This is a genomic window from Halomonas koreensis (assembly GCF_031451675.1).
Taxonomy (GTDB): domain Bacteria; phylum Pseudomonadota; class Gammaproteobacteria; order Pseudomonadales; family Halomonadaceae; genus Halomonas; species Halomonas koreensis.
Genome location: NZ_JARWAK010000011.1, coordinates 1 through 56,868 on the forward strand (window position 1 = coordinate 1; position 56,868 = coordinate 56,868).

General features: G+C 69.7%; 48 protein-coding genes and 6 tRNA genes (1 of these 54 only partly in view). 23 read left to right on the forward strand and 31 right to left on the reverse strand.

The features are described from left to right. Together QC818_RS12620 and QC818_RS12625 are read right to left on the reverse strand one after the other, a co-directional pair. A partial coding sequence (locus QC818_RS12620; protein ID WP_309653226.1) for an aldehyde dehydrogenase family protein occupies positions 1 to 502 on the reverse strand: 502 nt, incomplete at its 3' end. Further along, on the reverse strand, positions 499 to 1,902 hold the full coding sequence (locus QC818_RS12625; protein ID WP_309653227.1) for an aspartate aminotransferase family protein: 1,404 nt from the start codon (positions 1,900 to 1,902) through the stop codon (positions 499 to 501). The genes QC818_RS12620 and QC818_RS12625, both read right to left, overlap by 4 nt. A gap of 252 nt (positions 1,903 to 2,154) precedes the next feature. Between QC818_RS12625 and QC818_RS12630 the strand changes: the two genes are divergently transcribed. After that, on the forward strand, positions 2,155 to 4,101 hold the full coding sequence (locus QC818_RS12630) for a Na+/H+ antiporter NhaC family protein (protein WP_309653228.1): 1,947 nt from the start codon (positions 2,155 to 2,157) through the stop codon (positions 4,099 to 4,101). Positions 4,102 to 4,178: 77 nt separating this feature from the next. Here the strand turns inward: QC818_RS12630 and QC818_RS12635 are convergent, their stop codons facing one another. Then, on the reverse strand, positions 4,179 to 4,916 hold the full coding sequence (locus QC818_RS12635; RefSeq protein ID WP_309653229.1) for a gamma-glutamyl-gamma-aminobutyrate hydrolase family protein: 738 nt from the start codon (positions 4,914 to 4,916) through the stop codon (positions 4,179 to 4,181). Positions 4,917 to 5,173: 257 nt separating this feature from the next. On the opposite strand from QC818_RS12635, the gene QC818_RS12640 reads away from it, so the two are divergent. Further along, positions 5,174 to 6,550, forward strand: a complete 1,377-nt coding sequence (locus QC818_RS12640) for a glutamine synthetase family protein (RefSeq protein ID WP_309653230.1) — start codon at positions 5,174 to 5,176, stop codon at positions 6,548 to 6,550. 83 nt (positions 6,551 to 6,633) lie between these two features. Further along, the gene (locus tag QC818_RS12645; protein ID WP_309653231.1) at positions 6,634 to 8,124 is read left to right on the forward strand and encodes a Na+/H+ antiporter NhaC family protein; all 1,491 of its coding nucleotides are present in this window, start codon (positions 6,634 to 6,636) and stop codon (positions 8,122 to 8,124) included. A gap of 44 nt (positions 8,125 to 8,168) precedes the next feature. On the opposite strand, the gene QC818_RS12650 is transcribed toward QC818_RS12645, so the two are convergent. Next, positions 8,169 to 9,230, reverse strand: coding sequence for a substrate-binding domain-containing protein (locus tag QC818_RS12650; RefSeq protein ID WP_309653232.1), 1,062 nt, complete (start codon positions 9,228 to 9,230; stop codon positions 8,169 to 8,171). A 131-nt stretch (positions 9,231 to 9,361) separates the two neighbouring features. Here QC818_RS12650 and QC818_RS12655 point away from each other — a divergent pair, with 131 nt between their 5' ends. From QC818_RS12655 to QC818_RS12675, 5 genes are read left to right on the forward strand one after another with little or no spacing between them, the layout of a single operon-like run. Further along, the gene (locus tag QC818_RS12655) at positions 9,362 to 9,856 is read left to right on the forward strand and encodes a formate dehydrogenase subunit gamma (protein WP_309653233.1); all 495 of its coding nucleotides are present in this window, start codon (positions 9,362 to 9,364) and stop codon (positions 9,854 to 9,856) included. After that, a complete protein-coding gene (locus QC818_RS12660; protein WP_309653234.1) occupies positions 9,853 to 11,409 on the forward strand; it encodes a formate dehydrogenase beta subunit in 1,557 nt (518 codons plus the stop codon). Before QC818_RS12655 ends, QC818_RS12660 begins: the two co-directional genes overlap by 4 nt. Then, positions 11,406 to 14,273, forward strand: coding sequence for a formate dehydrogenase subunit alpha (gene fdhF, locus QC818_RS12665; protein ID WP_309653235.1), 2,868 nt, complete (start codon positions 11,406 to 11,408; stop codon positions 14,271 to 14,273). The genes QC818_RS12660 and fdhF overlap by 4 nt, the downstream gene beginning before the upstream one ends. Continuing rightward, positions 14,270 to 15,115, forward strand: coding sequence for a formate dehydrogenase accessory sulfurtransferase FdhD (fdhD, locus tag QC818_RS12670; protein ID WP_309653236.1), 846 nt, complete (start codon positions 14,270 to 14,272; stop codon positions 15,113 to 15,115). The genes fdhF and fdhD overlap by 4 nt, the downstream gene beginning before the upstream one ends. Before the next feature lie 10 nt (positions 15,116 to 15,125). Next, a complete protein-coding gene (locus QC818_RS12675; protein WP_309653237.1) occupies positions 15,126 to 15,359 on the forward strand; it encodes a formate dehydrogenase subunit delta in 234 nt (77 codons plus the stop codon). A 105-nt stretch (positions 15,360 to 15,464) separates the two neighbouring features. On the opposite strand, the gene QC818_RS12680 is transcribed toward QC818_RS12675, so the two are convergent. Then, positions 15,465 to 16,013, reverse strand: a complete 549-nt coding sequence (locus QC818_RS12680; RefSeq protein WP_309653238.1) for a glycine zipper 2TM domain-containing protein — start codon at positions 16,011 to 16,013, stop codon at positions 15,465 to 15,467. Positions 16,014 to 16,368: 355 nt separating this feature from the next. Between QC818_RS12680 and QC818_RS12685 the strand changes: the two genes are divergently transcribed. Beyond that, positions 16,369 to 18,936 carry a GcvT family protein gene (locus QC818_RS12685; protein ID WP_309653239.1) on the forward strand — a complete coding sequence of 856 codons (2,568 nt, stop codon included), beginning with the start codon at positions 16,369 to 16,371 and terminating at the stop codon, positions 18,934 to 18,936. A 112-nt stretch (positions 18,937 to 19,048) separates the two neighbouring features. Here the strand turns inward: QC818_RS12685 and QC818_RS12690 are convergent, their stop codons facing one another. The 4 genes from QC818_RS12690 to QC818_RS12705 form a co-directional block, all read right to left on the reverse strand. Then, the gene (locus QC818_RS12690) at positions 19,049 to 20,101 is read right to left on the reverse strand and encodes a TRAP transporter substrate-binding protein (protein ID WP_309653240.1); all 1,053 of its coding nucleotides are present in this window, start codon (positions 20,099 to 20,101) and stop codon (positions 19,049 to 19,051) included. A gap of 83 nt (positions 20,102 to 20,184) precedes the next feature. Next, complete coding sequence (locus QC818_RS12695; RefSeq protein ID WP_309653241.1) at positions 20,185 to 21,507, reverse strand: TRAP transporter large permease; 1,323 nt, start codon at positions 21,505 to 21,507, stop codon at positions 20,185 to 20,187. Continuing rightward, a complete protein-coding gene (locus QC818_RS12700) occupies positions 21,507 to 22,061 on the reverse strand; it encodes a TRAP transporter small permease subunit (protein ID WP_309653242.1) in 555 nt (184 codons plus the stop codon). Before QC818_RS12700 ends, QC818_RS12695 begins: the two co-directional genes overlap by 1 nt. 34 nt (positions 22,062 to 22,095) lie before the next feature. Next, the gene (locus tag QC818_RS12705; RefSeq protein ID WP_309653243.1) at positions 22,096 to 22,899 is read right to left on the reverse strand and encodes an N-formylglutamate amidohydrolase; all 804 of its coding nucleotides are present in this window, start codon (positions 22,897 to 22,899) and stop codon (positions 22,096 to 22,098) included. A gap of 132 nt (positions 22,900 to 23,031) precedes the next feature. On the opposite strand from QC818_RS12705, the gene QC818_RS12710 reads away from it, so the two are divergent. After that, the gene (locus QC818_RS12710) at positions 23,032 to 23,901 is read left to right on the forward strand and encodes a MurR/RpiR family transcriptional regulator (RefSeq protein ID WP_309653244.1); all 870 of its coding nucleotides are present in this window, start codon (positions 23,032 to 23,034) and stop codon (positions 23,899 to 23,901) included. Positions 23,902 to 24,002: 101 nt separating this feature from the next. Here the strand turns inward: QC818_RS12710 and QC818_RS12715 are convergent, their stop codons facing one another. From QC818_RS12715 to tdh, 11 genes are all read right to left on the reverse strand, one after another. Continuing rightward, entirely contained in the window at positions 24,003 to 25,295 is a 1,293-nt protein-coding gene (locus QC818_RS12715) for an NAD(P)/FAD-dependent oxidoreductase (RefSeq protein ID WP_309653245.1), read from the reverse strand. Positions 25,296 to 25,445: 150 nt separating this feature from the next. Beyond that, positions 25,446 to 26,519 (reverse strand): ABC transporter substrate-binding protein, encoded by a 1,074-nt coding sequence (locus QC818_RS12720; RefSeq protein ID WP_309653246.1) that lies wholly within the window; start codon positions 26,517 to 26,519, stop codon positions 25,446 to 25,448. 51 nt (positions 26,520 to 26,570) lie between these two features. After that, positions 26,571 to 27,938: a glutamine synthetase family protein gene (locus QC818_RS12725; RefSeq protein ID WP_309653247.1), complete on the reverse strand. Its 1,368-nt coding sequence runs from the start codon at positions 27,936 to 27,938 to the stop codon at positions 26,571 to 26,573. A 50-nt stretch (positions 27,939 to 27,988) separates the two neighbouring features. Then, positions 27,989 to 29,059, reverse strand: a complete 1,071-nt coding sequence (locus tag QC818_RS12730) for an ABC transporter substrate-binding protein (protein WP_309653248.1) — start codon at positions 29,057 to 29,059, stop codon at positions 27,989 to 27,991. Between the two features lie 72 nt (positions 29,060 to 29,131). Next, a complete protein-coding gene (locus tag QC818_RS12735; protein ID WP_309653249.1) occupies positions 29,132 to 30,196 on the reverse strand; it encodes an ABC transporter substrate-binding protein in 1,065 nt (354 codons plus the stop codon). Positions 30,197 to 30,237: 41 nt separating this feature from the next. Next, on the reverse strand, positions 30,238 to 31,035 hold the full coding sequence (locus QC818_RS12740) for an ABC transporter permease (RefSeq protein ID WP_309653250.1): 798 nt from the start codon (positions 31,033 to 31,035) through the stop codon (positions 30,238 to 30,240). Beyond that, a complete protein-coding gene (locus QC818_RS12745; RefSeq protein ID WP_309653251.1) occupies positions 31,032 to 31,955 on the reverse strand; it encodes an ABC transporter permease in 924 nt (307 codons plus the stop codon). Before QC818_RS12745 ends, QC818_RS12740 begins: the two co-directional genes overlap by 4 nt. Before the next feature lie 10 nt (positions 31,956 to 31,965). Beyond that, positions 31,966 to 33,096, reverse strand: a complete 1,131-nt coding sequence (locus QC818_RS12750) for an ABC transporter ATP-binding protein (RefSeq protein WP_309653252.1) — start codon at positions 33,094 to 33,096, stop codon at positions 31,966 to 31,968. 33 nt (positions 33,097 to 33,129) lie between these two features. Then, the gene (locus tag QC818_RS12755; RefSeq protein WP_309653253.1) at positions 33,130 to 34,419 is read right to left on the reverse strand and encodes an NAD(P)/FAD-dependent oxidoreductase; all 1,290 of its coding nucleotides are present in this window, start codon (positions 34,417 to 34,419) and stop codon (positions 33,130 to 33,132) included. 471 nt (positions 34,420 to 34,890) lie between these two features. Beyond that, positions 34,891 to 36,081 carry a glycine C-acetyltransferase gene (gene kbl, locus QC818_RS12760; protein ID WP_309653254.1) on the reverse strand — a complete coding sequence of 397 codons (1,191 nt, stop codon included), beginning with the start codon at positions 36,079 to 36,081 and terminating at the stop codon, positions 34,891 to 34,893. Between the two features lie 229 nt (positions 36,082 to 36,310). After that, positions 36,311 to 37,336, reverse strand: coding sequence for an L-threonine 3-dehydrogenase (gene tdh / locus QC818_RS12765; RefSeq protein WP_309653255.1), 1,026 nt, complete (start codon positions 37,334 to 37,336; stop codon positions 36,311 to 36,313). A gap of 147 nt (positions 37,337 to 37,483) precedes the next feature. Here tdh and QC818_RS12770 point away from each other — a divergent pair, with 147 nt between their 5' ends. Beyond that, positions 37,484 to 38,059 (forward strand): helix-turn-helix domain-containing protein, encoded by a 576-nt coding sequence (locus QC818_RS12770; protein WP_309653256.1) that lies wholly within the window; start codon positions 37,484 to 37,486, stop codon positions 38,057 to 38,059. A gap of 56 nt (positions 38,060 to 38,115) precedes the next feature. On the opposite strand, the gene QC818_RS12775 is transcribed toward QC818_RS12770, so the two are convergent. The 5 genes from QC818_RS12775 to hemA form a co-directional block, all read right to left on the reverse strand. Continuing rightward, on the reverse strand, positions 38,116 to 38,862 hold the full coding sequence (locus QC818_RS12775) for a HesA/MoeB/ThiF family protein (RefSeq protein ID WP_309653374.1): 747 nt from the start codon (positions 38,860 to 38,862) through the stop codon (positions 38,116 to 38,118). Between the two features lie 5 nt (positions 38,863 to 38,867). Continuing rightward, a complete protein-coding gene (locus QC818_RS12780) occupies positions 38,868 to 39,368 on the reverse strand; it encodes an Lrp/AsnC ligand binding domain-containing protein (RefSeq protein ID WP_309653257.1) in 501 nt (166 codons plus the stop codon). Positions 39,369 to 39,543: 175 nt separating this feature from the next. Beyond that, positions 39,544 to 40,374 carry a peptide chain release factor N(5)-glutamine methyltransferase gene (gene prmC, locus QC818_RS12785; protein ID WP_309653258.1) on the reverse strand — a complete coding sequence of 277 codons (831 nt, stop codon included), beginning with the start codon at positions 40,372 to 40,374 and terminating at the stop codon, positions 39,544 to 39,546. Continuing rightward, positions 40,374 to 41,465 (reverse strand): peptide chain release factor 1, encoded by a 1,092-nt coding sequence (gene prfA / locus QC818_RS12790; protein ID WP_309653259.1) that lies wholly within the window; start codon positions 41,463 to 41,465, stop codon positions 40,374 to 40,376. Before prfA ends, prmC begins: the two co-directional genes overlap by 1 nt. Positions 41,466 to 41,475: 10 nt before the next feature. Further along, positions 41,476 to 42,744, reverse strand: coding sequence for a glutamyl-tRNA reductase (hemA, locus tag QC818_RS12795; protein WP_309653260.1), 1,269 nt, complete (start codon positions 42,742 to 42,744; stop codon positions 41,476 to 41,478). Positions 42,745 to 42,949: 205 nt separating this feature from the next. Between hemA and QC818_RS12800 the strand changes: the two genes are divergently transcribed. From QC818_RS12800 to QC818_RS12840, 9 genes are all read left to right on the forward strand, one after another. Next, positions 42,950 to 44,674, forward strand: coding sequence for a tetratricopeptide repeat protein (locus tag QC818_RS12800; RefSeq protein WP_309653261.1), 1,725 nt, complete (start codon positions 42,950 to 42,952; stop codon positions 44,672 to 44,674). 22 nt (positions 44,675 to 44,696) lie between these two features. Beyond that, on the forward strand, positions 44,697 to 45,317 hold the full coding sequence (gene lolB / locus QC818_RS12805) for a lipoprotein insertase outer membrane protein LolB (protein WP_309653262.1): 621 nt from the start codon (positions 44,697 to 44,699) through the stop codon (positions 45,315 to 45,317). After that, positions 45,310 to 46,167: a 4-(cytidine 5'-diphospho)-2-C-methyl-D-erythritol kinase gene (ispE, locus tag QC818_RS12810; protein WP_309653263.1), complete on the forward strand. Its 858-nt coding sequence runs from the start codon at positions 45,310 to 45,312 to the stop codon at positions 46,165 to 46,167. The genes lolB and ispE overlap by 8 nt, the downstream gene beginning before the upstream one ends. 51 nt (positions 46,168 to 46,218) lie before the next feature. Then, positions 46,219 to 46,293: transfer RNA gene (locus QC818_RS12815), tRNA-Gln, on the forward strand. A gap of 62 nt (positions 46,294 to 46,355) precedes the next feature. Next, entirely contained in the window at positions 46,356 to 47,297 is a 942-nt protein-coding gene (locus QC818_RS12820; protein ID WP_309653264.1) for a ribose-phosphate pyrophosphokinase, read from the forward strand. 99 nt (positions 47,298 to 47,396) lie between these two features. Then, the gene (locus QC818_RS12825) at positions 47,397 to 48,056 is read left to right on the forward strand and encodes a 50S ribosomal protein L25/general stress protein Ctc (protein ID WP_309653265.1); all 660 of its coding nucleotides are present in this window, start codon (positions 47,397 to 47,399) and stop codon (positions 48,054 to 48,056) included. Positions 48,057 to 48,190: 134 nt separating this feature from the next. Further along, complete coding sequence (pth, locus tag QC818_RS12830; protein ID WP_309653266.1) at positions 48,191 to 48,775, forward strand: aminoacyl-tRNA hydrolase; 585 nt, start codon at positions 48,191 to 48,193, stop codon at positions 48,773 to 48,775. Between the two features lie 157 nt (positions 48,776 to 48,932). Next, positions 48,933 to 50,024, forward strand: coding sequence for a redox-regulated ATPase YchF (ychF, locus tag QC818_RS12835; RefSeq protein WP_309653267.1), 1,092 nt, complete (start codon positions 48,933 to 48,935; stop codon positions 50,022 to 50,024). Between the two features lie 55 nt (positions 50,025 to 50,079). Continuing rightward, positions 50,080 to 50,156, forward strand: a tRNA-Met gene (locus QC818_RS12840). 179 nt (positions 50,157 to 50,335) lie between these two features. On the opposite strand, the gene QC818_RS12845 is transcribed toward QC818_RS12840, so the two are convergent. Continuing rightward, the gene (locus QC818_RS12845; protein ID WP_309653268.1) at positions 50,336 to 51,637 is read right to left on the reverse strand and encodes a M18 family aminopeptidase; all 1,302 of its coding nucleotides are present in this window, start codon (positions 51,635 to 51,637) and stop codon (positions 50,336 to 50,338) included. 136 nt (positions 51,638 to 51,773) lie between these two features. Between QC818_RS12845 and QC818_RS12850 the strand changes: the two genes are divergently transcribed. Then, positions 51,774 to 53,831 (forward strand): carboxy terminal-processing peptidase, encoded by a 2,058-nt coding sequence (locus QC818_RS12850; protein WP_309653269.1) that lies wholly within the window; start codon positions 51,774 to 51,776, stop codon positions 53,829 to 53,831. Between the two features lie 186 nt (positions 53,832 to 54,017). Here the strand turns inward: QC818_RS12850 and QC818_RS12855 are convergent. The 5 genes from QC818_RS12855 to QC818_RS12875 all read right to left on the reverse strand — a co-directional run bounded on the left by QC818_RS12855 (position 54,018) and on the right by QC818_RS12875 (position 55,566). Next, positions 54,018 to 54,093: transfer RNA gene (locus QC818_RS12855), tRNA-Asn, on the reverse strand. Between the two features lie 40 nt (positions 54,094 to 54,133). After that, positions 54,134 to 54,209 (reverse strand) — tRNA-Asn (locus QC818_RS12860). Between the two features lie 41 nt (positions 54,210 to 54,250). Next, positions 54,251 to 54,326 (reverse strand) — tRNA-Asn (locus QC818_RS12865). Between the two features lie 135 nt (positions 54,327 to 54,461). Then, a tRNA-Met gene (locus QC818_RS12870) sits at positions 54,462 to 54,538 on the reverse strand. Positions 54,539 to 54,627: 89 nt separating this feature from the next. Beyond that, entirely contained in the window at positions 54,628 to 55,566 is a 939-nt protein-coding gene (locus tag QC818_RS12875) for a choline ABC transporter substrate-binding protein (RefSeq protein ID WP_374710090.1), read from the reverse strand. 165 nt (positions 55,567 to 55,731) lie between these two features. Here QC818_RS12875 and betI point away from each other — a divergent pair, with 165 nt between their 5' ends. Together betI and betB are read left to right on the forward strand one after the other, a co-directional pair. After that, a complete protein-coding gene (gene betI, locus QC818_RS12880) occupies positions 55,732 to 56,361 on the forward strand; it encodes a transcriptional regulator BetI (RefSeq protein ID WP_309653270.1) in 630 nt (209 codons plus the stop codon). 13 nt (positions 56,362 to 56,374) lie between these two features. Next, positions 56,375 to 56,868: the 5' portion of a betaine-aldehyde dehydrogenase gene (betB, locus tag QC818_RS12885; protein WP_309653271.1), read on the forward strand. Its footprint extends 973 nt past the window's final position; the window shows 494 of its 1,467 coding nt (coding positions 1-494); the start codon lies at positions 56,375 to 56,377; its stop codon lies off the right edge, out of view.

Genomic DNA, 56,868 nt, shown 5'->3' on the forward strand with positions numbered 1-56,868 from the left:
CGATGGAGGCCACCACCCCCAGCGGCTCGCGCATCACCAGGCCCAGGGCGTCGTCGCCGGTGGGCGCCACCTCGCCGTAGAGCTTGTCGATGGACTCGGCGTGATGGCGCAGACAGCCGATGGCGCCGGCCATATCGCCCAAGGAACTCCCCACCGGCTTGCCCATGTCCAGGGTGTCGAGCAGCGCCAGCTCGTGCTTGTGCGCCTCCATCAACTCGGCCAGGCGCAGCAGCACGGCCTTGCGCCTGCCCGGGGCCAGGCGCGACCAGGCGCCGCCGTCGAAGGCGCGCCGGGCGGCGGCCACCGCGACCTCGGCATCGGCGGCGTCGCAGCTCGCCACCTCGGCGAGGACCTCGCCGGTGGCCGGGTTGAGCGTGGTCAGGGTGGCGCCGTCCTCGGCCTCGACGAAGGCGTCGTCGATGTAGGCGCGGGTCTCGAGGGTCAGCGAGTCGGCGAGCGCCTGCCAGTCGGCGCGGCTGCTCGGCGCTTGCGGGGAGCTCATGCGCGGACCTCCTCTTGCGTCGGGTGAGCGGTCATGTGGTCGGCCAGGCGGGCGGCCGTCGCGTCCAGGGCATGGCGCGCCAGGCGCACCAGTTCGTCGATCTCCTCGCGGGTGATCACCAGCGGGGGGGCGATGATCATGGTATCGCCCACCGAGCGCATCACCAGGCCGGCATCGAAACAGATATCCCGGCACAGGTTGCCGGCGGCGAGCGACTTGTCGAAGCGGCTGCCGGTGGCCTTGTCAGCGACCAGCTCCAGCGCCCCCATCAGGCCCAGGGAGCGAGCCTCGCCGACGAGGGGATGGTCGGCCAGCTCGGCCCAGCGGCGGGCCAGGTAGGGCCCGATGTCGTCGCGGACGCGCTCCACCACGCCCTCGGCCTCGAGCAGCTCCAGGTTCTTCAGCGCCACCGCGGCACAGGTGGGGTGCCCCGAGTAGGTGAAGCCGTGGAAGAACTCGCCGCCCTCCTCGATCAGGGCGTCGGCCACCCGGTCGCCCACCAGCACCCCGCCGATGGGCAGGTAGCCGGACGACAGACCCTTGGCGATGGGCATCAGGTCGGGCTCGAGGCCGAAGTGCTGGCTGCCGAACCACTCGCCGAGGCGCCCGAAGCCGCAGATCACCTCGTCGGCCACCAGCAGGATGTCGTACTTGGCCAGCACCGCCTTGACCGCCGGCCAGTAGCTCGCCGGCGGCATGATCGCGCCCCCGGCGCCCTGCACCGGCTCGGCGATAAAGGCGCCGACGTTCTCCTCCCCGAGCTCCAGGATCTTCGCCTCCAGGGCCTCGGCGCAGGCGCGGCCGAAGGCCTCCGGCGACTGGTCGCGTCCTTCGCCGAACCAGTAGGGCTGGCGGACGTGGGCGATCTCCGGCACGCAGGGACCGCCCTGGCCGTGCATCGGCGCCATGCCCCCCAGGCTCATCCCGGCCAGGGTCGAGCCGTGATAGCCGTTCTCGCGGCCGATGATCCAGCGCTTCTCCGGATGCCCCTTCAAGGCCCAGTAGCGGCGCACCATGCGCAGCACGGTGTCGTTGGCCTCGGAGCCCGAGCCGGTGAAGAAGACATGATTGACGTGCGCCGGAGCCAGCTCGCAGAGCTTCTCGGCCAGCTGCAGCGCCGGCGGGTGGGTGGTCTTGAAGAAGGTGTTGTAGTAAGGCAACCGCTCCAGTTGCTCCCGCGCGGCCTCCACCAGGTCCTGGCGGCCATAGCCCAGGTTCACGCACCACAGCCCCGCCATGCCGTCGAGGATGCGATGTCCCTCGCTATCGTGGATATAGACCCCCTCGGCATGGGTGATGACCCGACTGCCCTCGGTGTTCAGGGCCTTGAAATCGGTGAAGGGGTGCAGGTGATGATCACGATCGCGCCGCTGGAGCTGCGGGGTGGCCGTCTGGGTCATGGCGAGAGCCTCCAAGGTCGTTGCCGGTCAATGTTATTCTTTAATCAACATATAGCCCTATCCCGGTCCTGCCAAGCCCTTTCGGGGCACCCCGGGCAATATTTTCATAACCCATTGATTTCAAAAGCATCAAAACAACCATTTTTCTATATTAACAAATAATATAGACAAAAAGGTTTGACACCCCACTCCCGGATGGTCATTTTTCATTGACGTCTGAACGGCATCCCAACAACAACGCCAGGAGGGGACATGAACACGACGCTACCGGGCCGCACGATGCGGCTGATCCTGCTATCGATCCTTGTGTGGCTCGGCGCCGGCCACGCCCAGGCCGCCCCGGCCATCAGCGCCCCCGACATCGTCCTCAGGGGCGTGGCCTTCGACCTGCCCGTGCAGGGCCTGCCCGAGGAGGGCGCGCTCGGCGCCCGGCTCGGCGAACGGACGCTGGCCATCGAGCGCGGCACCGATGGCCAGGGCCTGATCCCCGGCCTGGTGATCGACGCCCCCGAGGCGACCCTGACCCTGGTCGACGGCGACGGGCGCGTCCTGGCCGACGCCTCCCTCGCCACGCTGCCCGCCTGGCTGTCACTGCTGCCGGCACTCGTGGCCATCGGCCTGGCCCTCGCCTTCCGCCAGGTCATCGTCGCCCTGTTCGCGGGCATCCTGCTGGGCGGCTGGATCCTTCACGGCATGAGCGCCGGCGCCCTGCTCGGCGCCTTCGCCGACTCGGTGAACGTCCACGTGCTGGAGGCGGCCAGCGACAGCTCGCACATGTCCATCGTGCTGTTCTGCCTGCTGATCGGCGGCATGGTCGGGGTCATCTCGCGCAACGGCGGCACCCGCGGCATCGCCGAGCGGATCGCCCGGGTGATCCGCGGCCGCCGCCAGGCACAGAGCTCCACCGGCCTGCTGGGCCTGGCGATCTTCTTCGACGACTACGCCAACGCCCTGATCGTCGGCAACACCATGCGCCACATCACCGACAGGATGGCGATCTCCCGGGCCAAGCTGGCCTACCTGGTGGACAGCACCGCCGCACCGGTCTCGGCGATCATGCTGGTGACCACCTGGATCGGCTTCCAGGTCGGCCTGATCAGCGAAGCCATGAGCGGTATCGAAGGCTGGCAGGAATCCGCCTATTCGGTGTTCGTCAACGCCCTGCCCTACAACGCCTACCCGCTGCTGGCGCTGGCCTTCGTGTTCATGGTGGCCTGGACCGGCCGCGACTTCGGCCCGATGCTCAAGGCGGAGTGCCGCGCCGGCCTCGACGGGGGCCGGCGCGACGACCTCAGCAACCGCGAGGCCATCGTCGAGGAGGCCGACATCCCCACCAAGCCCGGCATCCCCACCCGGGCCTGGAACGCCGTCGTGCCGATGCTGGTGCTGGTCGCCATCACCCTGGGCGGCATCTACCACACCGGCGCCACGGCCCTGGGGCCGGGCGAACACGCCCTGCGCGACATCTTCGGCGAGGGCGACTCCTTCGGCGCCATGATGTGGGGCTCGCTGGCCGCCTGCCTGGTGGCGGTGATCATGACCCGGATCCAGCGCCTGATGAGCATGACCGAGACCGCCCATTACTGGTTCGAGGGCGTCAAGTCGATGCTGCTGCCGATCACCATCCTGATGATGGCCTGGGCGCTCGCCAACGTGAACGAGGCGCTGCAGACCAGCGACTTCCTGGTCGCGGTGCTGGGCGATAGCCTGTCGCCGGCCTGGCTGCCGACGGTGATCCTCCTGCTGGCCGCCTTCACCGCCTTCGCCACCGGCTCCTCCTGGGGCGTGATGGGCATCATGATGCCGCTGGTGGTGCCGCTGGCCTGGGCGGTGCTGTCCCATCACGGCCTGGCGGGCACCGCCGAGGGCATGCCGCTGCTGTATGCCTCGGTGGCCTCGGTGCTCGCCGGCGCGGTCTGGGGCGACCACTGCTCGCCGCTCGCCGAGACCACCCTGCTGGCGGCCATGGCCAGCGGCTGCGACCTGATCGAGCACGTGCGCACCCAGTTGCCCTATGCGCTGCTGGTCGGCGTCGCCTCCCTGGTGTTCGGCACCCTGGCCGTGGGCCATGGCATCAGCTGGTGGCTCGGCCTCGCGGCCGGCGGCCTGGCACTGTTCGCCATCCTGCGCCTCTTCGGCCGGCGCCCGACGCCGGCGACCCAGGCGCCGGCGCCGACGCGCCAGCCGGCCACCCGCTGAACCCGCGCCACTCGACAAGAAAAGGCCCGCGACGCTCGAGTCGCGGGCCTCCTGGCGAGCGGCCGACGGCGCGGGGCTCAGCCGCCGCAGGCCTCGGCGAAGCCGCGGAAGATGGCATCGTAGAGGGCGTGCTCCCGCGGCTGCCACTCGGGATGCCACTGCACCGCCAGGGCGAAGCGGGGCGCGTCGGCGATCGAGATGGCCTCGACCAGGCCGTCCGGCGCCACCGCCTCCACGTCGAGCCCCGGCCCCAGGCGATCGATGCCCTGCTGGTGCAGGGAGTTCACCCGGGCGTGGCGCTCGGGATAGAGCGCCGCCAGGCGACCGCCGGGGCGGATCTCGAGGTCGTGGCTGGGCGCGTACTGCGCCGCCCTGTCGCCCTCGGGCTCGCGGTGATCCCGCTTGCCGGGCTGCGCCTGTACCGCCTGGAACAGGGTGCCGCCGAAGGCCACGTTGAGCTCCTGGAAGCCCCGGCAGATACCCAGCAGGGGCAGCTCCAGCTCCAGCGCCGCCGGCACCCAGGCCATGGCCGCCGCATCGCGATCCCGGTCTCCCCGGGTATTCTCCGGGGCGCGCTCGGCGCCGTAGCGCGACGGCGCCACATTGGTATAGCTGCCGGTCAGCACCAGGCCATCGAGCCGCGACAGCAGGGGCATCACGCCGACGGGATCGAGATCCTCCCAGACCGGCAGGATCACCGGCTCGAGTCCGTACTCCCGCAGGGCGCTCAGGTACTTGTCGGTCACCATATGCGACGGGTGGCCTTCCACCTCGCGGCGGCAGGCGATGACGCCCACCAGGGGTCGGGTCTGCATGGCAGTCTCCTCGTGATGCTCGTGATCGGGGTTGTTATGCTTTGATCAACATACATTGGCAGCTTAATCTTGCCAACGCCCCTCCGGCACCGAAGCCGAAAGTACGCATATAAGCCAATGTTTTTAAACAAAATACACGCCGTGCGACCATGCCTTTCGGCGAAACCGATCGGCGGCTTTCGTAAAATATTTGACAACAAGGACTGTTGATTCAAAGATGACACCACTGCCCACGATCACAACGGAACAGGTGCCCCATGCAGCCCACCGCCCTCGACGAAGCCCGTGACTTCCTGGACCGTCACCCCGACATCGCCAGCGTCGACCTGCTGATCAGCGACCTCAACGGCGTGCTGCGCGGCAAGCGCATTCCCCGGGACAACCTGGAAAAGGCCTACCGCGACGGCGTCAACCTGCCGGCCTCGGTGTTCGCCCTGGACATCCTCGGCAATACCGTGGAGGAGACCGGGCTGGGCCTCGACAGCGGCGACGGCGACCGGGTCTGCCGGCCGGTGCCGGGCACCCTGATGCCGAGCCCCTGGCTGCGCGGGGGCCGCCAGGCCCAGGTGCTGATGACCATGGAGGAGACCGACGGCTCGCCCTACGACGCCGACCCTCGCCAGGTGCTGGCCCGGGTCCTGGAGCGCTTTCGACGCGCGCGGCTGACCCCGGTGGTCGCCGTGGAGCTGGAGTTCTACCTGATCGACCGGGAACGCGACGCCCTGGGCATGGCCCAGCCTCCCTGCTCGCCGGCCACCGGCGAACGGGCCACCCACAGCCAGCTCTACTCGATCAACGAGCTCGACGAATACGCCGACTTCCTGGACGACATCCATGCCGCGGCCCGCACCCAGGGACTGCCGCTGGACACGGCCCTCAAGGAATGCGCCCCCGGACAGTTCGAGATCAACTTGATCCACTGCGACGACGCCCTGGCCGCCTGCGACAGCGCCGTGCTGCTCAAGCGCCTGATCAAGGGGGTGGCGCTCCATCACGGCTTCGAGGCCACCTTCATGGCCAAGCCCTACGGCCAGGAGGCCGGCAACGGCACCCATGTGCATATCAGCCTGCTCGACGAGGCCGGCCACAACGTCTTCGCCGCCGACGACGGCGCCCCCCTGGGCACGCCGACCCTCAAGCAGGCGGCGGCCGGGCTGCTCGAGCTGATGCCGGCCTGCATGGCGCTGTTCGCCCCCAACCTCAATTCCTTCCGCCGCTTCCAGCCGGGGCTCTACGTGCCCATGGCCCCGACCTGGGGCTACGACAATCGCTCGGTGGCGGTGCGCATCCCCTCCGGTGCCAACCAGGCCCGGCGCCTCGAGCACCGGGTCGCCGGGGCGGACGCCAACCCCTACCTGCTGATGGCCGGCCTGCTGGCCGCCATCGACCATGGCCTGCGGCAGGGCCTGACGCCGCCGCCGGCGATCAGCGGCAACGCCTACGACCAGGTGGCGCCCAGCCTGACCAACAGCTGGCATCGCGCCTTGGAGCTGCTGGAAGCCAACGAGGTGCTCGCCGAGGCCCTGGGCCCCGACTTCCTGCGCATCTTCCTGGCCAATCGCCGCGCCGAGCGCGACCTGGCCATGCAGGCCGTCAGCAAGCTCGAGTACGACTGGTACCTGCGCCACGTCTGATCCCGGGAGCCGGCGCCGATACCCATAACAAGCCCGGGCGCCGGCCCCTCCCCCGACTCCACAAGACCATAACGGAGCCCCACGTGACGACCCGGAGCGACCCGCACCCCTTCGCCCCCTCGCTGCCGGCCCGCGACGGCACCGGCCGCACCCTGCTGCTGGTGGCCGCCGTGCTGGCCACGGTCATCGGCCTGACCCTCGCCCAGGATCCGCACGACGACTATGGCTGGATCAGCCTGGTGCCCTCGCTGATCGTGCTGGTGGTGGCCATCGCCACCCACCGCACCCTGGAAGCGCTCGCCATCGGCGCCCTCTGCGGGCTGATCCTGCTGCAGCCGGACGACTTCGTCGGCGAGCTGGCCGACATCTCGCTGGCGGTGATGATGGACGAGACCATCGCCTGGCTGATCCTGGTCTGCGGGCTGATGGGCGGCTTCATCGCCATGCTCGAGACCTCGGGCTGCACCCTGAGCTTCAGCCAGGGCATGACCCGGCTGGTGAAGAGCCGGCGCCAGTCGCTGCTCAGCACCGCCGCCCTGGGCGTGCTGATCTTCATCGACGACTACCTCAACGCCCTGGCCACCTCGTCGGCCATGAAGCGCCTCACCGATCGCTTCGGCGTCTCCCGGGAGAAGCTAGCCTACATCGTCGACTCCACCGCCGCCCCGATCTGCATCCTGGTGCCGCTGTCCACCTGGGCGGTGTACTTCGCCGAACTGCTGGCGACCAACGGCGCCACCGACGGGGCGGGCATGGGGCTCTACCTGCAGTCGATTCCCTTCATGCTCTACGGCTGGGTGGCCATGGGACTGGTGCTGCTGGTGGCGCTGGGCAAGCTGCCCGACCTGGGCCCGATGAAGGCCGCCGAGGCCCGCGCCCGGGCCGGCCGGCCGATTCCCGACGGCGCCCCGGACGTCCCGCTCGGCGACGACGCGACCCCGGCCATGAGCCCCTGGCGCGGGGTGATCAACTTCCTCGCGCCCATGGCGGTGCTGATCGGCGCCAGCGCCTGGTTCGGGATCGACCTGCTCAAGGGGGTCATCGTCGCCACCCTGTTCACCCTGGCGCTCTACCTGGTGCAGCGCCTGGCCACCTTCAACCGCCTGATGGACGCGATCATGGACGGCTTTCGCACCATGATGCTGCCGCTGGCCATCGTCGCCGTGGGCTTCGTGCTGCGCGAGATCAACGACCAGCTGGGCATGACGGCGTTCATGATCGACGCCCTCGGCCCCTACCTGACCCCGGCGCTGCTGCCCGCCCTGGTGTTCGCCTCCATGGCCGTGGTGGTGTTCGCCACCGGCTCCTCCTGGGGCGTGTTCGTGATCTCGATCCCCATCGTGGTGCCCATGGCCCAGCACCTGGACGCCCCCATGCCGCTGGTGGTCGGCGCCCTGCTGTCGGCCTCGAGCTTCGGCAGCCATGCCTGCTTCTTCTCCGACTCCTCGGTGCTCTCCGCCCAGGGCAGCGGCTGCCTGCCCATGCAGCACGGCCTGACCCAGCTCCCCTATGCGCTGCTCGGCGCCCTGATCACCGCGGCCGGCTTCCTGGCGCTGGGCCATGCCCTGACCTGAGCCTCGTCTCTCCCATTGCGCGGCGCCCCGCCGCCGCGCCTTTTTCAATCGGGCAGCAGCGCCTCGACGCCTTCCACCTCGCCGCAGCGATCCGGCGTATACCCCGGCAACGCCGCCACCGCCTCCCGGAAGGCCTCGCCGGCGAGCACCCGACGCAGCGTCTCGAGCTTGGGCTCGGCCAGGCTGCGCCGATGGCAGACCAGCAGATAATCCTCCAGCGCCAGCGGCAGGAAATCGAGCCCGAAGCGCCGCGCCGCCGCCTCCACCCCGAAGCCCGCATCCGCCATGCCGGCGGCGACATAGGCCGCCACCGCCGAGTGGGTGTATTCCTCGAGCTCGTAGCCGCGAACGCCGGCCGCCGCCACACCGGCCTCGTCCAGCAACCCGTCCAGCAGCGCCCGGGTGCCCGAGGCCGCCTGCCGGTTGATGAAGCGCGCCCCGCTCCCGACCAGGTCGGCCAGCCCCTGGAGGCCCAACGGGTTGCCGGACGCCACCATCAGCCCCTGACGCCGGGTGATAAAGCGCAATACCCGGTAACTTCGCGGCTTCAGCAGGTCCCGGTACTCCCGGCTCACCCGGCGGCCAACCTCGCCCCGCGGCAGATGGAAGCCGGCCAGGTCGCAGGCGCCGCGGTGCAGCGCCGCCAGGGCCTCCCGGGGGCTGCAGTACTGCAGGTCGAGGCCCAGGGCATCGAGATGCCCGGGCAGCAGCTCCACGGCATAGCCGTGGCTGGCATGCAGGCGCAGCACCGGCTTCACCCCCTCCAGGGTCTGCTGGATGGCCAGGTTGAGCTCCGAGCCAAGGCTCTCCAGCTGCGGCCCCAGCCGGGCGATGACCCGCTGCTCGGCCCACAGCAGCTTCTCGCCCAGCGGCGACAGCCGCGCCCCCTTGCCGCGCTCGAGCTCGACCAGGGCGATGCCGAAGAACTCCCCCCACTTGTTGAGCAGGTTCCATGCGTGGCGATAGGAGACGCCCACCGTCTCGGCGGCCCGGGTGAGCTTGCCGTGGCGATGCACCGCCTCGAGCAGCGCGAAGAGCTTGGGGTCGAGCTGGTTGCCGGCCTCGTCGCTGAAGTACCAGGCCGGCGTGATCCGGATACGCTTCATGTGAAGTAAGTTTCATATTTTGCCGTCGGGGCACCAATGCTAGCGTTATCGGCACCGTGACGCACGCCTCTTCCCCATATATGAACAAGCGTGCATAACCAGCCCGAACGACAACGAACCAGGGGGACTCGATGCGCGATTCCCATGAGTGGACGCCCCAGGCGATCCAGGCCGAGATCGACGCCCTGAGGCACAAGCCCGGCGCGCTGCTGCCGATCCTGCACGCCATCCAGGACCGCATCGGTTTCGTGCCCGAGGGGGCGGTGCCGATCATCGCCGACTCGCTGGGCCAGACCCGTGCCGAGGTGCACGGCGTGATCAGCTTCTACCACCACTTCCGCACCGCGCCGCCGGGGCACCACGTGGTCCAGGTGTGCCGCGCCGAGGCCTGCCAGGCCCGGGGCGCCCGCGCCCTGGAAGCCCACGCCAAGGACAGGCTCGGCGTCGGCTACCACCAGACCACCCCCGACCGCGAGATCACCCTGGAGGCCGTCTACTGCCTGGGCAACTGCGCCTGCGGCCCCTCGGTGCGCGTCGACGACGCGGTGCGGGGCCGGGTCACGCCCGAGGCCTTCGACGCCCTGGTCGACGAACTCCGTACCCAGCCCCTGGAGGTGATCGCATGAGCGTTCGCGTCTTCGTGCCCCGCGACACCACCGCCCTCTCCCTGGACGCCGACGCCGTGGCCGATCGGCTCCGGCGCGAGGCCGCCGACCGCGGCCTGGAGCTGACCCTGGTGCGCAACGGCTCCCGCGGCCTGGCCTGGCTGGAGCCCCTGGTCGAGGTCGAGACCGCCGCCGGGCGCGTCGCCTACGGCCCCGTGGCGCCCGGCGACGTGCCGACGCTGCTCGACGCCGGCCTGCTCGAGGGCGAAGGCGACCACCCGCTGGCCCTGGGGCCCACCGAGGCGATCCCCTATCTCGCCCGCCAGCAGCGGCTGACCTTCGCCCGCATCGGCGTCACCGACCCGCTGTCGATCGCCGACTACCTGGCCCATGACGGCTTCCGCGGCCTGGAACGGGCCCTCGACCTCACCGACCAGGACATCGTCGAGGAGGTCAAGGCCTCGGGGCTGCGCGGTCGCGGCGGGGCGGCCTTCCCCACCGGCATCAAGTGGCAGACGGTGCTCGACACCCCGGCGGACCAGAAGTACATCGTCTGCAACGCCGACGAGGGCGACTCCGGCACCTTCGCCGATCGCCTGCTGATGGAGTGCGACCCCTACTTGCTGATCGAGGGCATGGCCATCGCCGGGCTCGCCGTGGGCGCCACCCAGGGCTACATTTACCTGCGCTCCGAGTACCCGCTGGCCAAGGAGATCCTCGACGCCGCCATCGCCCGCGCCGAGGCCGCCGGCTACCTGGGCGACGACCTCCGCGGCAGCGGCCGCGCCTTCCACCTGGAGGTGCGCCTGGGCGCCGGCGCCTACATCTGCGGCGAGGAGACCTCGCTGCTGGAGAGCCTCGAGGGCAAGCGCGGCCTGGTCCGCTTCAAGCCGCCGCTGCCGGCCATCGAGGGGCTGTTCGGCCGCCCCACCGTGGTCAACAACGTGCTGTCGCTGGCCGCCGTGCCCTTCATCCTCGCCGAAGGGGCCGAGGCCTACGCCGATCATGGCATGGGCCGTTCCCGCGGCACCCTGGCGCTGCAGCTGGCCGGCAACGTCAGGCGCGGCGGCCTGGTCGAGCTGGCCTTCGGCACCACCCTGCGCACCCTGATGGAAGACTTCGGCGGCGGCACCGCCAGCGGCCGGCCGCTGCGCGCCGTGCAGGTCGGCGGACCGCTGTGCGCCTACCTGCCCGAGCACCAGTGGGACCTGCCGCTGGACTACGAGACCTTCGCCGAGGTCGGTGCGGGGGTCGGCCACGGCGGCGTGGTGATGTTCGACGACAGCGTCGACATGGCCGAGCAGGCGCGCTTCTCGATGGAGTTCTGCAAGGTGGAGTCCTGCGGCAAGTGCACCCCCTGCCGCATCGGCTCGACCCGCGGCGTCGAGGTCATCGACCGCATCCGGGCAGGCCGTGACCGCGACGCCAACCTCGCGCTGCTCGGCGAGCTCTGCGAGACCATGGAAGACGGCTCGCTGTGCGCCATGGGCGGCATGACGCCCTTCCCGGTGCAGAGCGCCCTGAGACACTTCCCCGACGACTTCCGCCGTGCGCCGGAAGGAGACCGCTCATGATCCAGCACTTCGACCCCCGCCAGCACGCCAAGGACCTGGGCACCCCGCCGCCCGCCAAGGGCGGCGCCCCGGTGAGCCTGGAGATCGACGGCGTGGCGATCAGCGTGCCCGAGGGCACCTCGGTGCTGCGCGCCGCGGCGCTCGCCGACATCAACATCCCCAAGCTGTGCGCCACCGACAGCCTCGAGGCCTTCGGCTCCTGCCGGCTGTGCGCCGTCCAGGTGGAGGGCAAGCGCGGCACCCCCGCGGCCTGCACCACCCCGGTCGCCGAGGGCATGAGGGTCACCACCCAGAACGAGCGCCTGGCCCGGCTGCGCCGCAACGTCATGGAGCTCTACATCTCCGATCACCCGCTTGACTGCCTGACCTGCCCGGCCAACGGCGACTGCGAGCTGCAGGACATGGCCGGCGCGGTGGGCCTGCGCGAGGTGCGCTACGGCTTCGAGGGCGAGAACCACCTGGCCGCCGAGCAGGATCACTCCAACCCCTACTTCAGCTTCGACCCCAGCAAGTGCATCGTCTGCTCCCGCTGCGTGCGCGCCTGCGAGGAGGTGCAGGGCACCTTCGCGCTGACCATCGACGGTCGGGGGTTCGAGTCGAAGGTGTCTGCGGGGCAAAACGAGGCCTTTATGGACTCCGAGTGCGTCTCCTGCGGCGCCTGCGTCCAGGCCTGCCCCACCTCCACGCTGATGGAGAAGAGCGTCATCGACGCCGGCCAGCCCGAGCACAGCGTGATCACCACCTGCGCCTACTGCGGCGTGGGCTGCTCCTTCGAGGCCCAGATGAAGGGCGATCAGCTGGTGCGCATGGTGCCCTGGAAGGGCGGCGACGCCAACCACGGCCATTCCTGCGTCAAGGGCCGCTTCGCCTTCGGCTACGCGAGCCATCCGGATCGCATCACCACGCCGATGATCCGCGAGTCCATCGACCGGCCCTGGCGCCCGGTCGGCTGGGAGGAGGCGATCGCCTTCGCCGCCGAGCGCCTCCAGGCGATCCAGGCCGAGCACGGCCGCGAGAGCATCGGCGGCATCACCTCCTCGCGCTGCACCAACGAGGAGACCTACCTGGTGCAGAAGCTGATCCGCGCGGCCTTCGGCAACAACAACACCGACACCTGCGCGCGGGTCTGCCATTCGCCCACCGGCTACGGCCTCAAGACCACCCTGGGCGAGTCCGCCGGCACCCAGACCTTCGACTCGGTGATGCAGGCCGACGCCATCATCGTGATCGGCGCCAACCCCACCGACGCCCACCCGGTGTTCGGCTCGCTGATGCGCAAGCGGCTGCGCCAGGGCGCCTCGCTGATCGTCGCCGACCCGCGGCGCATCGACCTGCTCAAGACTCCCCACCTCGAGGATGCCCAGCACCTGCCGCTGCGCCCGGGCACCAATGTGGCGCTGATCAACGCCCTGGGGCATGTGGTGGTGACGGAAGGCCTGGAGGATCACGCCTTCATCGCCGACCGTTGCGACACCGAGGCCTACCGCGCCTGGCGCGACTTCATCGCTGAGGAGCGTCACTCCCCCGAGGCCAGCGAGGCGATCACCGGGGTGGCCGCCGAGGCGGTGCGCCAGGCCGCGCGCACCTATGCGACGGCCGGCAACGGCGCCATCTACTACGGCCTGGGCGTCACCGAGCACAGCCAGGGCTCGACCATGGTGATGGGCATCGCCAACCTGGCCCTGGCCACCGGCAACATCGGCCGCGAGGGCGTGGGCGTGAACCCCTTGCGCGGCCAGAACAACGTCCAGGGCTCCTGCGACATGGGCTCCTTCCCCCACGAGCTGCCGGGCTACCAGCACGTCGCCGACATCTCGGCCCGCGGCCGCTTCGAGGATGCCTGGGGGGTGACCCTGGACGACGAGCCGGGGCTGCGCATCCCCAACATGTTCGACGCCGCCATCGAGGGCAGCTTCAAGGCGCTCTACGTGCAGGGCGAGGACATCGCCCAGTCCGACCCCAACACCCAGCACGTCGAGGCGGCCCTGTCCTCGCTGGACTGCCTGATCGTCCAGGACATCTTCCTCAACGAGACCGCCAAGTACGCCCACGTGCTGCTGCCGGGCTCGAGCTTCCTGGAGAAGGACGGCACCTTCACCAACGCCGAGCGGCGCATCAACCGGGTGCGCCGGGTGATGCCGCCGCTGGCCGGCAAGGCCGACTGGGAGGTCACCGTCGACCTGGCCCGGGCCCTGGGCTATCCGATGGAGTACGCGCATCCGTCCGAGATCATGGACGAGATCGCCCGGCTCACCCCGACCTTCGCCGGCGTCAGCTACGCCAAGCTCGAGACACACGGCAGCCTGCAGTGGCCCTGCAACGCCGAGCGCCCCGACGGCACCCCGACCATGCACGAGGTGGACTTCCCGATCGGCCGTGGCCGCTTCGCGATCACCGAGTACGTGGCCACCGAGGAGCGCAGCAACCGCCGCTTCCCGCTGCTGCTGACCACCGGACGCATCCTGTCCCAGTACAACGTCGGCGCCCAGACCCGCCGCACCGACAACCAGGTGTGGCACGACGAGGACGTGCTGGAACTGCATCCCTCCGACGCCGAGGTGCGCGGCATCCGCAACGGCGACTGGCTGGGCATCACCAGCCGCGCCGGCCAGACGGTGCTGCGCGCCAGGCTCAGCGAGCGCATGCAGCCCGGCGTGGTCTACACCACCTTCCACCATCCGGGCAGCGGCGCCAACGTGATCACCACCGACAGCTCCGACTGGGCCACCAACTGCCCCGAGTACAAGGTGACCGCGGTGCAGGTGGAGAAGGTCAGCCGGCCCTCGGAGTGGCAGCGGCGCTTCGACGAGGTCGACCGCCAGCAGCGCCAGTACCTGGCCACGGCCCGGGAGGCGGCGTCATGACCCGGGCGCGGGGGACGGATCAGGCCCCGCCCCTGACGCACCGGCGGGTCGAGGTGCATCGCGGCGCCTCGGGCTGGTATCGCGACGAGATCGAGGACGCCCTGACCCTCGAGGTGCCGGTGGCGCTGGTCTACAACGGCATCTCCCATGCGGTGATGATGGCCAGCCCCGTCGACCTCGAGGACTTCGCCCTGGGCTTCAGCCTCTCCGAGGGCATCCTCGCCGATCGCCACGAGTGCTACGACCTGGAGGTGCAGGAGGAAGCCCGCGGGCTGACGGTTCACCTGACCATCGCCAGCCGACGGCTCGCGGAGCTCAAGGCCCGTCGCCGCAGCCTGGCCGGGCGCACCGGCTGCGGGCTGTGCGGCACCGAGGCCCTGGACCAGGCGATCCGCCCGATCCCGGCGGTGCGGGCGCCGGCGCTGGCCGACGCCGCCATCCAGCGGGCCCTGGCGGCGCTGGCCGACCACCAGGCGCTGCAGGCGGCCACCGGGGCCGCTCACGGCGCCGCCTGGTGCGACGCCGACGGCCGCATCCGGCGGGTGCGCGAGGACGTGGGGCGCCACAACGCCCTGGACAAGCTGATCGGCGCCCTGGCCCGGGAGGGCGGGCCGGACGAGGACGGCTTCGCCCTGGTCTCGAGCCGCGCCAGCTACGAGATGGTGCACAAGAGCGCCAGCGCCGGGATCGGCGCCCTGGTGGCCGTCTCGGCGGCCACCGCCCTGGCGGTGGAGCAGGCCGAGGCAGCCGGGCTGCTGCTGGTCGGCTTCGCCCGTCCGGGCCGCCATCTGATCTATCATCGCCCCGACGCCGCCCCGGCGGCGGCGCGGGCCCACGGTTGAGGAGTCGAGGATGTCACAGGATCATGACGAGGCCCTGGTGCGGATGGTCAACCAGATCGCCGCCAACCTGGGCCCCGGTCGCGAGGAGGCCGACGCCGCGGAGGGGGTCTGCACGCACCTGGAGAAGTTCTGGGCGCGCGCCATGAAGCGGCGCATCGTCGCCTGCCTCGACGCGCCGGACGGCGGCCTGGCGCCCCTGGCTCGCCGGGGCGTGGAACGGCTGGCCGAACGTCAGGCCGACTGATGGCCGACGCGCCCCGGCACATCGCCGGTTGCACGCGCAAGGGCCGCCCCTGACAGGGCGGCCCTTGCGTTTCATGGCCGTGGGGCCGGGCCCGGGTCGAGGCCCTCAGCCCTGGCTGCGGGGTTCGCCCCACTGCGGCTCGCCGTCGACCACGCGCACCGTCTCGCCCTCGGGGCGCCGCTCCAGCCGGCTGGTGTGCGCCTGGCCGTCGTAGCGCCAGCTGACCTCATAGCCCGTGGTCTCCTGGTGACTGTCGGTCACGGTATGGCAGCGACGCTCGGTGGTGGTGACGGTCTGGCCGGCCTCGACCCGGCGCTGGACCTCGCGGCCGGCCAGGCCGCCGCCGAGGGCGCCGGCCACGGTGGCGATCTTCTTGCCGCTGCCGCCGCCGACCTGGTTGCCCAGCAGGCCGCCGACGATGGCGCCGGCCGCCGTGCCGACCACGCTGTGCGGGTCGCGGGTCGGCGCCTGGCGCTGCACCGCCACGTCCTCGCAGACCTCCCGCGGCGTCTCCACCGTGCGGGTCAGCGGCGTCACCTCGGTGATCTCGGCGAAGCGGGGCTGGCGGCTCTCCTGGACCTGCCAGGCCCCGAAGGCCATGCCGCCGAGCCCCAGCACGGCCAGGACACCGCCCACCACGATCGACTTGCTCATCTGTTCTCCCTCCCGGCGTCTGGGCGCCGCTCGTCGTGTTCCGGAAAGCGTGCCGGCGGGCTGCGATGGCCCGGCGCGGCGCCTCCCGCGCCTGACCGGGCTGGCGCCAGTATCGGCCCGCGACCGCCGATCGGCCAGGCCCGGCCGGAGAGTTACACCGTTTCTGCGCTGCCGTCGCCGCTGGGCGACGCCCGTATCGCGGACGCGCATGTCGCCAACGCGCATGTCGCCAACGCGCACGTCGCCAACGCGCACGTCGCGGACGCGCATGTCACCGTCGCCGATGGGCAGCCGTCGACGATGACGTGCATTACGTTGACAGCAAGGCGGATTCCCCGGATGAAGGAGCGCGGCCATGGCGAGCTTCCCCACACAGGCAAACGCGGTGATCATCGGCCAGGGAGGCATCGTCGGCGCCTCCGTGGCCCACCACCTGATCGAGCTGGGCTGGGACAACCTGGTGGGGCTCGACAAGTCCTCCATCCCCTCGGACATCGGGTCCACGGCCCACGCCTCGGACTTCTGCTTCATGACCGCCCACGACAAGATGTCGTGCTACACCACCACCTACAGCCAGCGCTTCTACGAGGCGCTGGGCCACTACGCCCGGATCGGCGGCCTGGAGGTGGCCCGGGTCGACGACGACGCCCGCATGGCGGAGCTGGCCCGCAAGGTCGACTCGGGCAAGGCCTTCGGCACCCGGGCGCGGCTGATCGGCCCTGACGAGGCCGCCGAGCGCTTCCCCCTGCTGGACGAGACGCTGATCCAGGGCGCCCTCTGGGATCCCGACGCCGGGCTGGTGGTGCCGCGTTCCCAGCAGGTCGCCGGCGAGCTGATCGAGCGGGCCAGGGCCTCCGGCAAGCTCACCGCCTACGCCGACACCCCGGCGATCGACATCGACGTGCGCGACGGCCGGGTCCGGGGCGTCGAGACCCCCAAGGGCTATATCGAGACCCCGGTGGTGATCGTCACCTCGGGCATCTGGGGCCCCCTCCCCGCCGCCCTGGGCGGCGCCACCCTGCCGCTGATGCCCGTCGAGCACCCGCTGCTGTTCTTCGGGCCCTTCGACGCCTTCGCCGGCACCGGCCGGGAGATCGGCTATCCGCTGCTGCGCGACCAGGGCAACTCGGCCTACCTGCGCGATACCGGCGATCCCGCCACCACCGAGGGGGGCCAGCTCGAATGGGGCTACTACGAGACCACCGAGCCCCGGCTGGTGCATCCCGCCGAGATCCTGGAGCGCCACCAGGCCCGGCTCTCGCCCTCCATGCGCGACCTGGAGCTCGACCAGGTCATGAGCGCCTTCGAGCGCGCCATCGAGCTCACCCCGGTGCTCGGCGAGCTGGGCTGGGACGAGAAGCATTCCTTCAACGGCCTGCTCTCGGTGACCAATGACGGCGGCTCGCTGGTCGGCGAGTCGCCGGAGACCCGGGGGCTGTGGTTCTGCGAGGCGGTCTGGGTCAAGGACGGCCCGGGAATGGGCAAGGTGCTGGCCGACTGGCTGACCACCGGGCGCCCGGAACTCGACCCGCATGGCATCGACATCGCCCGCTTCTACCCGGTGCAGAAGACCCCGGACTACGTCTACGGCCGCTGCCGGGAGATCGCCTGCAAGATCTACGACCCGGCGGTGCACCCCCGGGAGCCCTTCGAGTCCGGCCGCGACCTGCGCCGCGGCCCCTTCTGGCCCCGGGAGGTGGCGCTCGGCGGCCACTTCATGGAGACCGCGGGCTGGGAGCGCGCCCACGGCTATGCCGCCAACGACCACCTGATCGAACGCTACGCCGACCGGGTGCCCGAGCGCCCCGTGGAGTGGGACGCGCGGCATTTCTGGCGGGTCTCCAACGCCGAGCACCTGGCGATGAGCGAGGACGTGGGCATGATCAACCTGTCCCACTTCGCCATCTACGACCTGATCGGCCCCGACGCCGAGGCGCTGCTGGAGTACCTCTCGGTGGCCAGGGTGGGCGGCGCCACGCCGATCGGCAAGGGTGTCTACACCCACTTCCTCGACGACGCCGGTGGCGTGCACTCCGACCTGACCATCGTGCGCCTGGCCGACGACGCCTTCCGGGTGATCTGCGGCGGCGACACCGGGCCCCGGGACCGGGTATGGATCACCCGCATGGCCGAGACCCGCGGGCTGACCCGCTACCGGCTGGAGGACCGCACCGACGGCCTGGCCACCCTGGGCGTCTGGGGGCCCAACGCCCGGCGTGCCCTGCAGAAGGTGGCCGACGACCCCGAGGCGCTGGACGTCGAGCGCTTCCCCTTCGCCACCGCCCGGGAGCTCCGCCTGCGCGGCCTGCCGGTCTGGGCCTTCCGGATTTCCTACGTGGGCGAGCAGGGCTGGGAGCTCTACGTGCCCTTCAGCTACGGCCTGGCGCTCTGGGACCTGCTCTACGAGCAGGGCGTCACCCCGGTGGGCATCGAGACCTACGCCAACAGCCGGCGCCTGGAGAAGAGCCTGCGGCTGCAGAACGCCGACCTGCTCACCGAGTACAACCTCTACGAGGCCGGCCTCGCCCGGCCCAGGGTCAAGGCCGAGGACTTCCACGGCAAGGCGGCCTACCTGGAGCAGCGCGAGCGCGAGCGCCAGCCGGCCTATCTGTGCACCCTGAGCCTGGAGGACAACCGGGACGCCCGGGGCCGGCCCCGCTACCCGGTGGGCCATGCGCCGCTCCTCGACCCGGACAGCGGCGAGGTGCTGGTGGATTCGCTGGGGCGGCGCTCCTACGTGACCAGCTTCGCCTTCGGCCCCTCGCTCGGCAAGAACCTCGCCCTGGGCTACCTGCCGGCGGAGGCTGCCCGGGAAGGCGGCCGGGTGGACATGGAGTACTTCGGCGAGCGCTACTCGCTGCGCATCGAGGCGGTGGGCTACCGGCCGCTCTACGACCCGGAGAGCCGACGCCCGAAGACCTGACGCGACGGCGCCGCAGGGGGCTTCCCTGCGGCGCCGTCGATCGTCAGGAGCCGGATGCCTGCCGGCGAGCGCCGGACGGACCGCCCCGGGGCCCCCGGGGCAGCGCGTCTCGTCAGGCCTCGCCGTAGCGGTAGGGGCGCCCGGCCTGGCGCATGTCGGCGTTGTATTGCTTGAAGATCTCGACCACCCTGGCTCGGGTCTCGGATTGCGACGCGATCTCGTCCCAGAATTCGTGGGCGGCGTTCTCCACCTGCTCCCACTCGGCATCGGGAATCGAGGTCAGCTCCAGCTTCTCGCCATGCACGCGCAGCCTGGCCTCGCCTCCCCAATACCAGTGCTGGCGATAGTAGTGGGACTGTTCGCAGCACACCTCGAACAGCAGCCGGAGGTCCTCGGGCAGTTCCTGCCAACGCTCCATGTTGACGAAGAAGTGCCCGATCCAGGCGCCGGAGATGTTGTTGGTCAGGAAGTAGTTGGTGACATCGGCCCAGCCCACCGTGTAATCCTCGGTGATCCCGGACCAGGCGATCCCGTCCAGCTCGCCGGTCTGCACCGCGACCTCGATATCCTCCCAGGGCAGCGTCACCGGCACCACGCCGAACTGCGACAGGAAGCGTCCGGCCGTGGGGAAGGTGAAGATGCGCTTGCCCTCCAGGTCCTTGAGGCTGCGAATCGGCTCCTTGGTGACGAAGTGGCAGGGATCCCAGGCGCCGGCGCTGACGTGCTGGACGCCGACCCGGGCGTACTGCTCCTCCCAGATCTCCTTGAGCCCGTACTGGTTGAACAGCACCGGCACATCGAGGCTGTAGCGCGAGCCGAAGGGGAAGTAGCCGCCGAAGACGGCGACCTCGGTGGGCGAGGCCATCGAGTCGTCATCCGACTGCACCGCATCGATGGTGCCGCGCTGCATGGCCCGGAACAGCTCGCCGGTGGGCACCAGCTGATCGGCATAGTAGAGCTCGATCTGCATGCGATCCCCGGCAATCCGGTTGAACAGGTCGATGGCCGGCTTGGCGACATGCTCGGCCAGGGCGGCGCCGGCATAGGTCTGCATGCGCCACCTGATGGTCGGCCCGGAGGAGGACTGCGCCATGACCTTGGAGGCCAGCGGCGCGATGGCGGCCCCGGCGGCGGCGTTGATCAGAAACTTGCGTCTTGTTGTCATTCTCTCGCTCTCCTGGTGTTGGCTACCGGTTGTTGCTCGGATTCGGCCCCTGGTGGGGCTCTTGTTGTTCATTCGTGCTGGCGTCAATGCCCGTAGACGACGCCCGGCAGCCAGAGCGCGATCTTCGGGAAGACCATGACCAGGCTGAGGGCGGCCGTCATCACCACGACGAAGGGCAGGATCGACCGATAGATATCGCGCAGGCCGATCTGCGGCGGCGCCATGGCGCGCATCAGGAAGAGGTTATAGCCGAAGGGCGGCGTCATGTAGGCGATCTGGGTGGTGATGGTGTAGAGCACGCCGTACCAGATCAGGTCGAAGCCCAGGGCGTCGACGAGCGGCACGTAGAGCGGCGCCACGATCACCAGCATGGCGGTGTCGTCCAGGAAGGTCCCCATCAGGATGAAGCTGAGCTGCATCAGGATCAGGATCATCCAGGGCGAGAGCCCCAGCCGCTCGGTGAACAGGTCCTCGATCGCCTTGACCGCGCCCAGGCCATCGAAGATGGCGCCGAAGGCCAGCGCGGCCAGGATGATCCACATGAACATGCAGGAGATGGCCAGCGTCTGCCTGACCGAGACCTCGAAGACCTTGCGCGTCATGCGCCCCTTGAGGGTGGCGGCCAGCAGGGCGGTCACCGCGCCCACGGCCGAGCTCTCGACCAGCGAGGTCCAGCCCTTGACGAAGGGCACCATCATCACCGCGAAGATCGCCAGCGGGAGCAGGCCCGCCCGCAGCAGGCGCAGCCTTTGGGCGAGCGATACGTCTCGCTCCTCCACAGGCAGCACGGGCCCCAGGGACGGCTGGAGGCGACAACGGACGTAGATGTAGATGATGAACAGCGTCGCCATCATCAGCCCCGGCACGACGCCGGCCAGCCACAGCTGGCCCACGGGCTGGCGCGCGATCATCGCGTACAGCACCAGCACCACCGAGGGCGGCACCAGGATGCCCAGGCTCGAGCCGGCCTGGATGACCCCGGTGACCATGATCTTGTCGTAGCCGCGGCGCAGCAGTTCCGGCAGGGCGATGGTGGCGCCGATCGCCATGCCGGCGACCGACAGGCCGTTCATCGCCGAGATCAGCACCATCAACCCGATCGTGCCGATGGCCAGGCCCCCTTTCACCGGTCCCATCCAGACATGGAACATCCGGTAGAGATCATCGGCGATACCGCTCTCCGACAGCACATAGCCCATGAAGATGAACATCGGCAGGGTCAGCAGCGGATACCATTTCATCAGCTTCATGGCGGAGGAAAAGGGAATATCCACCCCGCCGGTGCCCCACAACAGCACCCCGGCCAGGGCGCCCACGAAGCCGATGGCGCCGAACACGCGCTGGCCGGTGAGCAGCATCAGCATCATCGAGCCGAACATCACAACCGCGATCATCTCGTACGACATCAGTCGATCACCCCGCGCAGACGGCCGATATCCTTGAAAAGCTCGGCAAGTGATTGAAGGATCATGAGAAACACCCCGAGACAGATGATCGTCTTGATCGGCCACAGCCAGGGGCGCCAGGCGGTCGGGCTACGCTCCAGAAACCCCAGCGCCTCCGCGGCGGCCGAGCGCCCCTCGGTGACGAAGGTGACCGCCAGGTCGAACAGGAAGGCGAAGGGCGCATCGCCGAAGTAGCCCAGGGAGTAGGCCGTCGACACCAGGCCGCCGTACAGCAGCACGCCGAGATAGAAGATCAGGAAAAACACGGTGATGGCATCGACGCAGGCCTTGGTTCTCGGGCTCCAGTCGCCATAGAAGAGATCCATGCGCACATTCGATCCCAGCTGGATCGAATAGGGCCCGCCCAGCACGAAGTACGCCACCATCACGAACTGGGCGGTTTCCAGCGTCCACATCGACGGCGACAGGAAGACCTTGGAGGTCGTCGACCACAGCAGGACGGCGATCAGCACGAAGATCAGGTACATCGCCACGCGACCGATCGCCCGGTTCATGGCATCGATGGCCCGGATATACGCCAGGATGGCTCTAGGCATCTCGCATGCCCCCTTGAGGAGTGAATTCGGGTTCGAAGCCCAGGGTCGACAGCGCCGGCCGGATCAATCGCAGCAGCTCCCGGGCCATGGCAGCCTCGGCCTGCGACGTGGCCAGCAGGTCGTTGCGCACCTCGATCATCACGTTGGCCAGGCCATGGCGCTCGCCGTGCCGCTTCAGGGAGTGCGTCACGCCATCCTCGGGACCATAGGGCGCATTGCGCCGGATCCGCCGATGCGGCAGGCGCCGAGCCTGTTCGAGCAGCGCATCGGCCAGGCGCCGGTCGGCATCGTGGAGAATCCCCAGCTCGACCGCACGGGTCCGGCCATGCAGCCTCGGCGTGAAGCTGTGGATGGTGATCAGCGCCGTGGCGAGGCCCCGCGCCGCGCGCGCCGTCAGCACGCCCTGCACGGCCTGACAGAACGGTCGATAGACCGCCTCGACCCGGGAGGCCCGTTGCGAGGCCGTCAGGGCGCGATTGCCGGGCACCTCGATCCCCGCCGGGCACTCGGGCATGGCGTCGGGAGCCTCCGGGGGGCGGTTGCAGTCATAGACCAGCCGCGAGACGCGACTCGCCACCAGGGGCGCGTCGAGCGACGCCGACAGCCTCAGGGCCAGGCCACGGGCGCCGGGATCCCATGCCACGTGGCTCTGCCGATGCACGGGATCCAGGCCGAGGTCCTGGTAGGCGTCGGGGATGTGGTGCGACGCATGTTCACACAGGATGACGACGGGGCCATGGGCGTGCCCGTTGTGGATTTCGATGCTTTCGGACGACGGCTCGACTTCGCTGGACATCAGGACTCCTCCACGGTCCTGTAAAGATATAGACTTCGATAAGTAAAAGTGTCAATTTCTATTCACCGGCCGTTTCAACGTTGCGCCGTCAGACAACGTTCATACCGCCACTCCGCGACAGGAGGCGCCGAGATGACCACCCCTTCCACCGTGCGCGAGCTGATTCGCCAGCATTATCCGGACTTGACGCAATCGGAGCGCAAGCTTGCCGGCGCCCTGCTCGACAACTATCCCGCGGCGGGCCTCGCCTCGATCACCAGCGTGGCGAGCAACGCGGGGGTGTCCACCCCCACCGTGGCGCGCATGATCAAGAAGCTGGGGTTCCAGGGCTATCCCGAGTTCCACAAGGCCCTGTTGCAGGAGCTGGAGGCGAAAGGGGTCGGCCCCACCCAGCGACGGGAAAACTGGTCGGCGGCGGCCCCCGAGACGCACCTGCTGAACCGCTTCTCACAGGCGGTCACGGCCAACCTGGAGCAGACCTTCGCCAATATCGAGAGCGGCAGGTTCGATCAGGCCATCCGCCAGCTGGCCGATGCCGATCGGCACCTTTACCTGGTCGGCGGGCGGATCACCCAGGCACTGGCCGACTATGCGTTCACGCATTTCCAGGCGGTGCGCCCGCGGGTGACCCACATGACCTCGTCCTCGGGCACCTGGCCGCATTACGTGCTCGACATGGAGCCGGGGGAAACCCTGCTGATCTTCGATATCCGGCGCTACGAGACCAACCTGCTTCGCCTGGCGGAGATGGTGCGCCGGCGCGGCGTGCGCATCGTCCTGTTCACCGATCAGTGGGGCTCGCCCATCGCGACGCTCGCCGACTTCACCTTCCACTGCTGGGTCGAGATTCCCTCGGGGTGGGATTCCAACGTGTCGACCATGATGCTGCTGGAGACCATGATCGCCGCCGTCCAGGAGGAACGCTGGCCGGACGCCCGGGAACGCTACGAGCGCCTGGACGAGCTGTTCGACATGACCCATTTCTTCCGCAAGTTCACCTGACGCCGGGGGTCACCCGACCCGCGACCCTGCCGGCCGGGAAGGCCGGCTCGCCAGCGCCCAGGGGCACGGCCCCGCCCGCGTCGGGGCGAGGCCGGCGATGCTCAGATGCCCAGGCGGTCGCGGGCCTGGTAGTACCAGGCGCCCAGGGCCGAGAGCGGCACCCGCAGCATCCGCCCGCCCGGGAACGGCAGGTGCGGCAGGCCGGCGAAGGCGTCGAAGCGTTCCTCGCGGCCGGCCATGGCCTCGGCGATCAGCCGCCCGGCCAGATGGGTGCAGGTCACGCCGTGCCCGGAGTAGCCCTGGGCGAAGTAGACGTTGTCGTTGAGCACCCCGAACTGGGGCAGCCGGTTGAGGGTCATCAGGAAGGTACCGCTCCAGGCGTAATCGACCTTGACGTCGGCCAGGCTCGGGAAGGTGGTCTCCATCTTGGGCCGGATCACCGCCTCGATGTCACTCGGATCCTGGCCGCCATAGTTGACGCCGCCGCCGTAGAGCAGCCGGTTGTCGGCGGTGAGCCGGTAGTAGTCCAGCAGGTAATTGCAGTCCTCCACCGCCAGGTGATTGGGCAACAGCGCCCGGGCGCGCTCCTCGCCCAGCGGCTCGGTGGTGATGATCTGGGTGCCGCAGGGCATCGACTTGCCCTCCAGGGCCGGCAGGATGCCCTGGTGGTAGGCATTGCCGGCCATCACCACCCGCTCGGCGCGTACGCTGCCCCTCGGGGTGGTCAGGCGCACCGGCTGGCCGTGTTCGAGGGCCGTCACCGGGGTCTGCTCGTGGATCACGCCGCCCAGGGCCTCGACGGCCGCGGCCTGGCCCAGCACCAGGTTGAGCGGATGCAGATGGCCGCCGGAGTGATCGACCAGGGCGCCCACGTATCGCTCGGAGGCCACCTCGCGCTTGACCGCCGCGCCCTCCAGCAGCTCCAGCTCGCGGTGGCCGTAGCGCTCCCACAGCGCCTTGTGCTCGACCAGCCCTTTCATCTGCCTGGCGTTGCAGGCGGCGAAGAGGTTGCCGTCGCGCAGGTCGCAGTCGATGCCGTAGCGCTGGATGCGCTCGCGGATGATGCGGTTGCCCTCGAAGGCCATGTCGCCCAGCGCCCGGGCGGTCGCGTCACCGTACTTGGCCTCGATGACATCCATGTCGCGGCTGTAGCTGTTGACGATCTGGCCGCCGTTGCGCCCCGAGGCGCCGAAGCCCACCCGGGCGGCCTCCAGCACCACGACCCGGTGGCCCTGCTCGGCCAGGTGCAGGGCGGCGGAGATGCCGGTGAAGCCCGCCCCCACCACGCAGACGTCGCACTGGATGTCCCCTTCCAGGGCCCCCCGGGAAGGGGCTGGATTGGCGGTGGCCGCGTACCAGGAGCCGACATGCTCCGTTTCCTTCGAGACGCTCATGAAGCCTCCTGCATGGTTATTTTATTCAACACTACACCACGATCATACGGGGCATTCCGAGAAAATGGCAATGCATCAGGCATCTTTTCATCACCAAAAAACGCGGGGTGCCGGCCATGCCGGCACCCCGCGTGACGGGCCGCGCCCGGCCTAGCGGCTACGCGCCTCACTCCACAGCTGCTGCAGCATCTGCAGCTGATCGCCGCCCACCGAGGGCGTCAGGCTGAGGTGCTCGCGGGTCGCGGCATCCGGCATGACCGGGGGCTCGCGCAACGCCGGGTCGACCATCGGCAGGGCCGCCTCGTTGGGGGTCGTGTAGTAGTTGTGATTGGACAGCCGCGCGGCCACCTCGGGGCGCAGCAGGTACTCGACGAAGGCCCGGGCGGCGTCCGGGTTGGGCGCCTGCGCCGGCATCGCCAGCACGTCCACCCAGCGCTGGGAGCCTTCCTCGGGCACGAAGAAGCCCAGCCCGCCGTAGGTGTCCGGGTCCCCCGCGCGCCTGGCCGCGACGTCGCCGTTGTAGGCGATGCCGGCATGGATGACCCCGCTGACCACCTGCTCGATGGCGGCGGTGGCGCCGACGAAGCCGACGAAGTTGTCGCGCTGCCGGGTCTCGATCAGCCCCTGGGCCGCCGCGACCCAGGGCTCCTCGCCCACGCAGTCGAAGCCCGAGCCCTGGAAGGCGCAGAGCGTGCCGAAGGTGAACTGGGCATCGCCCTTGAGCAGGGCGAAGGGATAGTCGCGGTTGACCTCGGGGTCGTAGAGCAGCGACCAGCTCGGCTCGGGGTCGGGGAAGGTCTCGGTGTTGTAGACCACGCCGGTCACGCCCCACTGGTAGGGCACGGTGTAGCGCCCTTCCGGGTCGAAGGACGGGGTGCGGAACTCGGGCAGCAGGTTGTCGCGGCCGGCCAGGGGCTCGCCCTCGGCGGCCAGCGGCTGGATCAGGCCGGCGTCGATCAGCCGCGGCACGAAGTAATCGGAGGGCACGATCAGGTCGTACTGGGCGTCGCCGCCGGCGGTGAGCTTCGAGAACAGCTCGGCGTTGGAGTTGTAGTAGTTCTGGACCACCTCGATGCCGGTCTCGGCCTCGAAGTCCTCGATGATCGAGGGCGCCATGTAGTCCGTCCAGTTGAACAGGTGCAGCTTGGTCGCTTCGGCGTGGGCCAGCGTGCTGGCGGCCGCCAGGCCGAGGCCGGCGACGCCGGCCAGGTGGGCGAGCTTCATGTGTACCTCCTTGCCATATGCTGGGGCGGGCGAACGGCCCGCCCGCCTCGCCTAGACGCGCAGCAGCAGGTGCTCGCGCTCCCAGGAGCTGATCACCTGGAAGTACTCGCGATGCTCCGCCCGCTTGACCGCCAGGTAGCTGTTGGTGAAGCGGTCGCCGAGCACGTCGGCCAGCGCCGAGCAGTCCCGCAGCAGGTCCAGGGCCGGGCCGATATCGTCGGGCAGCTTGTGGCCGCTGTCCCAGGCCGAGCCGACCATCGGCGGGCGAGGCTCGAGCTGGCCGAGCATGCCCAGGTAGCCGCAGGCCAGCGAGGCCGCCATGACCAGGTAGGGGTTGGCGTCGGCCCCGGCCAGGCGATTCTCCACCCGGGTGGCCTCGGGGCTGGAGACCGGCACCCGCAGGCCCACCGTCCGGTTGTCGGTGCCCCACTCCACGTTGATCGGTGCCGACCCGCTGGTCTCGGTGAGCATCAGCCGCCGGTAGGAGTTGACGTTGGGCGCCAGCAGCGGCATGGCCGCGGGCAGGTACCGCTGCAGCCCGCCGATGAACTGCAGGAAGAGGCGGCTGTGGGCCCCCTCCTCGCCGGCGAAGAGGTTGCGGCCCGTCTCGGTCTCGACGAGGCTCTGGTGCAGGTGCATGGAGCTGCCCGGCTCGCCGGCCATGGGCTTGGCCATGAAGGTGGCGTACATGCCGTGGCGCAGCGCGGTCTCGCGCAGGGTGCGCTTGAACATCACCACCTGGTCGGCCAGCCGCAGCGGATCCCCGTGCTGGAAGTTGACCTCCATCTGCCCGGCCCCCTCCTCGTGGATCAGGGTGTCCAGGTCCAGGTCCATGGCCTCGCAGTAGTCGTACATCTCCTCGAACAGCGGGTCGAACTCGTTGACCGCGTCGATCGAGAAGGACTGGCGACTGCTTTCCTGACGCCCGGTGCGGCCGATGGGCGGCTCCAGGGGATAGTCGGAGTCGGTGTTGGTCTTGACCAGGAAGAACTCGACCTCCGGCGCCACCACCGGCGTCCAACCGCGGGCCTCGTAGAGGGCCAGCACCCGCTTGAGGACGTGCCGCGGCGAGAGCTCCACCGGCTCGCCGGTCAGGTAGTGGCAGTCGTGGATGATCTGGGCCGTGGGATCCTCGGCCCAGGGCACGAGGTAGACGGCATTCGGGTCCGGCACCAGCTCCATGTCCCGCTCGGCGGGGTTCCAGAAATGGATGTCCTCGTCGTCGGGATAGCCGCCGGTGACGGTCTGGATGAAGATCGAGTCCGGCAGCCGCGGGCGGCCCCCGCCCAGGTACTTGCCGGCGGGCATGATCTTGCCCTTGAGGATGCCGGTCAGATCGGTGACCAGACACTCGACCTCGGTGATGCCGCGAGTCTGGAACCAGTCGTTGAAATGGGGATGTTCCTGGCGGTTAGTCATGGGATTTCCTTGCTCTGGAGATGGGGCCCCGGGCGCCGGGGCCCGGAGCCTCACCGCGCCTTGACCTCGGACCACAGCTGCTGGAAGGTCTGCAGCCGCTCGCCTTCCAGGGTCGGCGTGAACCGCAGCCGATCCAGGTCCGCCTCGGAGGGCTGGATCGGCGGCTGGGTCAGCACCTCGTCCAGGTAGGGCACGGCCGCCGCGTTGGGGCTGGCGTAGTAGTTGTAGTTGGAGAGCTGGGCCCCGACCTCGGCATCCAGCAGGTAGTCGATGAAGGCATGGGCCAGCTCGGGGTTCGGGGCCTGAGCCGGGATCATCATGGTGTCGACCCACATCTCGGCCCCCTCGTCGGGGATCATGAAGGCCAGGTTCTCGAAGGAGTCGGGGTCCTCGCCCCGGGCGAACAGGAAGTCGCCGTTGAAGCTCATGCCGACATGGGTCACCCCCCGGGCCAGCTGCTGCAGGGCCGGCGTGCCGTCGGCGAAGCCGCTGAAGTTGTCGCGCCCCTTGGTCTCGATCAGCAGCTGCGCCGCCTCGCGCCAGGCCGCCATGTCGGTGCAGTCGTAGCCGTGGCCCAGGTAGGCGCAGGCGCTGGACAGCGCCACCTGGCCGTCGCCGATCAGCCCGAACGGATAGGTGTCGTTGCGCGCGGGGTCGAACAGTAGCGACCAGCTCTTGGGCGCGTCGGGGAAGGACTCGGTGTTGTAGACGAGGCCGGTGGTGCCCCATTGGTAGGGCACCGAGTAGCGCCCCCCGGGATCGTAGGCGGGGTTCCGGAACTGCGCCATGACGTTGTCGAGATTATCCAGCCGCTCGCGGTCCAGCGGCTGGACCAGGCCGGTCTCGATCAGCCGCGGCACATAGTAGTTGGACGGCACGATGATGTCGTACTGGGAGACGCCGCCGGCGTTGAGCTTGGCGAACATCTCCGGGTTGGAGTTGAAGTAGTTCTGGACCACCTCGACATCGTGCTCGGCCTCGAAGGCCTCGACGATGGCCGGATCCATGTACTCCGTCCAGTTGAACAGGTAGAGCTTGCCTTCCTCGGCCTGGACCTGCCCGGCCAGGGCGAGCCCGCCTAGCGACAGGGCCATGGCGATCTTGTTGTTGTGGCGTTGCATCGGTGGCGCTCCTCCTTTGCGTGGGCAATGTGGCGTTCGGCGTCCCCGACCGCGGGCCGGGGACGCCGACGCTCAGCGCGCCTGCACCTCGGACCACAGCTGCTGGAAGGTCTGCAGCTGCTCGCCCTCGAGGGTCGGCGTGAAGCGCAGCCGCTCCAGGTCCGCCTCGGAGGGCTGGATCGGCGGCTGGGTGATGGCCTCGTCCAGGTACGGCTCGGCCGCCGCGTTGGGACTGGCGAAGTAGTTGTAGTTGGAGAGCTGGGCCCCGACCTCCGCGTCCAGGATGAAGTCGATGAACTTGTGCGCCAGCTCCGGGTTCGGCGCCTGCGCCGGAATCATCATGGCGTCGACCCACATCTCGGCGCCCTCGTCGGGGATCATGAACTCCAGGTGCTCGAAGGAGGCCGGGTCTTCCTCCTTGTAGAAGAAGTAGTCGCCGCTGTAGGTCAGGCCGGCGTGGATCACGCCCCGGGCCAGCTGCTGCAGTGCCGGGGTGCCATCGGTGAAGCCGCTGAAGGTGTCGCGGTTCTTGGCCTCGATCAGCAGGCGGGCGGCCTCCTTCCACTGCTCGGGGTCGGTGCAGTCGTAGCCGTGGCCCAGGTAGGCGCAGGCCCCGCCCAGGCTGACCTGGCCGTCGCCCATCAGCGCGAAGGGATGGCCCGGGTTGACCTCGGGATCGAAGAACAGCGACCAGCTCTTGGGCGCGTCGGGGAAGGTCTCGGCGTTGTAGATGATGCCGGTGGTGCCCCACTGGTAGGGGGCGCTGTAGCGGCCGCCCGGATCGTAGCTCGGGTCCTCGAACTGGGCCTTGACGTTGTCGATGTTGTCGAGCTGGGAGCGATCCAGCTCCTGGACCAGGCCCGTCTTGATCAAGCGCGGGATGTAGTAGTTGGAGGGCACGATGACGTCGTACTGGGAGACGCCGCCGGCGTTGAGCTTGGCGAACATCTCCGGCAGCGAGTTGAAGTAGTTCTGCACCACGTCGACGTCGTACTCGGCCTCGAAGGCCTCGATGATGGCCGGGTCCATGTACTCGGTCCAGTTGAACAGGTACAGCTTGTCTTCCGCGGCCTGGGCCTGGCCGGCGAGCGCGAGCCCGCCCAGCGAGACGGCCATGACGATCTTGTCGAGTTTCATTGTTGGACTCCTCGTGATCCCTGGGGACTGGTGGTGACGGCTCAGGTCGGCCGACGGCGGTTGAAGACGAGACTCAGGACGGCGGCGACGGCCACCGCGGCGATCATCAGGGTGGCGATGGCGTTGATCTCCGGCGAGACGCCACGCTTGATGGCCCCCCAGATGTAGATCGGCAGGGTCGCGCTCTCCGGCCCGGCGGTGAAGAAGCTGATGACGAAGTCATCGATGGACAGCGTGAAGGACAGGAAGAAGGCCGAGATCAGCGCGGGCTTGATGGTCGGCAGCATGAAGTGCAGCACCCGCTTGATCGGCGTCGCATAGAGGTCCTTGGCGGCCTCGAACAGGGTCGGGTCCAGGCCGACGAAGCGCGAATAGATGATCAGCGCCACGAAGGGGACCTGGAAGGTCACGTGGGCGATGATCATGGTGCCGAGCCCGGGCTGCAGCAGGCCGGTCCATTCGTGGATCTGCACGAAGAAGGCCATCTCCGAGATCCCGAAGACGATGTCCGGCAGCACGATCGGCAGGTAGATCAGCACGATCAGCCAGCCCAGCTTGCGGTGGCGATGGCGATACATGCCGTAGCCGAACACGCAGCCGATCACCAGGGCCACCACCGAGGAGACGATGGCCAGCACCATGCTGTTGGCGAAGGCCGACAGGATCTCCTCGTTGCCCATCAGGCGCTCGTACCAGCGCCAGGAGAAGCCGGTGAAGCTGGCCGCGCTGTTGGTGGCGTTGAAGGAGAACAGCACGACCACCGCCAGGGGCAGGTAGAGGAAGGCCAGGGTCAGCCACCAGAAGGCGGTCAGGCCGCGATGCAGGGTCCGCTTTCTCATATCACCACCTCCTCGCCGCCGCCCAGGCGCTTGCCGATGCGGCGCATCACATAGAGGCCGATGAAGGTCGCCAGCAGCATCAGGATCGCGCCGGCGGCCCCCAGCGGCCAGTTGGCCCCGCCGGAGAACTGGTTGGCCACCAGGTTGCCGAGCATCATGCCCTTGCCGCCGCCGAGCAGCTCGGGGATGACGTACATGCCGAAGGCCGGGATGGCCACCAGCACGATGCCCGCCAGCAGGCCCGGCAGGGTCTGCGGGAAGACGGCGTGCCAGAAGGCACGCACGGGACTGGCATAGAGATCCTGGGCGGCCTCCACCTGGGCGGTGTCGAGCTTCTCGAAGGCCCCGTAGAGCGGCAGCACCATGAAGGGCAGGAAGTTGTAGACCAGCCCCAGGGTGACCGCGAAGTTGGAGGGATACAGGCCCATGTTGGGGGCGATCAGCCCCAGGCCCTCGGCCAGGCCGGACAGCGGGGTGCCCGGCGCCAGCAGGTTCATCCAGCCGAAGGTGCGGATCACCTGGTTGGTCCAGGACGGCACCACCACCGCCAGCAGCAGGATCGGCCGCCACTTCTCGCGACAGGTGGTGATGTAGTAGGCGATGGGATAGGCCACCACCACCACCAGGCCGGTGGACACCAGGGTCTGCCACAGCGAGCGCAGCAGGGTGTAGAGGTTGCCCGGGCTCCAGCCCAGGAAGCCGAAGCCGGCCAGGCGCTCGAAGGAGGCCAGCGACAGCGGCATCTCGGGCAGGCCGTAGGGGCCGTTGGTCATGAAGGCCACGCCCATCAGGTAGGCGCTGGGCAGGACCAGGAAGATGAAGATCCAGGAGGCGCCGGGCGCCACGGTCAGCAGCAGGTGTCGCGCCTCGCTGACCATGGCCCGGCTGCGGGCGGTGGGCGTTACGCCGATATAGGACATGTGCGTCTCCTCACTCGCTCAGGGTGACGAGGTCTTCCGGCGCCACCACCACCGTGACCCGGTCGCCCACCTCGGGCAGGTGCCGGCCGCGGTTGTTGACCGTGGCCTGCAGCGTGGTGTCGCCGATCTCGAGGCGGAACTCGGCATGGCTGCCGCGATAGAGGCGCTCGGCCACCGTGGCCGGCACGTGGTTGGCGCCCTCCACCTCGCCGGGCAGCAGGTCCAGGGTCTCGGGGCGGATCAGCAGCAGCTCGCCCTCCCCGGCCTCCTCGGCGGTGAGCGTGCCCAGGGCGGTGGTCAGCCGGTCGCCCTGGCGCTCGCGGACCGGATAGAGGTTGTCATGGCCCATGAAGCGGGCGACGAAGGCGTTGACCGGGCGCTCGTAGACTTCCCGGGGCGCGCCGACCTGCTGGATGTTGCCGCCGTTGAGCACGGCGATGCGGTCGGACATGACCATCGCCTCGTCCTGGTCGTGGGTGACGAAGACGAAGGTCATGCCCAGGCGCTTCTGGACCCGCAGCAGCTCCACCTGGAGCTGGCTGCGCAGGCCCGCGTCCAGGGCCGAGAGCGGCTCGTCGAGCAGCAGCACGTCCGGCTCGCAGACCAGCGCCCGGGCCAGGGCGATGCGCTGACGCTGCCCCCCGGAGAGCTGGTCGACCCGCCGGTCCACCAGGTCGCCGAGCTTGATGAACTCGGCGATCTCGTCGACCTTGGCGTCGCGCTCGGCGGCCGGCAGGCCGCGCATCTTGAGGCCGAAGGCCAGGTTGTCGCGCACCGAGAGGTGCGGGAAGAGCGCATAGGACTGGAAGACGGTGTTGACGCTGCGCCGGTGGGGGGGCACCTCGGTGAGGGTCTTGCCGCCCACCACCAGGGAGCCGTCGTCGGGCTCCTCGAGGCCGGCGAGGATGCGCAACAGGGTGGTCTTGCCGCAGCCGGAGGGGCCCAGCAGGGTGAAGAACTCGCCGGCCCGGATCTCCAGGTCGACGCCGTCGAGCGCCACGGTGTCGCGACCGAAGCGCTTGTGCAGTCCCTGCATCTCGATGGAGGACGCCTTTCGGCCCGCCGCCTCCTGCGGCGTCTCCTCGGCGGCCGGGGTGGCCCCCGGCTGATCGGCAATGTCCGCCGTGATGGTCTCGCTCATGGGGGTGCCCTCTTGGGTTGTCCGCGGCCTCGCTCAGAGCCGGTCGCGCAGTTTGTAGAATTGGGTGGCCAGCACCAGCAGCGGCTTGCGCAGGGCGCGGCCGCCGGGGAATCGGCGATGCGGCATCGCCGCGAAGACATCGAAGCGCTCGCTCTGCCCGGCGATGGTCTCGGCCATCAGCTTGCCGGCCAGCCCCGCGAGCGCCATCCCGTGGCCCGAGTAGCCCTGGGCGTAGTAGAGGTTGCGCTCCAGGCGGCCGAAGTCCGGGGCGCGGTTGAGCGTGATCGCCACGTCCCCGCCCCAGCGGTACTCGATGGGCACGCCCTCGAGCACCGGGAAGAGCCGGGCGATCTTGGCATCCATGCGCGCCTCCAGTCGCGGCGGCTCGCGCCCGTCGTAGCTGACCTCCCCGCCATAGATGAGGCGTCGGTCCGCCGACAGCCGGTAGTAGTCGAGCACGAAGTTGGCGTCGGCCAGGGCATCGTTCTGCGGCAGTACCCGGGCGGCCTGGTCCTCGGTCAGCGGGGCGGTGGCGATCATGTAGTTGGCGGCGCGCATGATGCGGCCCGAGAGCTCGGGCACCAGGCCGCGATGGTAGGCGTTGGTCGCCAGCACCAGATGGTCCGCGGTGACGCGCCCGCCGGCGGTGACCACCGTGGCCGGCTCGCCGCGCCGGATCTCGAGGGCCGCGCTGTGGGGGTGCAGGCGCACGCCGGCGCGCTGGGCGGCCCGGGCCAGGCCCAGGGTGTAGTTGAGGGGATGGAGGTGGCCGCCCTCGCGGTCGTAGAGGGCCGCCGGATAGGCATCGGACACCACGTGCTCACGCAGGGCATCGCCTTCCAGCCAGTCCAGGGCGTCATAGTCGTAGTCCCGGGCGAGTTGCTCGCGGAAGGCCTCGAGCTCGCGCACATGGCGGGGCTTGACCGCCGCATGGAGGTAGCCCCAGGCCATCTCGCAGGGGATGCCGTGCCGCTCGACCAGCTCGGCGGTGAGGCGCACCGCCTCGCGGCTCATCTCCCAGATTTCCCGGGCGCGGGGCAGGCCCAGGGCCCGCTGGACGGTATCGATCTCGGTTCCCAGGCCGGGCAGGATCTGGCCCCCGCTGCGACCCGAGGCGCCATGCCCCACCTCGCCGGCCTCGAGCAGCACCACCGAGTAGCCGCGCTCGGCCAGGTGCAGGGCCGTGGAGCAGCCGGTGACCCCCGCCCCGATCACGCAGATGTCGGCACGAACCTCGCCCTCCAGGGGCTGGCAGGGCTCGAGCTCGACGGCGATGGACGCGCGATACCAGGAGGCCGGGCCGTCGATGACGGAACTGAGCATAGTGGGCACCTGTTATTGTTGTTGAATACTTTTACCGAAGCGACGGAGCAGCGAGGGAGGCCGCCCGTCGCTTCGATCTGGCTCTTAGTCTGACACCAGGCACCGACAGGATGTCAAGTATTCCACAACAAAACTCCCGAACTTTAATAAAAACCTTTTCAATTCAGCACATTGAAAACCAAGCACCCTGACGCCTCCTTCCTCGAGCGCCTGCGGAAGGCGACGCCTCGCCGCCTCGGCCGGCCTCCGCGCACGCCTCGCCGAAGCGTTGAGAATCTCGCACCTTGACAGCACGGCACGACGCCGGGCGAGGCCGCAGGTCCTTGATGATGAAACAAAAAGGGCATTCCGGCGATTCTCGCGGCTGGCCGGGCCGGCCACAAGGGCGGCGAGAGGAGGCCGGCGGGAACGCCGAGCGGGAGGAGGCGAGGCCACGGACGTCCCGCTCGGGACGTCCGTGGCGGAGAGGTCTCAGATATCGAGGCGCGCCTTGACCCGGCCGAAGGCCGCCAAGGCGAGCTCGAGGTCCTCGCGGGTCAGGGCCGCCGACACCTGGGTGCGGATGCGGGCCTTGCCCTTGGGCACCACCGGGTAGGAGAAGGCGATCACGTAGACGCCCTCGGCGAGCATCTCCTCGGCGAAGCGCGCCGCCAGGGCGGCGTCGTGCAGCATCACCGGCACGATGGGGTGCTCGCCGGGCAGCAGCTCGAACCCCAGACCCTCGAGCCCCCGGCGGAAGAAGGCGGTGTTTTCCTTGAGCCGATCGCGGAGCTCGCTGGATTCGGCGGCCAGTTCCAGGGCCTTGAGGGCACCGGCGACCACCGGGGGCGCCACGGTGTTGGAGAACAGGTAGGGCCGCGAGCGCTGGCGCAGCAGCTCGACGATCTCGCGGCGGGCGCTGGTGTAGCCCCCGCTGGCCCCGCCCAGGGCCTTGCCCAGGGTCCCGGTGAGGATGTCCACCCGATCCAGGCAGTTCCGGTACTCGTGGCTGCCACGACCGCCCTCGCCCAGGAAGCCGGTGGCGTGGCAGTCGTCGACGTGCACCAGGGCGCCGTAGCGCTCGGCCAGGTCGCAGATCTCGTCCAGCCGGGCGATATAGCCGTCCATGGAGAAGACGCCGTCGGTGGTGATCAGCTTGAAGCGCGCGCCTGCGGCGTCGGCGGCCCGGAGCTGGGCCTCCAGGTCGGCCATGTCGCTGTTGCGATAGCGATAGCGGCTTGCCTTGCACAGCCGCACCCCGTCGATGATGCTGGCGTGATTGAGCTCGTCGGAGATCACCGCATCCTCGGGCCCCAGCAGGGTCTCGAACAGCCCGCCGTTGGCGTCGAAGCAGGACGGGTAGAGGATGGTGTCCTCGGTGCCCAGGAAGTCGCTGAGCCTCGCCTCGAGGGTCTTGTGCAGGGTCTGGGTCCCGCAGATGAAGCGCACCGAGGCCAGGCCGTAGCCCCACTCCTCCAGGCCGGCCATGGCGGCCGCCTTGACCTCGGGATGCTGGGCGAGCCCCAGGTAGTTGTTGGCGCACAGATTCAGGACCTCGCCGTCCCGAGCCACGCCCACATGGGCGCCCTGGGGCGTGGCCAGCTCGCGCTCGCGCTTGGTCAGGCCGGCCTGCTCGATGGCCGCGAGTTCGTCGCGCAGGTGCTGTCGAAAATCGCCGTACATGATGTCGTATCCTTCTCGTTGCGTCGGCCCATCCAATCTTGGCGCTGTTCCGGAATCCCGGGAAGCGATGAGCGTCTCCGGTGACAGGTCCCGGCGTGCCGGACCATCGCGAGCCCCATCCCTGGGCGCTACCGACGCCGTCCGGAGCGGTGCTCCGCCCCATGGCGCGGGCCCCTCGCGACTCCTTGTCCCCGGCACGCATCTCTTGCGGGCACTATGCGTAGATCGATCAATCCCAGTTGAGGATCACCTTGCTGGCCTCGCCGGCCAGCATGGCCTGGAAGCCCTGCTCGAAGTCGGCATAGGGCAGGCGATGGGTGATCACCGGCGAGATGTCCATGCCGGACTCCACCATCACCGACATCTTGTACCAGGTCTCGTACATCTCCCGGCCGTAGACCCCCTTGATGGTCAGCATGTTGAAGATCACGGTGTTCCAGTCGATGGCCAGCTCCTCGGTGGGAATGCCGAGCATCGCCACCTTGCCGCCGTGGCACATGTTGGCGAGCATGTCCTGGAAGGCCGCGGGGCTGCCGGACATCTCCAGGCCCACGTCGAAGCCCTCGGTCATGCCCAGCGAGCGCTGCACCTCGGCCAGGCTCTCCTCCCGGACATCGACGGTGCGCGTGGCACCGAGGGTGCGGGCCAGCGCCAGCCGGGCCGGATTCAGGTCGGTCACCACCACGTGGCGGGCGCCGGCGTGGCGGCACACGGCGGCGGCCATGGCGCCGATCGGCCCGGCGCCGGTGATCAGCACGTCCTCGCCCAGGACATCGAACTGCAGGGCGGTGTGCACCGCATTGCCCAGCGGATCGAACAGCGCCGCCACGTCCAGGTCGATGCCGGGGCGGTGCTCCCAGACGTTGGACATCGGCAGGGCCACGTACTCGGCGAAGGCACCGGGCCGGTTCACGCCGATGCCCCGGGTATGGGCGCACAGGTGGCGGCGGCCCGCCAGGCAGTTGCGGCAGCGGCCGCAGACCACGTGCCCCTCCCCCGAGACGATCTGACCGGGGTGGAAGTCGTTGACGTTGGAGCCCACCTCGACGATCTCGCCGACGAACTCGTGGCCGACCACCATGGGCACCGGAATGGTCTGCTGCGCCCAGCTGTCCCAGTTGTAGATGTGCAGATCGGTGCCGCAGATCGCCGTGCGCTTGACCCGCACCAGGACATCGTTGATGCCGACCTCGGGCTCGGGCACATCCTCCAGCCAGAGCCCGGGGGACGCCTCTCGCTTGACCAGCGCCTTCATACGCGCCTCCTCGATTCCATGAATGGGGTCCTCCCTGACTGGCAATCCCCGCCGAGAGGGCTACCATGGAGGAATTAATTCCAGCATAGTGGAATAAGTGCACTATGCAAGAATAAATTCCATCATATTGAACAAGGAGACCCGCAGGTGACCACGACGCCTCCGACCTCGAGCGGCGGTCAGCTGCTCTGCGACCGCGTCATCGAGCTGCGCAAGCAGCGCGGCCTGACCCTGGACCAGCTGGCGTCCGCCTGCGGGGTCAGCCGCTCGATGCTCAGCCAGATCGAGCGCGGGCGCGCCAACCCCACCCTGGCGGTGACCCTGCGCATCGCCCAGGCCTTCGGACTGAGCATCGGCGACTTGGTCGACCAGCCGTGGACCGCCTCCAGCATCGAAGTGGTGCGCGGCGACGACGCCACCCACCTGTTCCGCGACGATCGCGAGTGCCGGATCCGCACCCTGTCGCCGTTGCACCTGGAGAAGCACGTGGAGTTCTACGAGCTGCGCATCGCGCCCCAGGCCAGCCTGCGCAGCGCCCCGCACTTCGAGGGCACACGGGAATTATTGACCATTACCCGGGGGCGCGCCCGGGTCGTGGCCGGCGACAACGAGTGCCAGCTGGGGGAAGGGGATTCGGCGCACTATCATGCCGACCAGGAGCACGTCATCGAGAACGAGAGCGACGAGGAACTGCTGGCCTTCCTGGTGGTGACCTACGAATAGCGTGCGGGGTAAGGGGCGAGGAGCCCGACACGGCGCCTCGCGGGTGCGTCAGCCAGTCAGTCGCCGCACACCGGGCAGGCGGGATCCCGGGGCACCCGGAAATGGCGCCACTGGCCGCCCAGGCCGTCGAAGGTGGAGAGTCCGCGATGGGGCTGGCCGGCGCCGCTGATCAGCTTCAGGGCCTCCAGGGCCTGAAAGCAGCCGATCAGGCCGACCAGGGGGGCGACCACGCCGTTCTCGGCGCAGCGCAGTTCCTCGTCGCCGCCCTCGCCGGGCGGATAGAGGCAGGCGTAGCAGGGCGACTCGGCATCGCGGGGATCGAAGACCGCCAGCTGGCCGGAGAAGCGGATCGCCGCGCCGGACACCAGGGGCACCCCGGCCTCGCGGCAGGCAGCATTGACGGCATAGCGGCTCTCGAAGCGATCGGTGCAGTCGAGCACCACGTCGGCATCGGCCACCGCGGCGGCCAGGGCCTCGCCCGTGAGCCGCGCGGTGACGGCACGCACCTCGCAGCCCGGGTTCACCGCCAGGGCCGCCTCCCGGGCGGACTCGGCCTTGGGCCGATCGAGGTCGGCGGTGCCATGGGCGATCTGGCGTTGCAGGTTGGAGAGCTCGACGGTGTCGTCGTCGGCCAGGGTCAGCCGGCCGACGCCGGCGGCGGCGAGGTACAGCGCCACCGGCGACCCCAGCCCGCCGGCGCCGACCACCAGGGCGTGCCCGGCCAGCAGGCGCTCCTGGCCGGCGATGTCGATCTGCTCGAGCATGATCTGTCGGCTGTAGCGCAGCAGCGCCTGGTCATTCATCGCGCTCACTTGCCCTCGAACTCCTCGATGTCGGGAACGTGCAGGGAGAATTCCTCCTTGACCTCCTCCATCACCACGTAGCTCTTGGACTCCTTGACCCCGGGAAGGGTCAGCACCACCTCGCCGAGCAGCTGGCGATAGGCCGACATCTCGGGGATCCGGCACTTGAGGATATAGTCGAACTGGCCCGATACCAGGTGGCATTCCTGGATCTGGGGCAGCTTGGCCACGGCGCGACGGAACTCGTCGAACACCGAGGGCGACTGGGTCTCCAGGCTGATCTCGACGAACACCAGCAGGTTGGCCTTCAGGGCTCGGGGGTCGAGCTGTGCCTTGTAGCCGCGGATCACCCCGGCGCGCTCCAGGCGCTTGACGCGCTCCAGGCAGGGGGTGGTGGACAGGCCGACCTGGGAGGCCAGGTCGACGTAGGAGATGCGGGCGTTTTCCTGCAGGCAGCGCAGGATCTTGAGGTCGATACGGTCGAGCGAGCGAGTCTTGGTTTTCATTGTGGTCCTGGCACGCCGGTCAGCGTTGTCGATCGAGCCACGGCCGAGCTTTCACCGGATCATCACCGCAAAACGGCAAGGTTCTGGCATGGATGCATGAATAGTCGGCGGTGGCTGGCGTTTTTTTCTGTTTTTAGGTGTACCACACCCGCCGGGGCCGCCTCCAGCCCCGCGCTCAACGCCGCCCCAGGCTGACCCGCTCCAGCCCGGCCAGGTCGCGCCGGCTGGCCACCGCCCGGTAGCCCGCCGCGGTCAGGGCGGCACGCACCGCCGCGCCCTGCTCGGCGCCGTGCTCCAGCGCCAGCCAGCCGCCGGGCTCGAGGTGCGCCCGAGCCGAGGCCACCAGGTGGCGCAGGTCGGCCAGGCCGCCGTCCGCCGCCACCAGGGCGCTGCGCGGCTCGAAACGCACGTCGCCGCGCGCCAGGTGGGGATCGTCGTCGGCCAGGTAGGGGGGATTGGAAACGATCATCGCGAAGCGCTCGTCGGCCAGCGCCGCGAACCAGTCGCTGACCACAAAGCGCGCATTGGGGATCCCCAGCCGCTCGGCGTTGCCGGTCGCCAGGGCCACCGCCTCGGGGCGCAGATCGACGCCGGTCACCGCCCAGCCCGGCCGCTCGCTGGCGAAGGCCAGCGCCACCGCACCGGTGCCGGTGCCCAGGTCGAGCAGGCGCCCGGCGTCGCCCGCCTCGGCCAGGGCGGCCTCCACCAGGGTCTCGGTGTCCGGGCGGGGGATCAGGGTCGCCGGCGAGGTGGCCAGCGGCAGGCCCCAGAACTCGCGCTCGCCGGTCAGGTGAGCCACCGGCCGCCCCTCGGCCCGGGCCGTGACCAGCGCCGCGAAGCGCGTCTCGTCGTCCGGCGCGGCTTCCCTGTCGCCCCAGGTGTAGAGCCAGGTGCGGTCGACCCCGAGCACATGGCACAGCAGCACCTCGGCGTCGAGCCGCGCGCTTGGCGAGCCGGCGTCGCGCAGGCGCTGGGCGGCCCGGGCCAGCAGCAGGTCGAGGCGCATCACCCCTCCTGCTGCAGCGCCGCCAGCTGCTCGGCCTGGTACTCGTGGATCAGCGGCTCGATCACCTCGTCGAGCTGCTCGCCGCCGATCACCTCGCCGAGCTTGTAGAGGGTCAGGTTGATACGGTGGTCGGTGACCCGCCCCTGGGGAAAGTTGTAGGTGCGGATGCGCTCGCTGCGATCGCCGGAGCCCACCAGCGAGCGGCGCTCGTCGGCCTGCTGCTGGCGCTGGCTGTCCTGGGCGGCCTGCTTGAGGCGGGCGGCCAGCAGCGACATCGCCTTGGCGCGGTTCTTGTGCTGGCTGCGCTCCTCCTGGCACTCGACCACCACCCCGGTGGGCAGGTGGGTGAGGCGGATCGCCGAGTCGGTGGTGTTGACGTGCTGGCCGCCGGCGCCGCTGGCGCGGAAGGTGTCGACGCGCAGGTCGTTGGGATCGATGGCCACGTCGCCGACCTCGTCGGCCTCGGCCATCACCGCCACGGTGCAGGCCGAGGTGTGGATGCGCCCCTGGGACTCGGTGGCCGGCACCCGCTGCACCCGGTGGGCGCCGGACTCGAACTTGAGCCGGCCATAGACGCCCTCGCCCTTGATCCGCGAGATGATCTCCTTGTAGCCGCCCTGGTCGCCGTGGCTGGCGCTGACCACCTCGACCTTCCAGTCGTGCTGCTCGGCGTAGCGGGAATACATGCGGAACAGGTCGCCGGCGAACAGCGCCGCCTCGTCGCCGCCGGTGCCGGCGCGGATCTCCAGGAAGACGTTGCCGGCGTCGTCGGGGTCGCGGGGGATCAGCAGCTGCTTGAGCCGCCCCTCCATGGCCTCGAGGCGCCGGCGGCCCTCGTCGAGTTCCAGTTCGGCCATCTCGCGCATCTCGGCATCGGCATCGTCGGCCAGGGCCCGGGCCGCCTCGATATCGCCCTCCACGCCACGATACTCGCCCCAGGCCTCGACCAGGGGCTCGAGTTCGGCGTACTCGCGGGAATAGTCGCGGAAGCGGGCCTGGTCGGCGATCACCTCGGGGTCCGCGAGCAGGGCGGCGAGTTCCTCGAAGCGCTCGGTGAAGGCGTCGAGTCGCTGACGCAGGGAAGCTTTCATCCAGGATGTCCTATCGGGAAGTGTCGGAAGGGGCGTCCAGCAGCAGCGCCGAGGCCGCCTCCAGCAGCTCCTGGCGCTCGTCGCTGGCGGCCTCGCGCAGGGCGACGGTGGGGCGATGGAGCAGACGGTTGGTCAGCTGGTGGGCGAGCCGCTGGACCACCGCCTCGGGATCCTCGCCCCGGGCCAACCGCGCCAGGGCCTCGTCCCGGGCCCGGTCGCGCAGCGCCTCACCGCGGGCGCGGACGTCGCGGATCAGCTCGCCGCCGCTGCGCAGCCGCCGCTGATGCTGCCAGCGATCCACGCCATGCTCGATCAGCGACTCGGCCTGGTCGGCGGCCACCTGGCGATGGCGGCGGTTCTCCTCGATGACCTCCTCGAGATCGTCGACGGTATAGAGGAAGACGTCGGAGAGCCGCCCCACCTCGGGCTCGATGTCCCGAGGCACGGCGATGTCGACCATGAATACCGGCCGGTGGCGGCGCCGCTTGAGCGCCCGCTCCATCATGCCCTTGCCGAGGATCGGCAGCGGGGCGGCGGTGGAGGCGATGACGATGTCCGCCTCGACCAGGGCCTCGGGAATCTCGTCGAGGGTCACCGCCTCGCCGCCCAGGGGCGCGGCGAGCTGGTCGGCGCGCTCGCGGGTGCGATTGGCCACGGTCAGCCGGCGCACCCCGGCCTCGTGGAGGTGGCGCGCCACCAGCTCGATGGTCTCGCCGGCGCCGATCAGCAGCGCCGAGGCGCGGGAGAAGTCGTCGAAGATGCGGCTGGCCAGGCTGACCGCGGCGTAGGCCACCGACACCGGGTTCTGGCCGATGCCGGTCTCGGTGCGCACCTCCTTGGCCACGGCGAAGGTCTGCTGGAAGAGGCACTCCAGCTCACCGCCCATGCCGCGGGTGCGCCGCGCCACCTGGTAGGCCTCCTTGAGCTGCCCCAGGATCTGCGGCTCGCCCAGCACCATGGAATCCAGCCCCACCGCGACCCGCATCAGGTGACGGGCCGCCTCGTCGTCCAGGTAATGGTAGGCGCAGCGTGCCAGCGCCTCCACCTCCAGGCCGTGGAAGCGGCCCAGCCAGGCCAGGATCGCCTGCTCGCCGGCCTCCGCGGTGACGCAGTACAGCTCGGTGCGATTGCAGGTGGACAGCACCGCGGCCTCCTGCACCTCGGGCAGCACGCGTAGCTCGTCCAGCGCGGCCTCGAGCTGCGCGGGGCTGAAGGCGACCTGCTCGCGCACCTCGACGGTCGCGGTCCGGTGATTGATTCCCAGGGCAAGAAGGGTCATGCGTGTCGGCGTCTTCGCGATAGTGATCCGGCGTCCTCGGGCGGAGGGTGGCATGGCCTCGCCACCGATCCACGGCGCAGCATTCTACCACAGCGCAGGCGCGCGGGCGCCCCGGGGCGAGTACGCGCCTTTGCCCGGACCGGCGGAGCCGTTATGCTGGCGGCTCGTCCGACTGCTCGAGACTCGCATGCCCCGCGGAGCCCCCATGACGCCTCCCCGCCGCCGCCCGCTCGCCATCCTGGCCCTGGCCTTCGCGCTGGGCGGCTGCCAGACCCCGTCGTTCGTCGACGCCCCGCCGCCGGCGGACCCGCTGGCCGGCGCCCCGCCGATCACCCGGGGCCTGGACGCCGAGGGGCTGTCGACCCTGCTCACCGCGGAGATCGCCGGCCAGCGCGGCGACTATCGCCGCGCCACCCGGGACTACCTGGCGGTCGCCGAGCGCTACCGCGCCCCGGCGCTGGCCGAGCGCGCCGCCCTGGCGGCGCGCTTCGACGAGGACACCGGCCTGCTCGAGGAGGCCGCCCGGCGCTGGCAGGCCCTGGCCCCCGACAGCGAGGCCCCGGCCCGGCTGCGGGCCAGCCTGGCGGTGCAGCGGGGCGATTGGCCGACCGCCCTGGAGCAACGCCTGGCGCTGGACGGCGGCGAGCATGACGGCGCGCTGCTGACGCTGGTGGAGAGCGCGCTGGAGGCCGGCACCCCGCCCGCGCCGATGCTGCGGCGGCTGCGCGCTCACCTGGCCGGCGGCGAGGCCGGCCTCGAACCCGCCCTGGCCACCGCCCTGCTGGAGGTCGCCGCCGGCGAGCCCCGGGCGGCCCGGCGGCGCCTGGAGACGCTGACCGACGAGCACGGCGACCGGGCCTCGCTGTGGCGGGTGCGCGGCGAGCTGGCCCTGCAGACCCAGGCGCCGGAACGGGCCCGGGAGGCCGCCCGCCAGGGGCTGGCGACCGCGCCGGGCGACCCGCGCCTGATGCTGCTGCTGGCCCGGGCCGAGATCCGCCTGGGGCGCCTCGAGGCGGCCCAGGCCAGCACCGATGCCCTGCTCGACGATCATGGCGACCGGCCGGGACTGCGGCTGGCCCTGTCGCGACTTTACCTCGAGGAGGGCGCCCCCGAGGCGGCACGGCGGCTGCTGCTGCCCCTGGCCGGCGCGGACGACGCGCCCTCCGCGGCCTTCCTGCTGCTGGGCGGCATCGCCGAGCAGCAGGGGGAGGTCGACAACGCCCTCCTCTATTACCGCCAGGTGCCCGAGGGCGAGAACTTCCTGCTCGCCCGGCTGCGCGCCGCCCGCATGCTGATCGAGGACGACCGGCTGCTCGACGCCCGCTCCTTCCTGCGCCTGCAGCGCCTGCGCCACCCCGACGCCGCCTCCGAGCTGATCGGCCTCGAGGTCGAGCTGCTCGACGAGGCCGGCGCCACCGCCGAGGCCGACGCCCTGCTGGACAGCCGCCTGGACCGCCACCCGGACGATGCCCGGCTGCGCTACCTGCGCGCCATGCGCGCCTATCAGGACGGCGACCTGGCCGGCCTTGAGGCCGACCTGCGCGCCATCATCGCGCGCGACCCGGACAACGCCAACGCCCTCAACGCCCTGGGCTACACCCTGGCCGACGAAGATATCGAGGGCCGGCTCGACGAGGCCCGGGAGCTGATCGAGCGCGCCCACGCTCTGGCCCCCGACAACCCGGCGATCCTCGACAGCCTGGGCTGGGTCCGCTATCGCCAGGGCGACCCCGAAGCCGCCCTGCCCTGGCTTGAGCGCGCCTGGGAGGCCATGCCCGACCAGGAGGTCGCCGCCCACCTGATCGAGGTGCTGTGGATCCTCGGCGAGCGCGAGCGAGCCCGCGAGCTGGCGGCCGACGCCCTGGAACGCTTCGACCGCCGCCCGCGAATCGACGAGCTGCTCGAGCGCCTCCCCGCCCTCGCGCCCTGACACCGACGCCATGGAACCGACGATGCGACGCCCCGCTTGCTGCCTCCTTACCGGGCTGGTCCTCGCCCTGACCCTGCTGACCGGCTGCGCCAGCCGCGCCCCGGCTCCCGACGCCCCCCGCGCCGAGGGCGACTGGCAGGCCCAGCGCGACCGCCTGGCCGACCTCGAGACCTGGGAACTGACCGGCAAGGCCGGGCTGCGCACCCCCGAGGACAGCACCAGCGCCAACCTCGACTGGCGCCAGACGCCCTACCATTTCCGCATCCTGCTCAGCGGCCCCTTCGGCAGCGGCCGCAGCGTCCTGGAAGGCCGCCAGGGGCGGGTCTCGCTGACCACCGGCGAGGGCCGCTTCGAGGCCGCGAGCCCCGAGGCGCTGATGCGCCAGCGCCTCGGCTGGTCGCTGCCGGTGGCCGCGCTCGGCGACTGGGTTCGCGGCCTGCCGGCCGCGGACCGGCCGCACCGCCTGGAGCGCGACGCCAAGGGGTTCCCGGCCCGGCTCGAGCAGGACGGCTGGACCATCGACTATCGCGACTGGACTCGCGCCGGCGGCCTGTGGCTGCCCCGCCGCATGGCCCTGAGCTATGGCGACCTGGACGTCACCCTGGTGGTGACCCGCTGGCGACCGGAGGCGAGCGATGCCTGATACCGCCCGCCTCCGCCTGCCGGCGCCGGCCAAGCTCAACCGCATGCTGCACATCACCGGCCGTCGCGGCGACGGCTACCACGAGCTGCAGACCCTGTTCCAGTTCCTCGACCACGGCGACACCCTGAGCCTGGCGCCGCGGGACGACGGCGAGCTGCGCCTGACGCCGACGCTTCCCGGCGTCGCCGACGGCGACAACCTGATCCTGCGCGCCGCCCGGGCGCTGCGCGAGGCGACCGGCTGCCGGCGCGGCGCCGACCTCCACCTGGAGAAACGCCTGCCCATGGGCGGCGGCCTGGGCGGCGGCAGCAGCGACGCCGCCACCGCCCTGCTCGGGCTGAACCGCCTCTGGGGACTCGAGCTGTCGCTCGACGCCCTCGCCGAGCTGGGCCTGACCCTGGGCGCCGACGTGCCGGTCTTCGTGCGCGGCCACGCCGCCTGGGCCGAGGGCGTGGGCGAGCGGCTGACGCCGGTGACGCTCGACAGCCCCTGGTTCGTGGTCGTCCACCCCGGTGTGGCGGTCGCCACCCCGGCGGTGTTCCAGGCGCCGCAATTGACACGCGACACCCCCCCGATTACCATGGCGCGCGCACTTCAGGGGGGAACGGCGAGCTGGCGCAACGACTGCGAGCCCACGGTCCGGGAGCTGCATCCCGAGATCGGCGAAGCGCTCGACTGGTTGCGCGACCGGGCACCGGCCATGCTCACCGGAACCGGCGCCTGTGTCTTCGCCCGACTGGACCGGGAAGCCGACGCCCAGGCGCTGCTGGCCGAGATGCCGTCGCGCTGGCAGGCCTTCGCGGCGCGGGGGCGCAATCGCTCTCCTCTCCATGATGCTCTGGATCGATGACCGCCCCGTCCACGGCGGCCCCAAGGTTCGATCCGGCACGGTAAAGGTTGCTGGGGTATAGCCAAGCGGTAAGGCAGCGGTTTTTGGTATCGCCATGCGCAGGTTCGAATCCTGCTACCCCAGCCATTTCCCTTCCGGACGATCCCGATCCGAACCCTGATGTCCCAACACTGCAAAGGTGGCTGCGCGTGTCAAATTTGATGGTTTTCGCCGGGAACGCCAATCCCGAACTCGCCCAGAAGGTCGCCGAGAGCCTGGACAACCGGCTGGGCAACGCCACGGTCGGCCAGTTCAGCGACGGCGAAGTCGCGGTCGAGATCAACGAGAACGTGCGCGGCAAGGATGTCTTCGTCCTGCAGCCCACCTGTGCCCCGACCAACGACAACCTGATGGAAATGATCCTGATGGTGGACGCCCTGCGCCGGGCCTCCGCCAGCCGGGTCACCGCCGTGGTGCCCTACTTCGGCTACGCCCGTCAGGACCGTCGCGTCCGCTCCGCCCGGGTGCCGATCTCCGCCAAGATCGTCGCCGACATGATGGTCAAGGCCGGCGTCGACCGGGTGATGACCATGGATCTTCACGCCGACCAGATCCAGGGCTTCTTCGACGTGCCGGTGGACAACGTCTACGGCTCGCCGATCCTGCTCGATGACATCGAGCGCCAGAACTACGACGACCTGGTGGTGGTTTCCCCGGACGTGGGCGGCGTGGTCCGCGCCCGCGCCATCGCCAAGCAGCTCAACGCCGATCTCGCCATCATCGACAAGCGCCGCCCCCAGGCCAACCAGGCCCAGGTGATGCACATCATCGGCGAGATCCAGGACCGCACCTGCGTGGTGGTCGACGACATGATCGACACCGCCGGCACCCTGTGCAAGGCCGGCGAGGCGCTCAAGGATCACGGCGCCCGCCGCGTGGTGGCCTACGCCACCCACCCGATCCTGTCCGGCCCGGCGGTCGACAACATCACCGGCTCGGTGCTCGACGAGGTGGTGGTCACCGACACCATCCCGCTGGCCGAGCCGGCGCGGCGCAGCGGCCGCATCCGTCAGCTCAGCGTGGCCGGCCTGATCGCCGAGGCGATCCGCCGGGTCAGCAACGAGGAATCCGTCAGCGCCATGTTCCACTGAGGAACGGGCGCCGGAACGTGCCCTTCGGGGCGTCCGGAAGCGTCGGGGTCTGGTCGCGGGCCCCGGCGTCTTCCCTACTTCAAAGCAAGAGGCAACTCCATGTCCGATTACACTCTCACAGCCAGCGTTCGCAGCGACCTGGGGAAAGGTGCGAGCCGCCGCCTGCGTCGCGCGAACCAGCAGGTGCCGGCCATCATCTATGGTGGCGAGCAGGCACCCGAGACCATCGCCGTCGACAAGACCGCCTTCTACAAGGCGATCGAGGAAGAGGCCTTCTTCTCTTCCGTGATCAACCTGGAAGTGGACGGCAAGGCCCAGCAGGTCGTGGTGCGTGACCTCCAGCGTCACCCCTACAAGCCGCTGGTCACCCACGCCGACTTCATGCGCGTCGACGCCACTCACGAGATCACCATGCGCGTGCCGCTGCACGTGGTGAACGCCGAGACCGCCAAGGGCATCAAGGACGAGGGCGGCGAGCTGCACGTCCTGGCCAACGAGGTCGAGGTCAGCTGCCTGCCCAAGAACCTGCCGGACTACCTGGAAATCGACATCGCCGATGTCGCCCTGGGTACCACCCTGCACCTGTCCGACCTGACCCTGCCGGCCGGCGTGACCCTGGTCGAGCTGAGCCATGGCGAGGACCATGACCAGGCCGTGCTCAGCATCACCCAGGCCAAGGTCCGCGGCGGCGACGCCGGGGAAGGCGAAGAAGGCGAGTCCGCCGAGGGCGGCGCCGAGGACGAGGGCAGCGCCGAGTAACTCGGTATTGTCAGGGCCGCGCCTTGCGGCGCGGCCCCCTCTTCCCGATCAAGCGCTCCGGCGCTTGATTTTTTTTGGGCCCGCCGCCGGCGCGACCCCGACTCGGGTCGGCGGCTCCAGTGGAGGCAGTGAAGATGCGTCAGGTCAAAGCCATCATCGGACTGGCCAACCCCGGCCCGGACTACGAGGCCACCCGCCACAATGCCGGTGCCTGGCTGCTCGAGGCCCTGCTGCGCCAGACCGGCGGAGAGCTGCGCCCGGAGAAGAAGTTCCTGGGGCGCTACGCCCGCATCCGGCTGGACGGCGAGGACATCCACCTGCTCGAGCCCACCACCTTCATGAACCGCAGCGGCGGCGCCGTGGCGGCGCTGACGAAGTTCTTCAAGCTCGCCCCCGACGAGCTGCTGGTGGCCCACGACGAGCTGGACCTGTCGCCCGGCACGGCCCGCTACAAGACCGGGGGCGGCCACGGCGGCCACAACGGCCTGCGCGACATCGTCCGCGCCCTGGGCAACGACAAGGGCTTTCATCGCCTGCGCATCGGCATCGGCCATCCCGGCGACGCCCGCCAGGTGACCCCCTACGTGCTGGGCCGCCCCGGCAAGGGCGAACGCATCGCCATCGACGCGGCCATCGACGAGTGCCTGGCCACCCTGCCCCAGGCCGTCAGCGGCGACTGGACGAAGGCCATGCAGCGGCTGCACAGCTTTTCCGCCTGAGGCGGAAAAGCCAGCCGTAAGCTGTAAGCGATAAGCCGTAAGTTACCCCACCGCGCCGAGCGGGTTTTCTTACGGCTTAAAGCTTATGGCTTACCGCTCATGTCGAGTAGAATACCGGCCAATCGCCACCATCGAACTCTCTTTCCAGGAAGATCCCATGGGTTTCAACTGCGGTATCGTCGGCCTGCCCAACGTGGGCAAGTCCACCCTCTTCAATGCCCTGACCAAGTCGGGCATCGACGCCGAGAACTTCCCCTTCTGCACCATCGAGCCCAACGTCGGCATCGTGCCGATGCCGGATCCGCGGCTCGACCGGCTCGCCGAGATCGTCAAGCCCGAGAAGGTCATCCCCACCACCATGGAGTTCGTCGACATCGCCGGCTTGGTGGCGGGCGCCTCCAAGGGCGAGGGCCTGGGCAACCAGTTCCTGGCCAACATCCGCGAGACCCAGGCCATCGCCCACGTGGTGCGCTGCTTCGAGAACGACAACGTCATCCACGTGGCCAACCAGGTCGATCCCCGGGCCGATATCGAGACCATCAACCTGGAGCTGGCCCTGGCCGATCTGGACACCGTGGAGCGCGCCATCCAGCGCCTGGCCCGGGTCGTCAAGGGCGGCGACAAGGAGGCCATCGCCACCAAGGCGATCCTCGACCGCATCCAGCCGCACCTGGCCGAGGGCCAGCCGCTGCGCAGCTTCGGCCTCGACGACGACGAGAAGCGCCAGCTCAAGAGCTTCGGCTTCCTGACCCTCAAGCCGACCATGTACATCGCCAACGTCAACGAGGACGGCTTCGCGGACAACCCCTACCTGGACACCGTCCACGAGATCGCCGCCGAGGAAGGCGCGGTGGTGGTGCCGGTGTGCAACCAGATCGAGGCCGAGATCGCCGAGCTGGACGACGAGGAACGCGCCATGTTCCTCGACGAGATGGGCATGGAAGAACCCGGCCTGGATCGGGTGATCCGCGCCGGCTACGAGCTGCTCGGCCTGCAGACCTACTTCACCGCCGGGGTGAAGGAAGTCCGCGCCTGGACCGTCCGGCAGGGCGCCACCGCCCCCGAGGCCGCCGGGGTGATCCACACCGACTTCCAGAAGGGCTTCATCCGCGCGGAGGTGGTGGCCTACGACGACTTCGTGACCCTGGGAGGCGAACAGGGCGCCAAGGACGCCGGCAAGTGGCGCCTGGAGGGCAAGGACTACATCGTCCAGGATGGCGACGTCATCCACTTCCGCTTCAACGTCTGAGGCTCAAGTTCTTGACGGCTGGGGGCGTCACCGGTAATATTCGCCCCCGTTGTCCGGCTACGTAGCTCAGTTGGTTAGAGCACATCACTCATAATGATGGGGTCCCCTGTTCGAGTCAGGGCGTAGCCACCAGATACCGAAAAGCCCGCCTGGTTCGCCAGGCGGGCTTTTTGCGTATTAGGGGCGAGGGGCGAGGGGCGAGGGGCGAGGGGCGAGGGGCGAGGGGCGAGGGGCGAGGGGCGAGGCAGCATGATGGCTCACTCCCTACCCCTTACACCTCACTCCTTGCGCCTCGCTCCTCGCCCCCGACCTCAGGGCAACTCGCGGCGGTCGACGAAGGCGGTCAGCACCCGGGTCAGGTGCGCCACGTCCTGGCTGCCCGCGGTCTCGCGGATCGAGTGCATGGCCCACTGGGGCACCCCCACGTCCAGGGTGGGCACGCCGAGCTCGGTGGCGGTGATCGGGCCGATGGTGCTGCCGCAGCCCATGTCGGCGCGGGTCACGAAGGTTTGCACCGGCACCTCGGCCTCGCGGCACAGCGCCTTGAACAGCGCCGAGGTCGCGCTGTTGGTGGCGTAGCGCTGGTTGGCGTTGACCTTGATCACCGGGCCCGCGTTGAGCGCCGGCCCGTGGGCGGCGTCATGCTTGTCGCGGAAGTTCGGGTGCAGCGCATGGGCGTTGTCGCAGGAGATCATCCGCGAGGCCTGGATCAGGCGCAGGTAGTCCTCCTCGCCGCCCCCCTCGCCCAGCTGGGCGCAGACCCGGCGCAGCACGTCGCCGAGGAAGGGCCCCTGGGCGCCGCAGGCGCTGGCGCTGCCGACCTCCTCGTGGTCGTTGGCCACCAGCACCGCCCCCTGGGTCCCGTCACTCTCCAGCAACGCCTCCAGGCCGATGAAGCAGGACAGCAGGTTGTCCAGCCGCGCGCTGGCGATCAGCTCGCCCTCGACGCCGACCCGGGCCGGCGGCTGCATGTCGTGGAAGGCCAGCTCGAAGTCCACCACCTCGATGTCCGTCAGGTCGTGCTCGGCGGCCAGCCAGCCGCGCAGCAGGCGATCCAGGTCGGCTCCCTCGCCGCCCTGGAGGAAGACCGGCGGCATCTCGGTCTGGGCGTTGATGGCGCGCCCGTTGTTGGCCTCGCGATCCAGATGGATGGCCAGGCTGGGGATGATCGCCACCGCTCGGTCGACGTTGAGCAGCACGCCCTCCAGCCGGCCGTCGGGATGGCGCACATGGACCCGGCCGGCGAGCCCCAGGTCGCGGTCGAACCAGGGGGCCAGCAGGGCGCCGCCATAGACCTCGACGCCGAGCTGCAGCCAGCCGGCGGCGGTCTGCGCCGCCTGGGGCTTGAGGCGCAGGCCCGGGCTGTCGGTGTGGGCGCCGATCATGCGCAGCGCCGTCAGCGGCTCCCGGGGCAGCTGGAGGGCGACCAGCGAGGAATCGTTACGGGTGACGTAGACCTTCTCGCCGGGGGACAGCCGCCAGGCCTGGGTCTCGTCGAGGCGTCGATAGCCGGCGGCCTCGAGGCGCGCGGCCATGTTGGCGGTGGCGTGCCAGGGCGTGGGCGAGCGGCGCAGGAAGTCGAGCAGCCGCTCGAGTCGGGCATCCTGGGACATGAAGCTCCTCTAGTGCGGATCCTGGGGTCTTGGGAACGGGGGCGAGCTGCTACAATGCAGGCTTCGTCCATGCAACTCGCGACGCGAATCGCAGTCTGGACGGTAGAGTGTACATGAATCCGGGAGTGCTTCACCGATGAGCCTGTTTGTGACCCTGGGGCGGGCGGCGGCCCTGGCCCTGCTGCTGGGGACGGGGCCGGCCCTGGCGGCGATCGCGCCTACCGACGCCCAGCGCCAGGCCGCCGTGGAAGTGGCCGAATCGCTGCGCTACGGCCACTACGCCGAGATCCGCCTCGACGATGCCTGGTCGCGACAGGCCTTCGACCGCTACCTGGACCTGCTGGACGGCCAGCGCGCCTATCTGCTGCGCCGCGACATCGCGGCCTTCGAGGACCTGGCCACCACCCTCGACGACGCCGTCCTGGACGGCGACCTGGCCCGCCCCTTCGCCCTCTATCGCCGCTACCACGAACGCGCCGAGTCGCGCCTCGAGTGGCTGCTCGCGCGCCTCGACGAGGGGCTCGACTTCCGCTTCGACGGCGATCAGCGCATGGCCCTGGATCGCGAGGACGCTCCCTGGCCCACCGACGAGGCCGCCCTGGACACCCTGTGGACCAAGCGCCTGAAGAACGCCGCCCTGACGCTGTCGATCGGCGACCAGGCGCCCGAGGCCATCGAGGAGACCCTGCGCGAGCGCTACCAGGGCCAGCTGACCCGCCTGCGCCAGACCAACGAGGAGGACGTCTTCGGCCTGCTCATGGCCGCGGTGACCGGCAGCATCGATCCCCACAGCGAGTACCTCTCGCCGCGCCAGAGCGAATCCTTCGACATCCAGATGCGTCTGTCGCTGGAGGGCATCGGCGCCCTGCTGCAGGCCGACGGCGAGTACGTCAAGGTCGCCAGCCTGGTGCCCGGCGGCCCGGCGGAGCGGGCCGGCGTGCTCGAGCCGGCCGACCGCATCGTCGGCGTCGGCCAGGAGGACGGCGAGATCACCAATGTGGTGGGCATGCGCCTGGACGACGTGGTCGACATGATCCGCGGCCCCAAGGGCTCGGTGGTGCGCCTCGACGTGGTGCCCGCCCAGGCCGTCGACATGACCCGCTCCGAGGTGGTCGAAATCACCCGGGACACGGTCAAGCTCGAGGATCAGGCCGCCCAGGGCGAGGTCCTCGAGGTGGAACGCAGCGACGGCGTGCACCGCCTGGGCCTCATCGAGGTACCGACCTTCTACGTGGACTTCGACGCCTGGCAGGCCGGCGAGGAGGACTACCGCAGCACCACCCGCGACGTGGCCGCCGAGGTCGAGCGCCTGGTGGAAGAAGGCGTGGAAGGTATCGTGCTGGACCTGCGCGACAATGGCGGCGGCGCCCTGCAGGAGGCCAACTCGTTGATCGGGCTGTTCATCGACCGCGGCCCCACCGTCCAGGTGCGCGACGCCCGGGGCCGCATCAGCCTGTACGGCGACACCGAGAGCGGCACCCTCTACGACGGCCCGCTGACGGTGCTGGTCAACCGCCTCTCGGCCTCGGCCTCGGAGATCTTCGCCGGCGCCATCCAGGACTACGGCCGCGGCCTGGTGGTGGGCAGCGATACCTTCGGCAAGGGCACGGTGCAGACCCTCAACGAGCTCAACCACGGCCAGATCAAGCTGACCCGCGCCAAGTTCTACCGCATCTCCGGCGAGAGCACCCAGCATCGCGGCGTGACGCCGGACATTCGCTTCCCCAGCCTGGTCGACCCCGAGACCATCGGCGAGAGCAGCCTGGACAACGCCCTGGCCTGGGACCAGGTGCGCAAGGTGCAGTACCGCCGCTATGGCGAGCCCGAGCGCTACCTGGAGACGCTGCGCCAGCGCCACCGCCAGCGGGCCGATGCGCACCCCAACTTCCACTACCTGGAGCGACAGGCCAAGCTGGCCGACCGGCTGCGCGAGCAGCACACCAGCGTCAGCCTCAACCGCGAGCAGCGCCAGCGCGAGGCGGAGGCGCAGGAGGCCGAGCAGCTGGCCCTGGAGAACCAGCGCCGCGAGGCCCTGGGCCTGGAGCCCCTGGAGACGTGGATCGACGCCCGGGAGGACGAGGGCGAGGAGGACGCGGCGCAGCCCGTCGACCGCGCCCAGGTGGTCGAGGCCGCCGAGATCCTGCTGGACTATGTGCGCCTGGACCAGGGGCTGGCCCTCGTCGACCACGACTGAGCCGCCTCCGTCCGCCGCGACCGACGCCGGGCCTCGTGCCCGGCGTCGTCGTCTGCGGCCGACCGTCGGGCAGATGGGCACTCGCGCCGGCACGCGCCGCATAACGCGACGGGGCATGACGCATGGCGCCTGCGCCGGGGTCAGGCGAAGCGGGATCGGCTCACGGAAAACAGCACAGAGAAGCGATGGCTCCCCGAGCAGGACTCGAACCTGCGACCCAGTGATTAACAGTCACTTGCTCTACCAACTGAGCTATCGGGGAAGGATGACGCGGCGGTCCGGACGGACCTGGAAGGAAAAGGTGGCTCCCCGAGCAGGACTCGAACCTGCGACCCAATGATTAACAGTCATTTGCTCTACCAACTGAGCTATCGGGGAATGACCTTCCTATTGTGGTGCTCGGTGCTCTGGGACGAAGCTGGCTCCCCGAGCAGGACTCGAACCTGCGACCCAATGATTAACAGTCATTTGCTCTACCAACTGAGCTATCGGGGAATGGCCTCGAGCACGGGGCGTAGTATACGGATCCGCTTGTAAACGTCAAGGGCCGGATACCCGGCAGGACAGCGCACCTCCGAACGGCGAGACGCCCGCGCGACCAGGCGGTCGGGCGGGCGTCTCGGGCTGTCCTGGTGGCTACGCCCTGACTCGAACAGGGGACCCCATCATTATGAGTGATGTGCTCTAACCAACTGAGCTACGTAGCCATTTTCCGCGTCGCGGGCCTCGGCCCCGACGACGGATGGGGATTATGCACGGCGGCCCGCCGCATGGCAAGCCCGCCGTGCCACTCCCCTCACAGGGACAGCGCCTCCTTGACCGCCGGCAGGCCCGGCTCGCCGTCGGCGGTGGTCACGCCCTCGAGCCAGTCGTCGAGGACCGCCGGATGCGCCTGCAGGTAGTCGCGGGCCGCCTGGCGCGGGTCGGTGCCCTCGTCCATGATCGCGCCCATCAGCCGGTTCTCCATGGTCAGGGTGAACTGGAGATTGTTGAGCAGTTCGCCGACGTTGGGGCAGGCCTCGGTGTAGCCGGCGCGGGTGTTGGTATAGATGGTCGCCCCGCCCAGGTCGGGACCGAAGTAGTCGTCGGCGCCCTCCAGGTAGGCGATGTCGAAGTTGGTGTTCATCGGGTGCGGCTCCCAGCCGAGGAACACCATCCAGGTCTCGTCCGGCACCCGGGCGCGCAGCTCGGCCAGCATGCCGGCCTCGCTGGAGTCGACCAGCTGCCAGTCGCCCAGGCCGAAGGCGTCGTCGTCGATCATGTCCTGGATCAACTGGTTGCCGTCGTTGCCGGCCTCGATGCCGTGCAGCGTGGCGTCGAAGCGCTCGGCATGCTCGGCCAGGTCGTCCACCGAGGTCACCCCGGCGTCGTAGACGTACTGGGGCACGGCCAGGGTATACTTGGCGCCCTCCAGATTGGCCCCCAGGCGATCCACCTGCCCGCGCTCCACGTAGGGGTCGCTGATCGAGGCCATGGACGGCATCCAGTTGCCCAGGAAGACGTCGAAGTCACCGTTCTTCATGCCCGAGTAGGCGATGGGCACCGAGACGGTGTCGACGCGGGTCTCGTAGCCGAGGGCCTCGAGGACCTCGGTGGTCAGAGCGGTGGTCGCGGTGATGTCGGTCCAGCCGACCTCGGCGAAGCGAACCGGCTCACAGCTTTCCTCGGCGGCCATCAGCGGCGAGGCGGCGAAGGCCAGCGCCGTGGTCGCCAGTCCCATGGTCATCTTGTTCATCGCGTGTCTCCCTTGGGTTGGACAATGAGTATAGTCTGGTAGAAAAAGCCGCCTGCCGCCCTTTTTATTGATTGAACGTTCAATAAAAAAATGGCAAGCTGTGGCTATCTTAACCATGCTCCAGGGCATGGTTGCAAGGTGAACCCCGGGAGAGGAGTCAGCAAGGTGCCCAAGGTCGGAATGGAACCCATCCGTCGCCAGCAGCTGATCACGGCCACCGTGGCCGCCATCGACGAGGTCGGCCTGGCCGATGCCACCGTGATGCGCATCGCCCGTCACGCCGGCGTCTCGGCCGGCATCATCAGTCACTACTTCGGCGGCAAGGACGGCCTGCTGGAGGCGACCATGCGCCAGATCCTCAGCGATCTGGGCGAGGCGGTGGCGGCGCGCCGCGCGGCCCTGTCCACCGACGCGCCCCGGGCGCACCTGGAGGCGATCATCGACGGCAACTTCGATCGCAGCCAGGTCACCGGGCCGGTGGCCAAGACCTGGCTGGCCTTCTGGGCCAGCAGCATGCACAAGCCCGAGCTGGCGCGCCTGCAGAACGTCAACGATCGGCGGCTCTACGCCAACCTCTGCCATCAGTTCCGACGCCTGATGCCCCGGGAGCAGGCCCGCGACGCCGCCCGCGCCCTGGCCGCCATGATCGACGGCCTGTGGCTGCGCGGCGCCCTGACACCCGAGGGGCAGGATACCGATCGCGCCCGTCGCCTGGCCCGGGAATACCTCGAGCAGCTGCTCGTGGCCCATGACCTGGCCGCACCGCAGACCGCCCCCCTCTCACTCGAGTCCTGATCTGGAGGTCCCCATGACCCACGCTACCGAATCCCTCTACATCGACGGCCGCCGGGTGGACGCCACCTCGGGGGACACCTTCGCCGTCGTCAATCCCTATGACGGCAGCACCCTGGCCGAGGTCCAGCAGGCCAGCGAGGCCGACGTGGACGCCGCCGTCGCCGCCGCGCGTCGCGGCCAGCGCGTCTGGGCGGCGATGACCGGCATGGAGCGCGGCCGGGTGCTGCAGCGCGCCGTGGCGCTGCTGCGGGAGCGCAACGACGAGATCGCCGAGCTGGAGAGCCGCAACACCGGCAAGCCGATCAGCGAGACCCGCGAGGTGGACATCGTCACCGGCGCCGACGTGCTCGAGTACTACGCCGGCCTGGCCCCGGCCATCGAGGGCAGCCAGATCCCGCTGCGCGACAGCTCCTTCGTCTACACCCGTCGCGAACCCCTGGGCGTGATCGGCTCCATCGGCGCCTGGAACTACCCCATCCAGATCGCCTGCTGGAAGTCCGCCCCGGC

Coding starts and splice junctions, on each gene's coding strand:
- pth (WP_309653266.1), top strand. CDS start 48,191: ATGCGTCAGGTCAAAGCCATCATCGGACTGGCCAACCCCGGCCCGGAC.
- QC818_RS12640 (WP_309653230.1), top strand. CDS start 5,174: ATGCAGCCCACCGCCCTCGACGAAGCCCGTGACTTCCTGGACCGTCAC.
- QC818_RS12655 (WP_309653233.1), top strand. CDS start 9,362: ATGCGCGATTCCCATGAGTGGACGCCCCAGGCGATCCAGGCCGAGATC.
- QC818_RS12845 (WP_309653268.1), bottom strand. CDS start 51,637: ATGTCCCAGGATGCCCGACTCGAGCGGCTGCTCGACTTCCTGCGCCGC.
- QC818_RS12755 (WP_309653253.1), bottom strand. CDS start 34,419: ATGCTCAGTTCCGTCATCGACGGCCCGGCCTCCTGGTATCGCGCGTCC.
- QC818_RS12725 (WP_309653247.1), bottom strand. CDS start 27,938: ATGACTAACCGCCAGGAACATCCCCATTTCAACGACTGGTTCCAGACT.
- QC818_RS12660 (WP_309653234.1), top strand. CDS start 9,853: ATGAGCGTTCGCGTCTTCGTGCCCCGCGACACCACCGCCCTCTCCCTG.
- QC818_RS12695 (WP_309653241.1), bottom strand. CDS start 21,507: ATGTCGTACGAGATGATCGCGGTTGTGATGTTCGGCTCGATGATGCTG.
- QC818_RS12745 (WP_309653251.1), bottom strand. CDS start 31,955: ATGTCCTATATCGGCGTAACGCCCACCGCCCGCAGCCGGGCCATGGTC.
- QC818_RS12635 (WP_309653229.1), bottom strand. CDS start 4,916: ATGCAGACCCGACCCCTGGTGGGCGTCATCGCCTGCCGCCGCGAGGTG.
- QC818_RS12630 (WP_309653228.1), top strand. CDS start 2,155: ATGAACACGACGCTACCGGGCCGCACGATGCGGCTGATCCTGCTATCG.
- fdhF (WP_309653235.1), top strand. CDS start 11,406: ATGATCCAGCACTTCGACCCCCGCCAGCACGCCAAGGACCTGGGCACC.
- QC818_RS12775 (WP_309653374.1), bottom strand. CDS start 38,862: ATGAATGACCAGGCGCTGCTGCGCTACAGCCGACAGATCATGCTCGAG.
- ychF (WP_309653267.1), top strand. CDS start 48,933: ATGGGTTTCAACTGCGGTATCGTCGGCCTGCCCAACGTGGGCAAGTCC.
- QC818_RS12690 (WP_309653240.1), bottom strand. CDS start 20,101: ATGACAACAAGACGCAAGTTTCTGATCAACGCCGCCGCCGGGGCCGCC.
- QC818_RS12710 (WP_309653244.1), top strand. CDS start 23,032: ATGACCACCCCTTCCACCGTGCGCGAGCTGATTCGCCAGCATTATCCG.
- QC818_RS12850 (WP_309653269.1), top strand. CDS start 51,774: ATGAGCCTGTTTGTGACCCTGGGGCGGGCGGCGGCCCTGGCCCTGCTG.
- QC818_RS12720 (WP_309653246.1), bottom strand. CDS start 26,519: ATGAAGCTCGCCCACCTGGCCGGCGTCGCCGGCCTCGGCCTGGCGGCC.
- QC818_RS12735 (WP_309653249.1), bottom strand. CDS start 30,196: ATGAAACTCGACAAGATCGTCATGGCCGTCTCGCTGGGCGGGCTCGCG.
- QC818_RS12705 (WP_309653243.1), bottom strand. CDS start 22,899: ATGTCCAGCGAAGTCGAGCCGTCGTCCGAAAGCATCGAAATCCACAAC.
- ispE (WP_309653263.1), top strand. CDS start 45,310: ATGCCTGATACCGCCCGCCTCCGCCTGCCGGCGCCGGCCAAGCTCAAC.
- prfA (WP_309653259.1), bottom strand. CDS start 41,465: ATGAAAGCTTCCCTGCGTCAGCGACTCGACGCCTTCACCGAGCGCTTC.
- QC818_RS12700 (WP_309653242.1), bottom strand. CDS start 22,061: ATGAACCGGGCGATCGGTCGCGTGGCGATGTACCTGATCTTCGTGCTG.
- QC818_RS12875 (WP_374710090.1), bottom strand. CDS start 55,566: ATGAACAAGATGACCATGGGACTGGCGACCACGGCGCTGGCCTTCGCC.
- QC818_RS12750 (WP_309653252.1), bottom strand. CDS start 33,096: ATGAGCGAGACCATCACGGCGGACATTGCCGATCAGCCGGGGGCCACC.
- QC818_RS12730 (WP_309653248.1), bottom strand. CDS start 29,059: ATGCAACGCCACAACAACAAGATCGCCATGGCCCTGTCGCTAGGCGGG.
- QC818_RS12625 (WP_309653227.1), bottom strand. CDS start 1,902: ATGACCCAGACGGCCACCCCGCAGCTCCAGCGGCGCGATCGTGATCAT.
- QC818_RS12740 (WP_309653250.1), bottom strand. CDS start 31,035: ATGAGAAAGCGGACCCTGCATCGCGGCCTGACCGCCTTCTGGTGGCTG.
- lolB (WP_309653262.1), top strand. CDS start 44,697: ATGCGACGCCCCGCTTGCTGCCTCCTTACCGGGCTGGTCCTCGCCCTG.
- prmC (WP_309653258.1), bottom strand. CDS start 40,374: ATGCGCCTCGACCTGCTGCTGGCCCGGGCCGCCCAGCGCCTGCGCGAC.
- QC818_RS12800 (WP_309653261.1), top strand. CDS start 42,950: ATGACGCCTCCCCGCCGCCGCCCGCTCGCCATCCTGGCCCTGGCCTTC.
- QC818_RS12650 (WP_309653232.1), bottom strand. CDS start 9,230: ATGAAGCGTATCCGGATCACGCCGGCCTGGTACTTCAGCGACGAGGCC.
- QC818_RS12780 (WP_309653257.1), bottom strand. CDS start 39,368: ATGAAAACCAAGACTCGCTCGCTCGACCGTATCGACCTCAAGATCCTG.
- QC818_RS12825 (WP_309653265.1), top strand. CDS start 47,397: ATGTCCGATTACACTCTCACAGCCAGCGTTCGCAGCGACCTGGGGAAA.
- fdhD (WP_309653236.1), top strand. CDS start 14,270: ATGACCCGGGCGCGGGGGACGGATCAGGCCCCGCCCCTGACGCACCGG.
- hemA (WP_309653260.1), bottom strand. CDS start 42,744: ATGACCCTTCTTGCCCTGGGAATCAATCACCGGACCGCGACCGTCGAG.
- tdh (WP_309653255.1), bottom strand. CDS start 37,336: ATGAAGGCGCTGGTCAAGCGAGAGGCGTCCCCCGGGCTCTGGCTGGAG.
- QC818_RS12675 (WP_309653237.1), top strand. CDS start 15,126: ATGTCACAGGATCATGACGAGGCCCTGGTGCGGATGGTCAACCAGATC.
- QC818_RS12680 (WP_309653238.1), bottom strand. CDS start 16,013: ATGAGCAAGTCGATCGTGGTGGGCGGTGTCCTGGCCGTGCTGGGGCTC.
- QC818_RS12715 (WP_309653245.1), bottom strand. CDS start 25,295: ATGAGCGTCTCGAAGGAAACGGAGCATGTCGGCTCCTGGTACGCGGCC.
- kbl (WP_309653254.1), bottom strand. CDS start 36,081: ATGTACGGCGATTTTCGACAGCACCTGCGCGACGAACTCGCGGCCATC.
- QC818_RS12685 (WP_309653239.1), top strand. CDS start 16,369: ATGGCGAGCTTCCCCACACAGGCAAACGCGGTGATCATCGGCCAGGGA.